This is a genomic window from Paenibacillus sp. NPDC057967 (assembly GCF_042887015.1).
GTDB lineage: Bacteria > Bacillota > Bacilli > Paenibacillales > Paenibacillaceae > Pristimantibacillus.
The window spans coordinates 286,639-344,309 of sequence record NZ_JBHVQB010000008.1 but is presented as its reverse complement, the minus strand read 5'-3'; the positions used below and the strand labels follow the sequence as shown (position 1 = coordinate 344,309).

Here is a 57,671-nt window from a genome sequence, read left to right as displayed (position 1 = left end):
GTGTGCTCTTTATTCTCTAGCCCCACAACCTCAAACTGAATCGCAGTATAACGCAACTCCCCTATTTCCGTGTACGTATAGGGTATCCCGTCCACCTTAATGATGTTATTACCCCGATTGATTGCGGCAGTATTGTAGGCAGAGATGATACGCAACTTAGTGCCTGTAAACTTAAAGGACAGTTTTGCGTCTGCATTGGCGTTCAGGTTATCGTAGGAAATTGTGCCACCGTACGCTTTAGCATCTGCCGACCACGGGTGGGAGAAGTTGAAATAGGATAAAGCCGGGTGCTTCTGACCAAACCTCTGCCATCCCGATTCTGGTTGCGGCAACGAAGCCCCCAACTCTCCGACAATGTATCCGTCCTCGTCAATATCCACAGCATCCATAAAGAACTGCCCGCCGTTATGCGTGGTGGCAAGGGTAATGGTTACATCGTGAATTTTCTTTTCCATTGACAGCTTCTCATACACGACGACTTGCCCTATATTGGCCGTACCGTAATTGCTTGTGAACGACTCTTCAGGCAGCTCATCAATCTTGATACGCAGGTTGTCATTCCTGCCTGTATACGTACAAGCGAGAACCCTCAACCTTGTCCCGTAAAACTTAAACCGAATCATGTTTTGGTTTAGTGATGGAGTCAATACTCTTGATGCCGCACCCATCATGCCAGTAATAGCCGTGGCGCTGTACAGGGCGTGACCGTTAGGGTAACTTAATCTGTCATCATCGAACCTTCTCCACCCGCCTTCAGCGGACAGCAATTGCGTACCAAGCGCCGCCTTAACGAACCCGTTCGTACCGATTTCAATAGCATCGAACTGCGAATACCAGTCAGAGCCGACATAGGTTCTAATAACAACCCTATGCTCCCTATAGTCCAGCCCCATAATACTGAAGGCTAGTGCTGACGCTCCCGTGCTAATCTTGGTCGTAGGATAAGCCACATCGTCAATGTAAACTACGTCCCCGTTGTTTCCCATGTTGTAATGGTAGAGAAGTCGCAACCTGTCGCCCACAAAAGTAAAGCTAATCTCTTCTGCGTTAATGTGAATAGTCCCCTGTGCATAACTGTACGGGTAATTCACCTTGTACTGAATGACAGGGTGCGTATCATCGATCCTCTTCCACTCGTTGTCGGGAGTAGGGTACGCTGTCCCAAGTGCGGTGTCGGAATAATCCTCTTGTACGTCTGCCATTATCCGAATACCATTCAAGGTTACACCCCAGTTGCCGCTACGGTACAACTCCATTCGGATGTAACGGAACTTTTTATCCAATACGTGTTCCCTAGCCGTACCGTAGGGACAGTTGGCGTAGGTGTTCGATACGAGAGGAACTAACTCCGTCCACGTAGTCTTGTTATCCGAACCAAGGATACGATAGTCAGAAATGGATTCATTACGTGTCCTTGGGTAAATGAGCATCTTATGGATGCTGTTCAGCTTCGGCAGGATGCTGTTAAAGTCGAAGTCCAGCGTTACGGTCGTGCCGCCGTTCGTAAGCCAGTATGTATCTGCCGCGGTCGTATTATCCACGCCATCGAACAGGTATTCCATGTAATAGTAGTTGGAGTTATTGTATACTGCAACACTACTGGTTACGACTATTCCATTCCTTGCGGTGTAGACGGTCTGACCCGTCCTGCCGCCAGTACCGCCCCGCATGGTCAGTTCATAAAGCATTCAATCACCTGCTCTCATTGTATTGAGACTAATCGTGGTAGTACTCGACAATCGGTCTATATCCTATCTTGCTTGGGGAAAGATACGTACCCGCAATGCTCCAATAAGAGTCCTTGTAGCCGCCCATGCCCCGTACCGTCCGTCCGTTACCAGAAGCATCAAAGCCTGTCCCTAGTGAGGTAAATCCCGGTTGCACCGAATCCTGCGCCCACTCAGCATCTACGGAAGAGAACCGCCAAACGTCTTCCCCGTTGGATGTTGACGGATTCACGAACTCTCCTTTACCTAGATGCTTGTCCCACTCATTGTCGGTAGGATAGATACCGTTCCCAGTGTTGGCGTTAGTAGGGTATCCGTCAGCGTCCACAAAACATCTGCCACCGTTAAATAACCTGACTGTTGCCCGTACAGGGTCTTTGTACAACCTAAGTTCATTAATGCCAGTGTAATTGGCATGACCGTCATTGGTCAGGATGTTTATGCGGTATCGCTTGTACTTGGTCATGTTAGGGAATACGAACTCCCGTTCCTCCAACGTATGCCATCCTGTGTACGAATCAGTGTCAAGCACAACCCAGCTAGTGCCGTCCCAAGCTTCAAATGTCCAATTGCGGGGCATTATGGTCGGGTAGTTTGCGGGTGCTCGAAGCGAATACTTCTGAATAAGTGTCGGCTTATGGAACTCGTATTCCAGCCAAGCTGCCTTCACGCCAGATGCCGTAATCCAACCATAAGCTTCATCCTTGCCATTAAAGGCGAAGTAAGCGTCATAAGTCGCACTGTAAACGCTGCTTGCTGAGGCCTTGCCGTATGGGTTGGTGTTGCTTACCATCTCTGGATTGTCATTAGCCTTCAGAAGAGTGCCGTGAACTAATTTAGCGGCATTCAAAGTCAGCCAAGTGACTCCGTACTGAATAGGGCGGTCAGCCACGAGAATACCTTCGTCCACCTTTACGAAGTAGAAGAACCCATAGGGCACATTGGATGGTAGAATAGGCAACTCCGTCTCTATATCCTCCGAGCCAAGTCTGTAGAACGTCCCCGCCGTATTAGCCCCTGTCGCCCTGTACCCGCAACGGATAAAGTCGCCTACTTTCATTTCCGCTACCGTGCTCTTCAGCGATCCGCCCGTTTGAGGGTAGCTGACAGAGGAGACCATATATCCCATCTCGTCAATATCGATAGCATCTATGTTAACCTGCTTACCTGCGATGTTTGTACGCAGAGTGACCGTATGCTCCCCCAAAGAAAGCCCGACCAGCTCAAACACGTTTATGAATCCTGTAACATTCCCCACATTGCTGTAATGATACTCCTGACCGTCAACCATAATTAGAGCGTCCGTTGTCGTTGCCGATGCTTCCCTGTAGGAAATGATACGAAGCTTCGTCCCATAAAACGTAAAGCTAACAGTTGATGCTATTGCCGTAGCATATCGGAACGTCCCTCCGTACTTAGTATCAATGGTAACGGATGAGGTTAACCATGTTCCTACGTAAGTTAGGGCAGGATCAGTGTCGTCGTACCTTCGCCATCCCTCGTCTGGATTGACTAGCTGAGAGCCTTGAATGGATTTGATGTACCCGCCATCGTTAATGTCAATGGCTTCAATGGTAAAGTCAGGGTTTGTTGTTCCATTGATGACCCTCTTGACCTCGACAACGTGCTCCGTGTCAGCTAAGTCTAACTTCTCATATGCGATGACAGTGTAAGCAGTGTTAAATGACTGACTGAATACCTCTGTCTTTCCGTCGATAGTAATCTGAAGACTGTTGGAGTAAGTCAGGTAATAAGTCGTTAGCAGTCTCAGACTTGTCCCCTTGAACACAAATCTGAGAGCATCTGTCAGGTTGTTATTGGCCGACACCCGCCGTGACCCGTTGTAGTAGGATGCGTTACTGTTAGTCGACCACCCAATACCATCATAGAATAGGTACGGATGGGAACTATCTAACCTCTGCCACCCCTCCTGCGGAGTCTTTAGTACATCGCCGATGACCTGAGTTGGCATAGGCAACATAGTACCTGCTTCCTCAAGATCAATAGAATCAATGAGCATGTGCGCACCGCTGGTTTTAATGATCATGACAGTGTGCTCAGTGAAATCAAGACCCCTCTTCTCGTAAGCTAAAGAGTAGGATTGATAACTCTTCCCGTAGTTGATTGAGAAGTTCTCTACGCTATCACCGTCAATTCTTATCTCCACATTACTGTCGTAGGTAGAGTTGAACTCAGCAATTAATCTGAACTTGCTCCCCACGAACTTGAACACTAAGTAGTTCTTATTCGCGGCTGTGTAATGTACAGAGCCGCCTGTGAAAGGTCGAACAGCCGTTGCGTTGAGTAACGTCCAGGCCCCTCTCCTAGCCGTATAGTCGGTAGCATCGTAGCGAACCCACCCTTCGTCTGGTGTCAGTAATTGGGGCGCTCCTTCAAAGAAATACCCAGTATCATCAATATCAATGGCATCAATATCTAGGTAGCTAGTCGAGGTGTCGTATATAAATACCCGATGCTTGGCAAAATCCAAATCAGTAATCTCTACAGCCAAATACCTTGCTAATATCCCTGAAGATGCCGTAAATCTGGTACTAAATGTGTACTCTTTGCCGTCAACGGAGATTACACTTGCTTGCGTCCTATTTGACGAAGTTCCTACGATTAACCTGATACGAGAACCTGTGAAGGAGAAGTCTACACGTTTTGCAGCTTGGTTAGATAAATGCCTTGTCCCCATATAATGTTCGGCGTTCTCTGTGGTCGTCCAAGTTCCGCTGTAGAAAATTAAAGGGTGTGTATTATCTATCCTTTGCCACCCTTCTTCTGGTTCTATCAATGGTTGCCCTACGATTGCCATGAATGATTACCTCCTTTTATCATAAAGGGTCTGCCTTGGCGTAGATGTTGAAGTCGCCGCCCGCCATTGCGTCCTCTTGTGTGACAATTCGGACGTAGAACGACGCTTCTGCTTCATCCACATATGACCCGTTAAATCTAAGCATCGTCTCTGGTATAAAGGGACTATTAAAAAGACTCAACTCTATACTAGTCTTCTCAGGGGACTCTAAAGGTGCGACATAAACCCTTAAATTAGTCACATCGAACCCCGCCAGGTTCTTTACGAATACTCGAACAGGGGATGAAGTCTGACCTGCCACTAGAGTCCCGAAATCAAGTAGCTTAAAGATGTTGTCGTAACCGTCCGAATAGTAAGTACCAATTTGGCCTGTTCCATCATGAAAGCCTAGCACTGGCTTTTTAAGGTACTTTACAACCAGTCTAGGACGTTTAGAGGTGTCGGCATAACGACTACTTGCGAAAGTAGCAGTAGAAGCAAATGCCCCGCCAGCGCCAGTAAACTGTAAAGCGATTCCATGATCTTTCTGTTTTATTGTGGGATTAAAAAAGTAGTTTGAAATGTCATAAGACCACCAGACGTCAGCAGTCAAACCCGTTGGATTCCCTAGTAGGACATTATCACCAAGAGCGGGCATGTTGTTGTGGGTCACAGTATTCTTATTCCAAGGAGCTGTGAGATGAAGCGCTCTATGAGAGTTGGCGACTATAGAATACTGGTTACGTGCTATGCAGAACAGCTCCAGATGAGCTTCATTCACGACCCAATCAGAAGGGAGCGGGTTAAACTGTATGAGGGTTCTGTTTCTACCAGCCGAGTTATTGAGACCTTGTACTACTAAACTATCAGAGTTTCCGTAGTTCGTATTTCCCGAAGGAGAGTAGACATAAGTGTCCTGCAATATAGCGGAGTCCCCTTGCATCGTCACGGTAGGGTCGATGATGACTGGGTAATTGGAAGTCATGAGAAAGTCTTCGTCTGTTACCACGACGGACAACTCGTCGTATTCTTGTCCATAAGATAGTTCGTAATGAACACCGTAACTAACCTCGCCGTCAGAGTCGATTAGATAAGGCTCTCCCATATCCCAAACAACCTCTCCATGACGGTCATAAATAACAACAGCATTCCCTTCCTTCGTAATAACTGTGTCTCCTTTCTTAACCGTAAAAGAGAACACCCTTCTGTCATTTTTTTTATGGAGTATGATATTCTCTTTAAGCATACCCTCTGACACAACGTACTCAACATCCACTCCTTCGTAACAGTTTTTGAAAGTGCAAGTAGAACCTTCAGTAACGGTTTCTGTTGGGCGTGAGTTCTTAAGTTTGAAATTAATCCAACACTCCCCCTCGTCCCCTACCTTTTCTATCCCTACTAGGTGTTCATTGGTCGACATGGTGTCCCCAAAATAAACTTTAAACGTATTGGACAAAACCCCTTTGGAGTACTCCCACCCTCTGAAATCCTTTACCGTAGTGGATATGTCCTTCCATTCGCCTGACTCCGAAAGATAGTGCAACGGAGTCGTGGATAATTCAGCATAGAATTCTCCTGCTCCGACATAGTGATGTTTTTCGAACATTTTTCTCATACTTTTTACTTCTTGCATGAATGCCCCTCCTTACCTAAGCTCCATTGGGATACTGCCGCCCAAGTCTTTCTTGAAAGGTGGTGATACCTGAACTAACGGTGATGCCATCCGATTTCCCTCTCCTCTGATGAATGTTATACACAATATAAGTTAGTTAGGAGGTGAATTTTCCTGTTCTTGGAAAGATACACTCCACTATTAAGCTTGGAAAAGGTGACGGGCCCGGAGAGTGGCTATATGAGCCGGAAGAGTTCTACTGGACCAACGATTGTATCCTTTCGGCCTTTACTGACAACTTTGAAATGGAAAAAGCCCTCTTTATGAGGGCTTTTTCGACAGGCTGACCCCCATCGAGTATGGTAGGGGCTATGTTACATAATGAATACGTACGAACCATCGTCGTACATCTCTACTGTTATCGAACATGGTAAGCTTGAGCCTTGGATTATTTCGAGGGTCGTGGTCAAGTCACTGTGATACCGTTCGTTTACCCTGATGGTTGCTTTCAGGTCTTTGTTACCCTTGAACGGCACTGTAATGCTTGAGGCTAAATAACCAGACTTGACCATAATACTACTCTCTAGCGACGAGTTAGACCATACTTCTATACTTGACGTAATGTCACGTTCGTCCGAACGCCTAACGGTGAGTAGGCTTTCCACATCACTTACTTGTTCGCCAATGACGGTAATGGTAGATGGGATAACAGAGCTTGCGATGACCGATACGAGGCCCGCCAAGCTGGGTCTGCTAACCGTTATGCTAGAAACCGAATCATCGTCATCCAAGCGTCTGACCGTTATGACTGAAGGTATTTCGTCTTCGTCAGCTCTTCTTACGGTAACGAATCCCGTCAGGAAGTCTCTGGTTACGACCAGGTTAGTCAGCAGTACAGACTCATCCTTAGACCGCACCGTGATGGTGGTCGTAAGGGGTTTGTCATCCTTTCTCTTGACCGTGATTTTCGAGTACATATTGTCACGCCGTACCGTCAAAAACGTCTCTATCATCATCGGGTTGAGGACACGAATGTGGCCTGTAATCGGGGGGCTGTCATCCCAAGTACTCTTGATGGTGATGGTGGACTTAACTTCCTTATCCTTGTTTTGTCGTGCTACGATGTGCGCGATAACCTCAGCAAATCCTGGGCTTGCTACTTTAGGGTCATCATACTCAATCACAAGCTTAGGTTCATACTTGTCCCCACGCTCACGTGTTCCAAAACGAGCATAAACATCCATCAATTGCTGCTCTGCCTTCAGCAATATGCCCATGTTTATGGCTGTCCCGTTGTACCACTCCTTCACGATATCGAGAACGTCAACCTCAGCATGCTCCTTGGCTACGTCCGCATTTAACTCCGTAAGCCTACGTCCGTAGACTGGCGTACTTGCCCATGTCACCCCGACCTCTGACCAGTCAGCTTCTATCTCGTACAGGCCGATTGGAGTACCAACCATAGCGGTCTGCTCCACATAAAGCATGAGGCGGGCTTTCTTCAGCCTCACACCTGCTGGTATAGAACGGATATCGAACTGAATCAAGGAGTTGAAATCCTCCCCGTTCATGGTCCGACCTACCATCATCTCCTGCTCTTCTCCGTAGTTCAGACGAGGTACGTTAGACCGGACGAAAGCGTCCTTGACTGGTGATAGGTTTAGTTCTACCTTCGGCGGCGGCATGACAGAGAACGTCCCCCGCATCTTACCAGCGGCACGGACGGAGATGTGGCTGACTAAGTTATCGTGAACTTTCACCTGAATGGTGGAGGACGTATCGTCTACATAAACAGGAGCGACTGCAAAACGTCCCGTCATTTTACCGTGAGGTTTTACCGTAATAACGGACGGAAAATTGTTTCTGTAAGGCACAGTTACGTGAGACTTATTCTGTTCTAGGCCTTCTTGGTGAACTTGGTACAATTCAAATTCTTGAATAGCTAATTGCGACCCAGCGGAAGAATTTCCGAACTCCATCTTGAAGTACCTGAACTCCTTACCATAAACATGACCTCCAAGAACATACTGGCGAAGTTCTCCAGTTCTCCAAGTAGGTGCGCTGGTCGTTGAGTCCAGAAGCTCCCAGTCCTGCTTGTCAGTGCTACCGTAAAGCGTCCAGTCTCGCGGCGTCTGATTATGGTACGTTAACCTTGCCCCTACACCGTACCCCGCGACCTTGAGCGGCTTGCCGTAGTCGAAAATGAACCAACCTGTTCTCTGGCCTGATGCCAGCGCCCATCCTGAACCGTCAGTGGAGTTGTTAAGCATCATCCATGGCTCGTGGCCTGCACTGTGGAAGCTTGGGACTTCAAGAACATATCCCTTCCAGTCCGTTGCCGTAACTGGTTCAGTCACGTCAACAAAGTTATGCTTATACTCTTCATATATAATGGTGTTCTGGAAGACGTGTAACGTGCTCTTAATATCCACCCGTGGTCTTACGTAAATCTCACTGACAAGAGTACTGTTTCCCTTGGTGTTACCTACCATCAAGAAGGTCGGTCTGAATCCCGTCCAAGTACGGGAGGTTTCTGTCGTCAACACGTTGTTTTTGGTTGCTACTGCAGTATTTCCACGGACTGTTTTTTGCCCGATTGAAGTGTAGGTATTAATGGTATGTGAGTAACACTGACTCCAATTCCACACCTTGTTATCACCAGCGTTAGAAGAGCCACCCAAGCTAGAAGAGACTACGTATTTATCCCAGTCGTTATCTATGTCCCTAGCATGAGCACCACCCGTTGGTAAGCTAACTACAGCTTTGATGCCGGAGGTGGTTTCCTCGAACATCTGCATAGCATCAACACTAGCAAAGTATCCGGTGTACCCATTATTTGCAGTTATCGTCCAACGGTAGTGTTGGTAGGCAGTATCATTTTCCATATAAAATGTACGATTTGACGCAAGTCCTGCTTCGTCGGTCCGTTCATCAAGCAACGTCCAATTCGTACTATCATGACTGCCATGCATCTGCCACGTCTTGGGTGCGGCAGAATTTACTGTACGTGACAGTAAAGAATACGCCTTAATCAGCCTAGGTTTGTCATAGGAAACTACAAGCCAAGCAGGTGATTTTCCAGGTGCAACCCACCTGTCGGATGCAAGACTATCCCCGCTAAACATTTTCCACGGCTCTGTGGTGGCGTTGGCGCTACTACTGGCAGTTAGTGACACTCCGCCACCTATGTTAGAGGTCATTCGGGGTATGGTAGGTAACAGCTCCTGTTCAAGAGCCTTGCCTATCACGAACCCTTCATCATTCAGTGTATTCCAAGTAATACCCCCGTGAAGATTTCGGTCAGCAATCATCTTAATTCTGCCGAGCCTGTCCTCTTCAACAGCTATTAAATAAAAGTCTCCACTAGGGGCAGATGCTGCAGGAACTACAGGAAGGAAATCGCTGGTCTCTTCCCCTAACCCAGCGAAAGAACCAATAGAAGTATTGTCATAAGTTCTGTAGTGACAGCGAATCCTGTCCCCTACTTTCATACCTGCTTCCGTCAGAACTTCCCTGCTATGAAGTAGCCGCCCATCCTCGTCTATGTCCACAGCCTCTAACGTTAAAGTCTTACCTGCTTCTTTAGTAATCTCAATAGTATGTTCTTTATGCTCAAGCCCTGTCATCTCAAACATGATAGCCGTATACAAGGATTCACCGACAGTCGAGTAAGTATAGCTAATACCATCTACTGTGATTATGTCATTTCCTCGATAAGCGGCTATGTTGTAGGCGCTGATGATGCGAAGCTTAGTACCTATGAACTTAAAGGATATCTTCGCATCAACATTCTTATCGTCATATGAAATAGCACTCTCATAAGCCTTTGCGTCAGCGTTCCACGCGTTCGAGAAATTCCAGTAAGACACGGAAGGGTGCTTACTTCCATACCTCTTCCAGCCTTGCTCGGGTTGAGGAAGAGACGAACCTATACTGGCTACGATATCCCCATCATCGTCTATATCAACAGCATCCATGAAGAACTGCCCACCGTTATGTGAATCGCCAAACTCAATAGTCGCATTATGAAAACCTTTTCCAAGGTTAATTTTTTCATATACTACCACCTGTCCAATGTTGGCTGTAGGGTAGTTGCTGGTGAAAAACTCTTCAGGCAAGGAATCAATACGAATACGCATATTGTCGTTCCGTCCAGTATAAGTACAAGCTAGAATCCGAAGCTTAGAACCGAAGAATCTGAACTTAATTTGGTTCTGGTTTGTTGTAGGTGTTAATACCCTCGCTGAAGCCCCGTACATGCCTGAAGTAGCTGTCGCGGTGTATAATGTGTGACCATTAGGGTAACTTAACCTGTCTTCGTTAAATCTCTTCCACCCCCCATCAGGAATTGTAAGCTGATACCCTAATACCGCCGTAACATGTCCGTTTACACCAATCTCGAACGCATCGAATTGAGAGAACCAATTCGACCCGATGTAGGTTTTGATAACGACCTTATGCTCTCCGTAGCTAAGTCCTGTGATACTAAAAACAAGCGCCGATGCTCCAAGGGTTGTCATTGTAGTGGGGTAAGGTACGTCATCAATGTAGACAATATCTCCATTGCTTCCCGTATTATGATGGTAAACCAACCTTAGACTGTCTCCGACAAAATTAAACCTTATTTCTTCGGCGTTGTAGTGTATAGTTCCTGCGGCAGAATTATAAGGTCTTTTCACCTTATAGGATATTGCTGGCGAAGTATCATCTATTCGTTTCCATCCACGGTCAGGAGCAGGGTACGAAAAGCCTACACTAGTGGCTTCCTCGTAATCGTCAACCACGTCAGCAATAACCTTAATTCCGTTCAAGGATGCTCCCCAGCTTCCTTTACGATACAACTCGATACGGATATAGCGGAACTTTCTATTCAGGATATGCTCATGTTCTGTACCATACGGGCAGTTGGCATAAGTGTTGGTGATAAGGGGAACTAACTCCGTCCAAGCTATCTTGTCATTCGACCCAAGGACGCGGTAGTCACTAATGGAGTCATCCCTAGTTCTTGGGTAAATGAAAATTTTATGGAAGTTATTTACTTGATCTAAAATACTATTGTAATCAAAGTCCAATGTGACATTTTCTGCGCTCTGGGACAACCAGTACTTATTAGTATCAGCAGTGTTGTTGATTCCATTAAACAAGTTACCCATAGAGTAGTTAGAGCTATGGGAGTAAACAGGGTCACTGCTTGTGACCGTTATACCACTCTTTGTTGTGTATAAGGTTTGACCAGCTAACCCGCCTAGTCCTTCATTTATTTTTAGTTCGTAAAGCATTCAAGCACCTGCTCTCATTGTATTGAGATTAATCGAAGTAGTACTCAACGATAGGTCTGTATCCAACCTTACTGGAAGTGGTATTTGTTCCTAGCGTACTCCAATATTTATTATCATAGATTCCTTTACCTCTTGTCGTCCTGCCTGAACCTGAGGACTCGAAGCCGCCGCCACTAGTAAACCCCGTCTGAACAGTGTCCTGCGTCCATTCGGCGTCGATGCTATTGAAGCGCCAAACCGTCTCGCCGTCATCGGTGTCTGGTCTATTAAACTCACTTTTCCCTAAGTATTTATCCCACTCGTTATTGGACGGGAAGATGCCAAGACCTGCGTCCTTATTTGTAGGGTGGCCGTTTTTGTCAATGTAAGCCCTGCCGCCATTCATTAACCTCAACCACATTCTGGCTGGCTCTCTATACATCTTAAGCTCGTTAATCCCAGTGTTTGAGTTGTGTCCGTCATTACTAAGAATGTTGATACGATATCGCTTGTATTCTGTATTGTTCAGGAACACGTACTCACGTTCCTCGGTTGGTTTCCACCCTGCATACGAGTTGGAATCCAATACAACCCACCCCGAGCCGTCCCAGGCCTCAAACGTCCATTCCCGTGGCATTATTGTATTGTTGCTAGTTGGTGCTCTAAGCGAATACTTTTGAATCTTAATGGGTTTAGGGAACTCGTACTCCAACCAGCCAGTCCTCTGCCCGTTTTGTGTCATCCACCCATTCCCGTCATCTTTTCCATTAAAGGCAAAGTAGGCATCAACGTTGGCGTTGGTTATACTACTAGCTGAAGCCTTTCCGTATGGGTGAATATTCGACACCATTACTGGGTTATCGTTAGCCGTAAACATCGTTCCGTGAACGTAATTGGAGGCATTCAGATTAAGCCAGCTAATGCCATGCTGTATGGGTCTATCTGCAACGAGAACGCCTTCAGCTACTTTAATGAAGTAGAAGAACCCGTAAGGGACTACAGGCGTTTCAATAGGTATCTCCGTTTCCACGTCATCTGAACCTAGTCGATAGAAAGCGCCCGCTGTGTTTGCGCTCATTGCCCTGTATCCGCAAGGTATAAAATCTCCCACCTTCATCTCCGCTATTGAATACCGAAGAACGCCGCCAGTCCGTGGATAGTTAGTGGTAGCATCTAAGTACCCCTTATCATCTATGTCAATCGCATCAAGAACGAAGCTTTTGGCTTGGTTGTTAACGACTCGCACTGTGTATTTACCGTAAGGCATATTTACTTTCTCAAACAAAAAGGCTTGGTAAACCTGCGCCAACGTAAATGTCAAATCAATCGTATGAACCTTAATATCATCTATGAATACGTCTACGCTAGTAGAGTCCTGTGCGAATCCGATAGCCCCCATTAATCTAAAGGAGCTTCCAACAAAATCAAAATTGAACCCACTCCCTACAGTCAGGGATTGTGTTCTACCTCCGTTGTAATAGGAGACGTTAGAGCCGTAAGTCATGTTAACGTACTTAATGGCAGGGTCAGTGTCGTCATACCTGCGCCACCCATCCTCTGGTACAGTTAACATCGAGCCTACAATAGCCTTAAAGTACCCTTCCGAGTCTATGTCGATGGCTTCAAAGGTAAAATCCGGATTGTTCCTTCCATTAGCAAGCTTTTTAATCTCGACAGTGTGTTCAGTATCATCCAATCCCGTCTTTTCATACACCAGAACCTGATAGCTAGTGATGAAGGCTTGGGTGAGATACTCCGTTTCACCATCAATAGTGATCTGGATATCGTTTGAGGATGTTGCAACGCAGGTCGATATTAATCTAAGCTTTGTCCCTTTGAACACAAAATTAAGGGTATCTGTTAGGTTCGCATTGGATGATCGTCTATGAGAGCCACTATAGTAATTTGCATTTTTAACGGTCGTCCAGCCTGCCCCTCTATAAGACAGGTAAGGGTTCAAACTGTCGACCCTTTGCCAATCGTCTTGCGGAGACGTGAGCACATCACCAATAACCCGTATGGGAATCGGTAACATAGTACCCGCTTCCTCAAGATCAATCGCGTCGATGTGCATGTGTGTCCCGCTAGTCTTAAAAATCATCACGGTATGCTCCGTGAAATCAAGCCCAGTCTTCTCATAAACCAGAGAAAACGATTGATAGTCTTTACCGTAGTTTATTGAGAAGTTTTCTACGATATCTCCATCAATTCTAATCTCCACGTTTTTATCGTAGGCTGAATGTGTTTCAGCAATCAGTCGGAACTTGCTCCCCACAAACTTAAATACCATGTAGTTTCTGTTGGTAGTAGTGTAGTAGACAGAGCCGTTTGTGAAAAATCTAGTCGCAGTATTGTTTGTCAAAGCCCAAGTACCTCTTCTAGCGGTACAGTTGTCCGCATCGTAGCGAACCCAACCTGCGTCTGGTGTCGGCAGTACTTGACCTAATATGTCCCTACTCATTAGTTGTCCATCAGAGTCGATATCAATAGCGTCTATAAACAGTTGAGCGTTTCCAAAGGATATCTCTACAAGGTGCTCACCGTCTCTGAGGCCATACTTCTCATAGACCACTACTTGAGCTTGTGCAGACCCGTACTCGCTAAACGTCTCCGTAACCCCGTCTATTTTGATTCGACCGCTTGTCGTCTTGTTAGTAAGCAAGTAACCAATAAGCCTGATCTTCGTCCCTTTGAACTTGAAGATCAGCTTGGCATCGAGGTCTGTACTGTAAGTTCCCGTATTTTCATAGAGTCCCGCCGTAGTGTCGTTTACCCACGTCCCGATATAGTTGAGTACTGGGGCTTTATCATCGTATCTGCGCCACCCATCTTCTGGTTCTGTTAGTGAGGACCCTACAGTCACCCATTCTCGCAGATAACCTTCGGCATCTATGTCAACGGCATCAATTTGAAAATTGTATCCGTTTGGAATACTCGACGGAAGTAAAATCTCTACTGTATGTTCTCCATCAGACAACCCTAACTTCTCGTAAACAAGAGCAACTCTGAAATTAGCAGAGGAGTTTTGTGAAAAGTACTCAGTGACTCCATCGATCCTAATTTCCATATTTGTAATTTTATTAGTCCATATGGGTGAGATAATCCGCATACGTGTACCAGTAAATTTGAAAGCCACTTTGCCATTAGGTGTGCTAGAGTATTTAGCAGAACCTTTATTATAGGCTGCGTGACTCTCACTTACCCATGTCCCTGTATAGGTAATGGCTATATCATTATCGTCAATCCTTTTCCACCCGTCTTCCGGCTCTGGTAAAGGACTGCCGATACTTGGGATAATACTCCCCGTCTCGTCAATGTCGATGGCATCGAGGTACATGTGATCCCCACTTGTCTTAGTAATTCTGACAAAATGAGTCTTCTCTTCGAGACCATCAATTTCAAAGATAGTCTGCAAAGCCCTGACTATACCATCATCACTTTTCTGAGATACTGTATAAGTGTCATCGTCAACTTGAACACGGACTGCCCCGTCATTTTTCGAGTAGGTTTCGGTTATTAGTTTTAATTTAGTTCCTTTAAATAGAAACTCATAATACGCACCGTTTTCCTTAGTAAAATACAAGCTACCTCCGATGAAATACTGTGCGCCAGCGTCATTTGCTACAACCCAAGTCCCACTCCTAAATACAAGTGGGCTATCTGCGTCGTATCGTCTCCAGCTTGGGGAGGGCGATGGATGAAAAACGTCAGGGTTACTTAGGATTTCCCCACCGTCATTAATATCAATCGCATCTATTCTGAGCTTATTGGTGCGGTTTGTGATCCTAACATCATGCACTTTGTCGTCTAACCCTACCTTTTCATATACAAGGCATTGGAGTACGTTGTTTCCAAAATTGGTGTAGGTTGCAGGCACTCCGTCTATCGCTATCTCTGTGTTATCGTCTCCGTCCGACCATAAAGCAGAAACAATTCTAATACTTGTTCCTTTGAACTTGAACCAAACAGAACCTCCCTCAGAGTCACAGACCATCTGAGTTCCACTAGAGAGACCTGCAAAATTCTCAGGTCTCCATATCCCTTTGTATGCGATGCCTTGGTATCTGTCCTCGTACCTCTTCCATCCTACTTCCGGCGAAGTCAGCGGCTCTCCAATAGTTGCCATGAATGGTTGCCTCCTTCTTATCATAACGGGTCTGCTTTGGCGTAAATGTTGAAGTCCCCGCCCACCATCGTATCCTCCTGAGTCACTACCCTAATATAGAACTGAGACTGTTCGTCGCTAGCAAACGTCCCATTAAACCTCAGAACATGCTCTGGAATAAATGGGCTATTGAACTGGCTAAGTTCGATATCGGTGTTTTCTGGGAAATCCGCAGGTGTGACGAATACCCGAAGGTTTGTCACCTCAAACCCAGCCAAGTTTTGGACAAACAGCTTCTGTGGGTTAGATGCCTGACCCGCGGTCAAAGTGCCAAAGTCCAGCAACTTGAAAATCTGATCGTACCCGTCAGAATAGTACCGACCATTACCTGCCGTACCATCATGAAAACCGATTACTGGCCTCATCAGGTACTGCAATGTTATTTTAGGTCGCCTAGTCACGTCGGCATAATTTGGAGAAGCGAAGTAGAAAGAACCGTACCCCGTAGTACTTGTGTATCCGAAAGCAACTCCATTGAAGTTAGAAGGATTTTCTTGAACCATTTTCCCTATATCAATGCTCTTAAACCCAAGAGAAGTACTGACATTTGCGTACACACTTCCCGCCGATGGTTGTGTGGCAGGTGTCCACGGGTTGTTGATGTGGTGAGCAGTAATACCGCCAGCACCGTTCCCAAAACTGACAAGGTATAGTTCAAGGGTTGCGCTGTTTATGACTATTCCACCGTTAGAGAGACTTACCCTCATTTCCTCAAAAAACTTAGGCTGGATAGCGCAATACCTGTAAAAAGGGTTATCGCCTGTACTTGTCCACTGTGCACCCATAGTGGTCTGTGTAGTGCTGTTGTATGCGTTCCTGCTGAACACATAAAAGCTGGCATAATCCTGTGCGACCAAGCTAGGGTCAATTACGATAGGGTAGACCGCTTCCTGCATAAATATCTCATCTGTCACCCGCACAGTTAGGGTCTCATACTCCCCGTCATTTCCCAGTTCGTACAGTACTCCATAACTACGCCTACCTTCCGCATCTTCCAAGTAGGGTGTGTCTATTACCCAAAGCGTTTTTCCGTCTATTATGCTAACAACAGATAGATCATCCTCCTCATTTTTGACAAGAGATACTCCACCCGACTTGATAGTAAAAACAAACTCTCTTATATTAGTCGATCTATTTATCCAAATATTTTCTTTCACCAACTCAGGAAAAACTACATATTCAACATCTACGCCTTCAAAACATTCCACAAACCTGTGAGTATTCTCGATGGTTGATGTTTCTTTAGGCGTAGCACCCTTGAGTTTGAAATTAATCCACTTCTCCCCTCCCTCGTCCGTTACACTGTAAAGGTGGAAATTATCAGATGTAACATCACCGAAGTAGGTCTTGAACACACCAGCCATGACACCTTCCGTGAACTCCCAGCCTTTCACCTCAACTATCCTAGTGTCCACTTCAAGCCAAGTCTTACCGTCTTCTGCAAGGTAATGCACAGGATAAGAAAAGTATTCCGTTTGGTACTTTCCGCTACCAAGGCTATACGTCTTGGATGTAGCTGTACGCTTTTCAATGACTTCTTGCATGACTTTCCCTCCTTACCTGAACTCCCAGGAAATAGTACCGCCTACTTCTTCGTCAATGACGCACATTGACGCTTCTTCCATTTCGTTTTAGCTCTAAGCGCCCGTTCAGTTCCTCACTTGCGGTCCTTGTGCCTCTGTCCTCGGGCGTCTGGCGAAGTCAGTGAATCTCCAAAAGTTTACACAGGTGGTTATTTCCCTCTTATCATAACGGGTCTGCTTTTGCGTAGATGTTGAAGTCTCCGCCTACCATCGTATCTTCCTGCGTAACGATTCGGACGTAGAACGCTGCTTCCGCTTCGTCAACATATGTCCCATTAAACCTCAGAGCTTGCTCTGGAATGAACGGACTATTGAACTGACTGAGTTCTATTCCGGTCCTTTCCGGAAACTCTGATGGTGGGACGAATACCTGAAGGTTTGTCACCTCAAACCCAGCTAAGTTCTTAACGAATACTCGAACTGGAGCTGATGTTTGCCCCGCCACAAGAGTGCCGAAGTCAAGTAGTTTGAAGATGTTGTCATATCCGTCCGAGTAGTAATCCGTACCGACACCCGTCCCATCGTGGAAGCCTATCACAGGCTTTAGAAGATATTGGATAACCAGCATAGGTCGTAATGTCGTGTTGTCGTGGGTCGGAGAAGCGAACAAAGCACGGGTATAACCATCACCCGCTACCATCCTTAAACCGTGGAAGTCCGCAGTAACAAACGGCTTTACATCTATTCTGTGCCACTTCCCCGTTGCGCCAGGTGTTTTTACCTGAGCGACCCATGTAGCATTAGCAGTAGATGGAGCAGAGCCATTATTCCAATGACTAGATATGGTATAGAAAACAGCCCCGCCGTTACCGAATCTAACATCGTTTGGAGGTGTCGTGTTTGTGCAGTATAAGTCGATGTAGGCATTGACCAACTTAACACCTCTTGCAAGGTCTTTCTTAAGCTGATCGAAAGCTGTGTAGTAGAACGAAGAGGTGTACGAGTATCCGTCAGCACTTGCCCCCATCATCCCAGCACCTGCTCTCTCACTACTTTGGTAAAACTTAAATCCCGTAGCATCCCCAATAACGACGGACGGATCAATAGCTACAGGGTAAATAGCATCCCGCAGGAAATCTTCATCCGTAACCGCAACCCTCAGTGTTGGGAACTCTCCGTCATGGTCAATCTCATACATTACGCCGTAGCTGACGTTGCCCTCCGCATCCTCCATGTAAGGCTGTGCGATAGACCATAGTAGCTTCCCGTCTTCTGAGTCCTTGATGACCAGTTCACCGTCAACTTTGCAGACTTCTGTACCTCCTGTCTTAACTGTAAAAAGAAACTCTCTCGTAGTAGTCATTCTATCTAGCCAAATCGTTTCTTTCACAGAATCAGGTAGAACATCATAGGAAACGTCTACCCCATCGAAACAGTCCACGAATCTGTATGAATTGCCGCTAATCTCTGAACAACTTGGTTTGGCATTTTTTAATTTGAAGTTAATCCAGCGCTCTCCGCCACCATCCTTAAACTCAACACTGTAAAGGTGGGAGTTATCAGAGGACTGGTCTCCGAAGTATGTTCTGAAGAAATTGGCTTTGACTCCCTCCGTGAACTCCCAGTCAGAGATTCCAACTACGTTTGTGTCCACTTCAAGCCAAGTCTTACCGTCTTCCGCAAGGTAATGCACAGGATAAGAAAAGTATTCCGTCTGGTACTTTCCGCTACCCAAGCTATACGTCTTGGAAGTGGCAGTACGCTTTTCAATGACCTCTTGCATGACTTTCCCTCCTTACCTGAGCTCCCATGAGATTGTGCCGCCCACGTCTTTTGTCAATGGCGCGTCAATCACATCGACGCTTCTCCCATTACGTTTTATCTCTAAGCGCCCGTTCAGCTCCTCGCTTGCGACCAGCGTCAGCTCAAGCCTAGTCAAGCGGTTATTCGGAATCTGGCAAATGGCTTTGAGGTGAAAGTCTACTCCATCTATGTTAAGCTTTACTTTATATCCAAAATTGAATTGAGTGATTGCTGTTTGTCCAGAGCCTGGTTCGGTAGGGTTGAATAAGAACTCCGCATCCTTGTATGTGATAATATCGTTGTACATCATCGCCCGCCCAGTAAGCTGGTAAGTCTTATCATCTGTGACATACGAAACCTCAAGCATTTGACCAAGAATCTTAAAGACTCCACCGTACACTTCAAAAAACATGGATGCTCCATTACCCACCAGACCAAACCTCAGAAGATTCTTGCGGTCGATTTTGTAGTAATTGTTTTCTTCTTGCGTCTTGTAATCGAACTCAGATAGGCACGTGCCGTCCAAGTACTCCGCCACCCATACAAAAGACTGCTTTACTGGTGACGCAATATCGTGATTTCCAAACATTGAATATACCCCCATTGTATTGGTTGAAAAATACCCCACTTTTCAGTGGGGTATGTTTATTACGTAAACTGGTAAGCCACACGGGTAAGGAATGTAAAGTTACCTGCCGTTGCTGTTGCCGGTACGTTGGCCTGGAGCGTTACTTTAGCGTAGTTAGTAACAGCGCCCAAAGAGCCATCATTAGCTGTCCCTTTGATTCGACCTGCACCTGCCGCCCCACCAGCCTGTACTAGCTTCACTATCGTGCCACCGACTGGCGTAAAAGTCGTCTCGTTTAGGGAGTCTACACGTGCTTCAATCCACTTGTTGACGACTACCTCGCCCGTATTACCTCCTAGTACGTCCTTGGTTGTAATAGTGCAGTTCGTCATATCTGACAGATCTGTCCCTTTGCCCTTGTTGTTCCAAATAAGAAATGTGGTAGATCGGGATACGCCTCCTGCGTCAACGACACCAATTGGCCACTCTGTCTCTTGTTTAGTGTTAGTAACGTCAAACCATTGAACCCACGGTGATGCCATATGAGTTACCCTCCTTTGTTGAATGCTATACACAATATAAGTTGGCAAGGAGGTGACTTAACAAAATAGGAGTAAACGCAAAAAGACCCCTTTCGGGGTCTCCTCGTTACAAGACACTCTTATAGCTGATATCTAGCACGTCAGGCGTTCCTTCATTTACCTGCAAAGTATCAGGGGCGAAGTTAATTCCTGTGTAGTTCCCACTACCATCCTCGATATTCTCGTAATGAATCTCAGGTGACTGGAGCTGTCCGTTGATGTGGACATACATCGTGTCTTTTCGTGCAACACCCTTCTTCAGCATGTACTCTGTCTCGCCGCCCAAGGCTTCGTAAATCTCCCTCGTAGATTCAGCGTCAACCCTGTCGATTGTTCCCTCAGCATCCGCAAGTCGGCTTGCAAGGTTGATGAGAACCGCTTGAACGGTAATACCTGTGTAATTGGGGTCAGTGATTACACCAACTAACCCTGCGCCCTTGCTTGCAGAGGTGCTTACCAAGTCGTTACGAATAGCTGTGTCTGCATCCGTTCGATCCTGAACCTCGTTGGCAATTTGTTGCACGATAGGAGTCATGAGGTTAGCATTTCCATCGTTGTCTAATGAACCAGACCCGCCGTACAAGTCTTTCATCAGCTGAATAAGGTTCATGTATGCCTTGGCATCTGTCGCCCCTTCTACGAACCCTGCGCCGCTCTTAATGATTGCATCCACTGGGATAACCGATAGGTTGGTACGAACTACGAAGCGGTAGTCGATGTTATCAGCACCTGCGTCGAACGTATAAGGTTGCTCAACCCCATCTACCAAGCTGTAAAACTTCAGCGTATAAGCTCCCGCCGATTCTTCCAGTCTACCGTAAACAACATCGGAATCCTCGTCACCGATTGGAGAGTCCGTCCCCGCAAGGCGAATCTGAACCTTCTCAGTGAGAACTACACCTTCCACATTAGTAGCCGTAGACACTGGTCTGACTCCAACATCAGTCGTAACCACTAAATGGTCAGCCCCTGCCACTTCCTGATCATTGACCTGAATAAACACATCAATTTTAGTGTCTTCCAGAATATCGCGGTGAGCTGCATAGTCGATATCAATATAGCTTTCGCTGATTTTATTGGCTTCATCGAAGTGCTGGTTACGCATGATCTTATTACTGAACTGCTCACCACGCAGTCTAGCAATCCCTCTTGTTCCTGCCATATTTAGTCACCTCTCCTTTCATTTCTTACTTTTCATTATAGGAATACAGTCCTATGTAATCACATGGTCGCTGTAATCACAGTACCCTTATGACTAACTGTACAGTCAATCCTTCAATGCCTTCCCCTACCGACTCAATAACAAGTCTGTAGTGGTCATCCTCGTTCACTTCAGTATCAGCAACCGTATGAGGGGAGTTACTCGTATCGCTTGACCTTTCCCCGCCGTCAATGACTAGGTTGGTCTGTAGGATGTTTGTCCACGAAGGAGTAGTTGTAAATTCTTGATGGGAGCATTTCTCAATGCTGATTTCTGTATCGTCTATTCCCTCTACTTCACAGTCGGCATGAATTGCTGTTATGACTCCCTTGTACGGAAACCTCAATCCAACCTTAACCTTACCCGCCCTTACTTTGCTGACGACGAACACCATCGTTTTACTTTCTGCCCGCCGCTCTATAGAATCAAGGCGCGTATCAAGATCAGGGTGCGGTGAGTCGGAGTCCCCGTACTTCCTAGCCTTAATGATTTCTACCTCGAGTCTCTTAAGCAGGTCGTTATCTATTGCACCAGGGCCACCACCTGAGTTTTGCTTCTCAAGGTATTCTAGCTTCCAAATACGAATATGGATTTCATCGTTCAGGGATAGCTGAGCCTCTGTTCCCGCAAGTGAAGGGTCACTGTAATCGTCTGGATAACTACCCAAGTCGAGCCGAATGGTTCGATCATCTATCTCTTCGTACCCACCACCTGAAAGGAGGTGCTGTCCGTTGAAATGAACCTCTAACTGTCCAATACCTGGTACATAGGTGTAAGGATCAAGATAAATGTATAAGCCGTTACCGCCGACTAGGTATTGTTGGTCAACGATAATTTCAAGATCGTCCCAGTACATCATCCTTTCGTTTTTGCCGTAACGCTTAATCGTCATTTTTGTGCCTGCCACGCTCCCACCTCCTTACAAGTGATTTATATCTAAAATGAAATGAATTGGCTTTATTCCGAAGTGATCATTTTTCTTCTCGACCTTCATCCAGAATTTCAAATGGCTTGCTGGCGGTACTTCAGGGAGTTCGAGGAATGGTGAAAAGTTCATTAACGGCGCATCTGCTCCATCATCCTCACACAATTCGACCCACTCATAGCCAAACATATCCAAATATTGAAGAATACCTATCTTCACCTGAAATGCTGGTTTTGTATTCGATGGGTTAACCAATTCCATCTGAACCAGTATGGCATTGTCGTACATTGTCCCTAAGTACGTATCCCCTGTTACGTTGAGTTCTTTTCCCTTCCAGTGGACTTGTAACTCCGAACCATACAGGAATGAGTCCCCGCCATAAATATCAAAAGCACCTAGGCTAGATACCAGGTTACCGTTGGTATCGTAAACTCTCAGAATTCCGTTGTAAGGCATAGTAGGGACGGTAATTTCCACACCTGTCCAATTCTTCTCCACAGTGGCAGAAGCTACCGAGTCTCCACCTGGGTCGCATAGATATACGGTAAACCCTTCAGGTAAATTACCCACAGTCAACTTATCGCTCTTACAAAGAACCATCCTGTCTACTTTCATTGGAACGTAGCTGCTAACGTCTTTGTTTTTCAAGACTACCCCAAGCTTGCTTGCCACTAGAGAGTCGGTATCAAACAGTTCCCAACCACTACCACGGTCAGCGTAAAACGTCCACCTGTTTCCTTTACGGAGCGCTCTCCACTTACTATACTCGCGTATTGCAGTGTCCATACTTTCTAGGAACTCTATTCGTGACTCCCCGTCCTTCCATACAACAATGCCGCCCTCATCTCCGTACTCTGTAGGAATGTAGTCTGCGGTCACTTCCAGCAACAGATTAAACTCGTTGTCGGGTATGTCGAAGAGCATGAGGTTATCGTCCTCTGTGTGGTTTAGGATGAACTGCCCTGAGCTTGTATCCAAGTAACCTGTATTCGTAGGGGAAAGGGTATAACGGGAGTGGACACCCCCGTTATCAAACCCGTCATCGAACAAAAGTCCGCTTGACCTCTTATATACACCCAACTATCTCACCTACCTCGTCTTCTTCCAGTTCCAGATGCTCCAAGAAGCAATCTTACCGATAATCAACCAGAGACGAGACTTCTTGCTTTCAGGATGCGTAATCATCTTACCTTCCTCTGCTTCCGCAATCTCTGTCTCAATTACTCTGTGACGACTGCCGTTCTCGCCTTCTTCGATGGTTGTTTCGATAGCTTCTTTTATGCGACTGGACTCGCTGGATTCTATGATATCAGTATCATGTACGATTCGTTTTCGCTCTGCATCGGCAGACTCTTCAATGGCTGTCTCCACTTGAACACGCTTCCTGCTAGAGTCAGTGTCTTCTTGGATTGTCGTTTCCAGAGTCTTTCTTTGGCGGAGGGCTTCTGATAGATCCTCAACATCTGCCCCGCCAGTAGACACTACACTGTCTGCTTCAATCGTGGTTTCTACTTCGCCACCGTTGACCGACAGGACATTATCCGCATCAATTCCCTGATGGGTAATTGCATTAAGTACTGTTTCGCTCTGCCCTGCCTCTGTTTCAGTCATGACTGCTGGCATGATTACATCTCCAATATAAGTAGAACCGTCCTCATGTTTAACAGAGTCAAGTACGGTCTCGCCTTTGCTTACGTCCCCACGGTCGATAACAACATCGTTTACATGAACTGATTCAGCAACCTCAGTCTGGTGGAAGATACTATCTTGCTCAGGAGCAAGAACATCCCCCCGCCCAATCTCATGAAGGATAGCATCATGGTTAGGTGCTTCAACGTTGGCGTAACGAGTTTCTTCTGATGTAGCATCAAAGTTAGAAGAGGAATAGGCAAGCGTGTCTCCGTGAGTAACGTATTCGAAGTCCCTGTCCTTGTAGAAAGCTGTTTCCGTTTCCTGACCAACAGCTTCGTACTCCGTGATGTGTTTCGCCCTCGTACTGTCATTCTCGTTCTGGTACGTGAAGATATCTCTGTACTGGGCAACTTCCGTCTCATGTACAACGTAGTCATTGAACCTATCGTGATACTCACCGACTTCAGTAACATGTCGGTCAGACCTGATATCTGTCAACCCAGTTTCAGCGACCTCAGTCTCCTGTAAAACACCGTCCCCGAAGATCGTGTTTGTGGCATATTCAGGATTGTGTCGTTCTGCAAGCTTACTATTAGCTTGAGCGATAGCCTTACCGATATCGTGAATAAAAGCCTGATTACCTGCTCCGGTCATTTCTCCGTATTCTGGAAGGTAAGTTACGCCTACAAACGGTGATTGTGTCTCAGCGCGTTCAGGGACATTCTCTATAGCTTCTACTCTGCCGCTAGGCTCTGCTACTTCTGTGGTGAACCTCATACCCTGCCTGTCGCCGCTAGGCTCTGCCACTTCTGTGGTGTACCTCACACCCTGCATGTCGCCGCTAGGCTCTGCCACTTCTGTCCCGTGTTCCACAGCGTCCATTCTGTTTCCGCCGGATGCCCTTTGCACTTCTTCAAGAACGGAATCTCTAATCATGGAAACCGTTGCTTCTGATAGGTCTCCTTGAGATGCATTCATGACGATTTCCTCGATACCTGACTCGATGTACTCAAATACCTTAGAGCCGTACATAATTTCCATCAATCTTGCTACCTTAGTTACTTCAGGGTCACTGGCCACGGTATGCTTGATATTCTCAGCCAATCCTATAGTATCTACATAACCGCCCGCATCCGAATGACTCTCTGCTGCTTGGTAGTCGTTAAGTTCAGCATCAACAGCACTATCCATGCCTACATCTGTAAGCTCCATTAGTTCAGCCAATCCAGCAGTATACGTAGGAGCTTCCGTTAGGTCTTCTGGTCTGCTTGCTTCGGCGTCTCTGCCCGTAACGGATCTAAAGGATTCAAGAACGACCTCACTTTCGGAAGTCATGGACTCCCCTGCTGTGAAATCCTGAATGATTGCTTCTTTTATATCCCCTGTTACATTAGGAGTATTGGAGAACTCTTCGATTTCGCCGTCCACCGTCTCATGCAATCGTCTGGTGTGCGAGAACCTGACAACCTCTGTTCCTCCCTGAAAGGTTTCGTCTTTGTAACCTCCTGTGAAGTCTTCAACTTCTGCCGCAAACTCCTTACTCATGTTGAGAGTGTCACTAAGAGCTTCTACATCTTGGGAAACCTTCTGCCGCTCGTTCGCTAAAATCTCCTTGATCGGTGCAAATGACTCTGATACAACTTTCTCTGAATGAGCAAAGTCCTCTACTTCCCACATGTCCAAAACATCATAGACATATTTTGTTGAAGATAAAGCCTGTACGCCCACGTCTTTCATCTTCTCATCCACGATGATCTGCTCTTCCAGGCTGACTTTTATCGCAACGTCACTGCTGTTAGTGAATTCCGTGTACTCGGCATCTAAGGTATCTTTCCGTTTAAAGTCAGCACCGCTTTCAATGAGGGCATTAGCAGTGTCGATCATGTTTACTTTAAAATGCTCACCGAACTCAGCAATAGGTGCTTTCTGCGTACTAGATTCTCCACTCAATAATCCATGTATATCATTGAGGTAGTTGACCACCGTTGCCAATACGGTCTCAACCTCTATTCCTTCAGGTTCGTATGCAAGATCAGCCCTGTATGTTTGACCGAAAGTCCCAGTGGCAGTGCTTGATACTTTACCTGCACTCTTCATGGTATCCTCTATGAAAGCCCTGTATGTACTAATGATAGGGGCAGTCAAGTGATACTGATTATTTATGTCAACTAAGTAGTTCAATCCTACTACCAGTTCATAGCCCTTTTCAGAAAAAAGGGCGGTGATACTGAGAAGGTAAGATTTTTTACCGTTCAGCATTTCACCGCCTACCCCCTAACTTATTAGATTAGCTACCACGTCTATTGGTTCTTGATTAAGGTTTCTTTAAGGATACCCAATCCGATTGGCGCGAACGGAGACATGTTAGCCAACGTTAACGGGCTTACAGGAGTATCAGCCAGTGTGTAGCGATACATCTGCTTGTAGTCATATGTCGCAATGACTTCTTCGCCCGCCGCAGGAATTTTTCCAGATACGAACGTAATCGCCTTAGTCTCAAGTTCGATCGTGTAGTCCGTACCGTAAACCATCTCCACGCAATCCACTTTCACCTTGAGATTGAAAGGCGTACCATCGTCCTTAATAGAAGGTCTGTGGGACAGGTGGAATGTTGCTTTAACTCCGTCACCTTTACCCAAGTCTTCGTTCTCAGCAGTCTCTACGACCTCCAACTCATCAAGCTGGGAGATGTTCTTCGGATGAACAGCGTAGCATTCGTCTAGCTTTCCTACGAATCCATCGTTCGGATGAACAATGTACATAGGGGAAATGTGGTACTTACCACTATAGACGGAAGGGTTGAATCTAGCTTCACCCGCGTCCACTAGCTTGTCATGCGAGATGAATGCAAGGTAATGGCTTTGGTAGTATGTGCCGCCAATGGACTGCTGAAGCTGTACGGAGCTGTTGCCGTTAGATGTGTTGTTACCATAATCCACGTACAGCGCTCCAAGCTTCATGTCTGCCTTCCACTTAACCTCATCCTTGGTTCGACAGCCAGACATAATCAGATTGTTCTTTCGTGGCTCTTTGCCAAGAGTCGTTAGACGCCCGATGTATAGAGGGGCGTAGTAGGTGTTCTCTGGCCCTGGGGTTGGGTCAGGTCGGAGGAACATGACGATGCGGTCTTTATTGATATTGCCCCAGTAGTACATCGTGGAGTCCCGTTGCCAGCCCCGTGAGAAGTCATCCATTGGCGTAAAGGAGATTGCCGTAGGTAATGACGGATACAGGTAGTAAAGCGCTGTGTATGTTGCGTTCAGCAGTGCAGTGCTGTCATCAGGGTCAAATGATTTCACCGCAATATCTCCGTAGTCGAGTGTGCCTGTTCCTGTCGGGTTAAGTACCTTAATGTAGCTCACATTCAATTCCGAACCCGGTAAAGGAGCGATACCAGTGAACGTAATCGTGTTGGATGAGTAATCTACGGTGTAGGTATTCTCCAATGCCTGTATTTTATTGACGTACAGGGTTACTGTCCCTTCCTTTATTGTAGCCGTGGTAGGGATTGGGAAAATCTTACGTGTTCCGTCACCGTCAGGTAAAATAGATTCAGGGTCTCCGATATATACTGAACCGCTCATACCTTGTACAATTTTCTCGCCTCGCACATCATCAAAAGTGAAGAAGTACATTCTCTTTGGTGGTCGTGGAGCAATCTGAGCAGGTTCATAGGAAACCGTGTATTTATCAGTAGGGACAATATCCTCCTGCATGAGAACCTGACCCTTGAACTCATCAATCGTATAGCTTGACTCTGGTACAATTACACCGTTCTTGTAGATAATCACAGTGTCTTTCTTGACAGGGAATACTCTGAACTGTAAGCCCTTAGTCGTGCTGATTTGTGAAAGCTGTCCGAGAACGGAGTTCTGAGAGATAAAATCAGCTTCGCCAAGGTTGGCGTTAGCTTTAGTTCCGTATCCGTACACCATTCCGAAGTTTCTTACCTGACCGTCACTACCCCTCGAACGGAAGAGACGAACGTCTGCGAACTTGGTGTTCTTGTATACGGAACGATATTTAATAAATGTATTCCATCCGTTCTGGTTGAACAGTTTCTCAAGTTCTAACGGAAGTTCTTGAATGTTAGAATCACTATCGAACCACATATATCTATCACCTCTTGTTTAGATTACCTGCCGCCCAACGGGCGGCATGGTTGTTACGGGGATGGTGATGGCGCAATCTCAATGCCTTCCTCATTCACCGTGTTTACGTACAGTCCGATACCTGCTGGTCTATATTGAGTGGCAGGTTTTTTGGTAAATGGCGATATGCCTTCAACCAAAAAGTAACGGAAAACATCGTATTCATTCGGACAAAGTTCCTTACGGACACGGAGCTTATTCGCATTGAAAGACAATGCGGACAATGCAATCGTGCCTTGAAGTGACCCCCGAACACCTTCCTCTGGATGAATCAGGTACACCTTAGAAGTGTGTACTTTCTGGCTGTACCTTGAAGGGTTGAACGAGTACTTGTACAACGGATTCTCCGCCCCGTTCCACGCCCTTGGGTAGTCCTTTCCGTCCTTACTTCTCTCTGGCGTAATAGCGTTCGGTGGAGCGTTCCACGACAGATAGTACGCTTGATAGCGTGAGCCGAGCTTAGAACGGCTCATCATTACGCTGTCAAGTCCGTTAGCAGGGTGTTTAGGGTAGCTTTTCAACAACGGTAGAATACTAGGAAGCCTAGTCGTATTGTCGAAGTCGTACTTTGCAATCTTGTCAATGTTATCCTCTCGAGGAACAGAACCTACGAACATCGCATAAGCTTCGTCCCCATCTTCAATAGGATCAATCTTTCCGAAGTATAGAGGAATAGACGGCACAAGGTTTCCTTCAGGTGCTGGTACGTTATCAGATTGGATAATCAGGAACAGGTTTGTCCCCGTCATATGTCCTTTTATGGACAGTTCCGAGTCGTACCACCAGTTCGTAAATTGCGCAGGTGCTGATAGTTGGGAAGAGTAATAATTATCCAGAAGGTTTGTCCGAAGCCCCGCCGTCATGATTGGAGACTGCATTCTGTCAAGCTTCGCATCCGTAATCGTATAAGTCCCTGTAGGAGAGCCTTCAGTCTTCCACTCGGCTTTCTCAGCTTCGATATCCAAAGCTGCCCTGAGTTGGGCATCCGCTTCACTACCGTCCCACATGAGAACGATGTCGGGGTTATTCTCGATAAGACCAGAAGTCTTCTCAATCATGTACATATAGAGAGTATGGGGAGCACGAAAGCTCCTGAACTGGTTAGTAGCCCAGTCTGCGAACTCTTGTGCAGGAATGACTTTAGGGTCTTTATTGATAGCCCTCATAGCCCCAATAGTCATTTCCCAAGTACCCGCAATCGCTACCCCGAACATTTTGCCTTCAGTATTCTTATAGATAAAATGCTCTGCTACTGTGTTCCGAACCGTAGTCGTGCTTATTGTCACTCCGTTTGGCTTTGTCCATCTGGCGTCAAAGATTACTTTCTTGACGTTTGCGGCTACCTTCCATCCTTGCGTTGCAAGTAACTCACCAAGTCTTACTTGCAAATCTGCTTCAGTCACCTTTGGGGTAAAGGAAGCAGGTGTTGTGTCGATGAATGCCATTTATATAACACCCCTTCTATTATGGTTATATGGGAAGCCCCGTCATTAGACCGGGCAGTTTACCGTATATTGCCACGCAGTTCCGGACTGAGATGAAGTCATAATGACTTTAATCTGAGTCACGCCCCCTACGGGACTGTAATGAAACCTGAGTGAACCAGTACCAGAAACCTCTGCGTTCGTACTAGCCAGTAGCTGGTTCTGGTAGTACACATCCATTCGGTCAGGGGCATACATCATGTTGTAAGAGATGATTACGTTCCCTGCCTTACTTCCCATTTCATGGTTTTTCTCTGTCCTAATACCGCCGCCTGAGTCGTTAGATAACCCGCATTGCAATGTGTTAGGAGGTGGCGGTGGAGGTGGCGGCGGTGGAGGTACAGGCTTGGCTTTCACCGTAACAACCGCTACTGCTGTTCCCCTCTGTCCCAACTCGTTCCATACCGTAAACTTAACTGTGAACGTACCAACGTTGTTGAACGTATAAGCGGCTCTGTCCACGTCATAGCTTCCTTTGTTCACACTGCTTACTATCTCCCACTTGTAGTTGGTGATAGGTGAATGCTTACTGTACATAGATGTAAACGCCACTGAACTTCCTTCTTCTACCACAGAACTCACAGGGTCGATAGAAACGATCAACGGCGGCGGTTCAGGAGGTGGCGGAGGAATATTAGGTAGCGTGTACCCCGCCTTCAAGATTCCGATAGCGGCAGGTCTATATGCCGTAGCAGGTCGTGTAGTTAGCGGAGATATTCCTTCTACTAAATAGTAGGAGTAGACTTCATACTTGTTTTCGTCATCACAATAATCTCTGACAGCCTTTAGCTCGTCACCATTCATTATAGTTAGGGGCGAGGTCAAAATAACGTTTCTCAGTGTTCCGAACGCGCCATCTTCAGGATGTATGACTAGGGCACGTGACGAATGCGCCTTGCCGCTGTACCTTGACGGACTAAATTGGTACTTGTACGAATCACTCTCTGAGTTTTTCCAAGCCCTTGGATGCTTATGTCGGTCAGCGCTCTGACGTGCTGGCGGCATAATGTTGGATGGGACGTTCCACGATAAATAGTGAGCCTGATATCTAGCTCCGTATTTATTACGCTTGACCATAATTGAATCCACCCCATTACTTGGGTAATGCGGGTAATCCTTCAGGATAGGGAAAACTATCTCTTGTTTGAGTCCTACATCGTCATAATCGAACTCTGCCGACCTCTTCAGTGATTGCTCTAAGGTATCCCTGTCCCTGCTATACGCTGTCCCTGAGAAAAGTGCAGAAGGAGTACCATCAGCGTTTTTTGCCGTCTGGATAACTACTTCAAGGAACATCCTGGCGGCAACTGGCGTGTATCCACTTACCCCATCCCCACTAACAGCCTCAATTGTGACAGAGTTCTTTCCTTCGATTTCAGTGATAGGAAATTGTCCCATATACTGTGCATCGTTCCTGTCATTTGTCGGCTCTTCCGCCCTCGCCGTGACGAACTGTTTGATCTCCTGCCCAGCAATCTTCAGCACTACCTTCTCGTCAGGCATGTCGCCATCCGTGTCGCCCATCAGCCAAACCCTTACATATGAGCCATCGTTGACCATTGGCTTACTAGAGATCAATGTAGACGTTCTCGTAGTCCTTCTTGAGAAGTCAAACGTGATATCCCTTTTTACGACCTCTTCTGGCGAACCACTAACATCAAAGTCCCCCATATAAAGTGGTATGGCAGGAACGGCGTTGCTGTCCCATATAGGCGCGGTATCTGCTAAGATGATTAGCATGACTGACCTTCCGTCTACGAATCCTTTGATGAACACTTTACTGTCTTCCCACCAGTTCGTGTACTTCACATCAATTCCAGCAAACTTCTCTATATGCTCAAGCTGCGGTATTCTTGTACGTGCCGCCACAATCGGTGACTGGTACATCTGAGGGAACTTGTCCGTCACTTTGAATTGCAGAGCGTTAGTATCATTGTCCAACCCCCACATGCTTGTCTGGACCTCGACATCCAAAGACAGCCTTCTCAGCTCTGAGACATTATCCCAACCTACTAGCTGCTTCCCATTTCCTATCCACTTTTCGAGCTGGTAGAAATGTAGGGTGTGTCTCTCATATAGGTTATCGTCGCTGGCTTTCTGGATCGCCCATGAAAATATGCCGCTATCTTGTGGGGTCAACTGAGTACCGTAGTCAGCATCTTTATGATAGATAGCAAAGGGGACTTTACAGTGTGTAGCAATAAGCTGATCCGATACTTTGGCCGCCATAGCCATACCAAAAATATGACCAGAGATGTTCTTCACAACAATGTGCTTGGACACGTGGAAGTCGAAAACCTCATCTGCCTGAAGTACACTGTAGAATATCGCTACTTGACCAGAGACCCCTTCTTCAAATCTAATCGTCGTCGTCCCATTATTATTCTTTATTTCTTTGTAGTAGGACGTCGGCATAATCTCTCCGTCAAGGTAGATGTAATAGTCATCGTAAAGAACCTTTGGAATATCGACTTCTGGATTAGATAGGGGCAGATAGAGCCGCTTAATGGTTGGCTTTGTAAGCTTGTTGTGGTAAGTCACTCTAGTAAACTCTGCTACCTTAGTCCATCCGTTATTGATTAAGATGCCTGCAAGACCTTCCAGTAAGTACTCTTCATTAAGCATGGTGTCTAACCATGGGGTTGGTTGGTATGCGGAATCTGACATATTTTCACCTCCTCTCTATTTAAGTGTTTGGTAGTTTGCCCAAACATACTTTGGCTTGCCGCCCTCATTGAAGAACTCGAAGTGAAGCTGCGTTCCCTTCTTGCATGGAATAATTGCCGTTAAGTACATCCCTTCGGGCAGGTCTTTTGTGTAAATATTTTTGCATACGAGTCTGTTCCCTACGTACAAGTTCCAGTAGTCCCTTGCTTCATAAGACGAAACACCCACTGCTACCGACAACAACTCGCAGTCTTCCTCGATGGTCAGGACGTGCTGTACCTTTCCAGACGATGTAGACTCTACCATAATCCCTTCAATTAACGGATTTGTTTTAGTCGGCATGAAAGGAGGGTCTAGTCTGCCGCCTACCAAATAACTTGCAAAATTAGCCGTACTTGACATGGTTACACCGCCCTCACGTAGTCGAGTTCCAGATTCTTAAATAACCCGTTCTCTCTGATAATAGTCCCTCTAATGGAGCTAAAAGATGCGATGTCCGTTTCTTCTTCCATCTCTGCATTTATCCTTGTAGGATAAGTTAACTCAATTAAAAAACCGTCAACGATTAGGTTGTCGTCACGGAACAATGTTAAAACTTCTATGACGCCGTTGTCGTAGGTATAAACCACTGACGTTACAAGCGCCTCATTCCCAGTCATTTCTCTACGGGCTTCAACATTTTTAACGTTAGGCTCTGCGGGTGCTTTGTTGATGATGGTCAAATCATCGCCGCCCGTATATATTCCTGACTTCTGCATCTCTCTTCTGATTAAGTCGAGTATGGGATAAATCTCGTTAGAGTTGACAAAGTTTCTATTGTCCATAGAGTCCACCTCACCTTCTACAAAAGCATTATAAGAAAAAGCAGGGCACAATTAGCGTCATAGACGTAACTGCCCTGCTTTATGGATTACCCTGCATTGGATAGCGACTGCCAAGTCAACTCAAGGTAATTGAGTATGCCTTGGCTGTTGCCTACTAATCTATTACCTTTGACGAGATAATAGTTAGCTGTGTACGTCTTGGAGTCATATACGTATACTGAGTCCAGTAGTTCGATGAGAGGGTTTCCTTTCACCACAACATTCTTCGTTCTTGCCTGACGTTTGTAGTCGAAGAAAATCTTGTTGGCTACGTCCTGCTTCAGCCCGCGCATTGAAGCCCCATCCTTCTCTTCAATCCAGTTCAAGCTGTTACCAGCCGTTCGGATATTACCCTTCGTGGCTACAATCAACGACCTATCAAAGAAATGCTCGACCAGACCTGCCGTTCCAGAAATCATCAAATGATTTCTTACCCTTGAGTAATCAGTCGAAGAGGTTACTTCCAGCAGATTCTCTCCATCGAGGAACTCCCACTTCTTCCCTGCCACCATTGCCCAGTCAGGAGAGTCAAGGAAGTTCATCTTGTCCATTCTGAACGTACCGTATCTATCACAATAAATCCTGTACGGAATATCGTTAATCAAGGAGTTTAATGCATCAGAAGCACGTGTGCCTGTTGGGAAGCTTACATTGGCAACGAACGGATTCTGCCAGCCGCCCACTTCCATGATGTTCTCTTGTGTTACGGCTTCGAGTTCACCGGTTGCCTTGTTGAACTTCATGAACGTGTTATTTCCTTTGTTTACGTCAACATATACCGTGTCCTCGATTACGTAGTCAGGGTTAGCGAAGTCCTCAGCGTGTACCTTCCATGTTGTGAAGCCAGAAGCTACTACAATGTCCTCCACGATACTTGACTTAATCCAAGAGAATGAGCCGCTATCGCCGTCGTAAGAGTCGGCAGGAGGATAATGCATCGGCTTGTAGAAGAAAAACTCTTCCAGCATATCGAACCTATCCACGCAACTAAAGGATACCGTTCTTTCGTCGGAGTTTTCCGTTATTTCTCCCTTAATCATCCCCGTGAATATACGGACAACATCCTCCCCATATCCAGCATAAATCCTTATTGGGGTATACTCACTGACAACGTGACGCAATTCTCCTTCCTCGTAATAAGTCAGCGGAGTCCTATCTACGTCATAGGTATCAGGAAACTCAGGTGTCCTCTCCCAGTTAGGTGAGTAAATGCCTGTGGCGTTGTTTAAAGTAATTCGGGCTGTCGCAGAAGAAGAGTCAAGGTGCGTGCTTACCTCCCAGTTCATTACATCAACATCAATCGTGTACATGTTCTCATATACGAACTCACCGACCTCATACCACTTTTCCTTATAAGTGTCGGCAATGTGTGTAGCAAACTGCTCAATAGCGTAGTCGTTGAATGCATACTTAATGTCATCCAGATAAATTGTTCCAGATGTCACCGCGAATAGGATGCGGCTCGTATAAGCGTAGTCGAACCCTACTCCACGGATACCCGTATTAACCCAGACATCATTGATCTTCACGTACACGTCAATGTCTGTTTCGTCATGACACACGACCGTATACTCCACAAAGTCAGAGGTATTATCTATTGCGTAAGTACCACCGCCCGTTGTGTAAATCTCATCTGACCTCAGGTTAAGCACGTAACCTTTCTTTCCATTGCTTACGACCAACTTTCCGCTAGTGCCCTCCGATACCTTTAAGCTGAAGTTTATTGTGAACGGAAACTTCTTAATTTTGCTTAGCCGTTCAATCCCTGCTTCGCCTCCGCTAGTAGAGATCGCTTGATAGTCTCCTTTATCCTTCTGGACAACCGTACCGTAAGGAGTCCATTTGTTAGCGCTGCTCATATTATCCTCGAAGTCCCACAAGGTCTTGGTCTCTACCGTCTCAACATCGAACTCTTTCGCACGTAACCACAGGATTCCGAACTTTCCGACAGAGGATTTAGAAGAGTTGGCTAACGTAACCTCGACCTTGTTATGTCCTTTAGGCATCGGTATAGATGGAGGATAAGCCACTCCGTTTTTTGCACCTACTCCGCTAATCCTGGCTACCTCGTAATCATTGACCTTAACAATGACCACATCGTCCAGTTCAAGATCGGCGTAATAAGCCCATCCCAAGTTTCCTGCCTTAAACCAGTCGTGCTCGAATACCAAGGTCTTGGTCTGACCTGCGCCGCCCGTACCCCTGAAGCCGAGTACGTTAATCTGCTTCTTGTCGTCTACAACCAAGTGCTGCTCGACACCATCCTGCGTAGTATACTTCTTAACATCAAGTCCCGTCTGCTTGGAAGTGAAATCCTTAAAGTATGTCTGCTTGGAGGTTGTCTTGTTGTATTGGTAAGTGACGATTTCCTTGTCGATTCCCATCTCACCCGTAGCATCTGCCGTGCGGGTCTTGCCGTCTCCCCAAGACTTGACACGAACCTCCACCTGCTGTCTACCGAATTCCTTACACTTGGATACGGTCTCCATGAGAATGTCTATCCGCTTGCCTTTGATATCGCCGCCCGTATCATCAGCTAGATACTCTCCCCAGCTTACTCCATTTACAATCAACTCCACTTTGCTCTTTAGTGGGATAATAGACGGATCAACAGCGATAATTCGCCAATCCTTCCACGAACGAACATCTGTGCCTCCTTTTGTGATTCCAATACAGCCCGTACAGGTGGCTACATAGGCAGTAGCCTCCATAGAGTAGGAGATATAGCTTCCAGAAGCATCTTGAATAACCGTGCCACCGCCGTTAGAATCTACAGCCGTTGTCTTGCTAGGTAATTGAATACTCTTCTTACCGCGTAGAAAAGGCTCTGGGTTCAAGTGATTTCCGTTCAGTCTGACCTCGAAGTGAAGATGAGTGCCGTCCCCGCCGCCACTGGAAATCCAGCGACCACTGTTGCCGCCGCCACCCAAAAGCCCACCGGCGACAACCTTATCACCTTTGCTAACAGCTATCGTATTGAGGTGGGCATACCTAGTCTGCCAACCGTTTCCGTGGTCGACGTAAACCACCTTGCCGTAACTTCCATTGGTCTGAGCATAGGTGACCGTTCCCGCCCATACAGCATACACAGGGTCATTCATGGCAAGGTCAAGGTCGATTCCCCCATGCTTCTTACGGGAGCATCGCGGGTCAGATTCATGCCAGTCTGTTATCCTCATTCCTTCGATATGAAGATTATCGTTTTTCTTGCCGTTCATTGTAGAGCTAGACTTTATCGGCATGGACATTGCCGTATTTCGGAGTTCTGTTGGTGCTGTGATATAAGTCCCGTCTACGTAATTAGTAAGTTTCTCTGCACCATCAATAGATAGCAAGTCAGTAACAGCGCTATCGTAAACGTACTGAACGGCATCGTATTTTCTACGGAAGCCCCGTACGTAGGACATTTTGTCTAATTCTATAATCACTTTAGGGCTATTTCCAAGCGCATTCACACGCTCCATAATCCCCTGGAGCAACTGCTTTGAAGGGTAGTTCACGTTCGATACGTAAGCCACTTACATCACCTGCCTTATCTATATTTCTCCGTAATCCACTCAATGAATCTGCTCAGGAACACTACACACTCTGCACGTGTGATACAAGCTTCAGGCTCGAACGTATCGTCTGCATAAAGAGGGAACACGTAACACCCGTCATGGAACTTCTCGTCAAGTAGGGTTAGAACATCGTTCTTGTACCATTGAGCTTCGATCGCGGCTTTATCTTTTATATAGCGCTGAGGAACTGCGTTATAGGCAAACGTAGTATCCGTGTACCTGTTGTGGATGTTTATATAAATCCTGCTCAGAAGTCCGAAGAAGTCTCCGCGTCGAATACGAACGTCTCCGAAGAACCTGTCGTTATAAGTAACCCTTGGGGACTCGACAATAACCGTTTCACTTGTACGTCTATTAACTCCATTAATCTTAGCATTATACCCGATGACGGCGGGGAATCCATTGTACATGTACGGCAGATACACTTCTCCTTTATGGATGACAAACACATCTCGCTTAAACCCCATAGCGTTTCGGATTACTACTCCTGCATCGCTGCCTGTATTGACAGTTACGATCATCCGCTTCAGCTTTACCCCTAGCACTGTGCAGGACTCAGGAGGATTGCTTAAGTTAAAATGATACGTTGTCGCGTACTTCAATGTAGCATGCGGCATACGGTAATCAGCTGCCCCATTATAAGGAGTATTGACGCATCCAATATCCTTTCTGTCAGGTATTCCGTAGGCGATACACACCACCTCAATACCTTCAGTTAGTGGATTCGACATGGTTATCTTTCCATCCGCAATCTTCTCTGGAAGGACTTCCAACCCATTTACTAGAACGAACATTGGGTTATCTGCATGATATTTGTAGTCAGGAACAAGAAACTCCTTTTGCCCGCTGATTGTTATGAATCTCTTGACGATTCTGCCGTGCCCCGTCTTGAATACGTTATAAGTCATTCCGCTTACGACATCCATCAATCCCGTCCCGTCAGTCTTCAGTCTTGATGCCTCTAGCGTGTCACGGTAATACCAATCCAAGGGGTCAACATCAATCCATCGTTTCATCTTAATACCCCCTCAGCAATTTATCCACGTACCTGTATGTTCTCATTAAAAAAGTGATAGACTCTGCCCGTGTAGCCGCTTCATCTGGTCTGAAGTAGGCAACAGACTCACCGTCAGCTTCCCAGTTGGTGGCGACAAGACCTATTTGTTGCATCTCGTCGATATGTTTCTTAGCCCAATGGGTGTCCGTGTCAATAAACTCTGTCAGATACCTGTATTCGAACTCCTGTTTTCGTACAAGAGACATACCTATGGTGACGATGTATTTCGTCTCCATTTCAGCTGTCGTAACGTCGGGCTCACCCGTGATGATGCCTACGTACACAGTTCCTTTCTCGTCATAGTACCTGTGTTGTGAACCAACGTATTGAAGCCAGTCTGCATATTCCTTTTTGGAGTAAAACAGAAGCGTAAGCGTGGCGTTGTAATGAGAAGTGCCATTCTGGACAAGTCCCGCCGAAGAGGCAAGAGTCTGATTCACGTGCGTCTTTAGATATGGAGTAGGAGGCTTGTATTCCGTAATCAGCTTAGCTCTAACCTCCGTGAACTTGATTCCGTTATCGTAGAACAGTTTCTTCTTGTATACCGAATCCTCCGACAGAAGGGTATTCTGTTGTGTCATGTTTCTACCTCCTTATAAAAATACTCCCCATCTCATTATAAGACGGGGAGTGAGTGAACTAACTTCGGTAGTTGTGTGGGTTCATAGCCTGCTGCTTACGAAGGCCTCCCACCCGTCCCACCGACAAGCCTTGTCCGATAGACTGACCGACTTGTTGCAACTGGCTGGCTGTCATGCCGTTGGTCACGTTAGGGAGCGTAATGTTAACTGTTACATCCCCGTTTCCGATTGTGGTCATATTATGGGTGTTGCCCCTTGTCAGGTACTCATAACGGCTCATGGCTCTGACCCCATCAGGCATGTTGAATGTTCCCGCCGTAGCCTTCATTTCATCCAAGATCCCCAGCTGCGCTTGTAACGATTGCTTCTGCAGGTCACGGATTTCTTGTTGAATTTTCTTGGCCTCATCCTCTGTTACAGGTGTCCGTGCACGAAGCTTTGCAAGTTCAGTATTGATATCAGACACCTCAGCCTTAGCGTTGGCGATGCGCTTGTTACGCATGATTGCAGTGGAGTCGTCAGGGTTTCCCGTACTAAGCTTAAGAGCCAGAAGTTCGTTCTCTCGAATCGATTTGTTCTCATCGATCTTAGAACGCCCAATCCCGATAGATGCAAGGTTATACTCCTTGATCTTAGCTTGCTCAGAAGCAATGGAGTTCTGGAGCTGCTGTATCTGCACGGCTTGGCCTGTAGAGAGGTCTCCTAGCGCTTCGATTTCCTTGAGGTTCTGCAACTCTGCTTTCATCTGTGAGATTCTACCTTGGGTAATACTCTTCATCGCATCGTAATAAGCTTGGGATTCCGTGTCCATGTTGTAAGCCGCCGCAAGTTCTTTAGCCTGTACAAGAAGCTCGACTTGCTGAAGCTTATTGTTTATGGCATTTACCTTGCTTCGATAAGCTTCTTGGATACCATTGAACTCTTCCTGCATGATTTGCTCGTCCAAATCTTTCTGAATCTTCTCTCTAGTCGAGGTAAGAGCTTTCACATTCTGTTCGGCATTCTTATATTCTTGAGAATCAGGGTCTGCATTTTCCATAATGGCTTTAGCGTTCAGGATGTACTTATCAATGATGCCAAGTTCCTCGTTAAGAACACCCCTCAGATTCTTAACCTGCTCTTGCCGCATCTTGATGTACTCATCAGAGTCAGTCTTCATGCCGCTCATTAGCGCATTTAAAGTTTGAATGGAGTTTTTGTCTTTTACTTCACCCAGGTTCGTCTCGATACGTTGTTTGATTTGGGTAGCGTCAAAGGCAGGGTATCTAAGCTCGCCTTCCTTGTACTTCTTGTTGAAGTTCTCGGCAGCAATCTCACTAAGTGTTCTCTCTTCGACTTCCTTCATTTGAGCTTCTGCGTACTGCTTATTGATGGCATCCTGCTTCTGGCCTTCGATTTTTTTAGTCTTACCTGACGCTTCAGCCCACTCTCTTACAGCTTCTTCAGGGTCTATGTTATTCTCTTTCAGAAATTTCCCTAGTTCCCCATTAGTCATTGAGGATATTCCGTGCTTCCGCATAAAGTACCTCACCATATCATCGGAGTCCTCGTCCCACTGTTCTCCTCCATAGTAGCTTGGGTCTAGTCCAAATTGCTTACGTATCGCGTTCATCGAACCACCATATAGCCGCCTCGCTTGTCCAGCTTCTTCCTTACCTTCACCAATCATCCTAAACATCTGAGCTAACTCGTTTAGCCCATTCTCTTGAGCTTCAACGCTAGCTAGTTGCCTTTGATTTGCAGTCAGGGTAAATGATTCGGTAAGCGACTTACCTACTTCTGCCGCACCAACTGCCGATGCGATTTCAAGAGCCAGCTTAGCGATACCGCCAGCCAAGTTCTTAATGGAACTGAGCGCACCTCTCCCCATGTCTGGTATGTCCTTTAAGAACTGTTTGAACCCGTTCTTCAGGCTCGCAGTCCGAGCAATCTCATCGTTCATGTGACGAACAGCGTTGGAGAGGTTTCCGAATGTTGGGTTAGCCTGTCGTGCGGATTCAATAGCAGTCCTTTGTTCTCTATCATAGTCGTCTAAGGCACTTGAAAGTTTTCCGATATCGTCAATCGCGGGTAAACCATTACGCTGACGCTGTATCAAGGAATCCTCAAACCCTCGAAACTCTCCCTGAGTCATCCCCGATAGCCTGTCGGACATGTTTGCATAGTCCACACTTGTTGTTCTATGGCTGGCATAGGTCGCTCCGTTAACGGTGCTATGGTTCATAGTAGTCAAGAAACTAGGGTTAAAAACGCTAGCCAAGTCAGGTCTTGTACTAAGTCGGTTAAAATACTGCTTTGTGCGGTCAAACTTTTCGCTAGGATTCAGTTCCTCTTTCTTGACCCAGCCTTTGGATTCGTCCATTGCCGTAAACAGAGTAGCCATGTCCTTAACAACAAGCTTGTTGTCTGTCAGGTAGTTCTTGAGATGGCTTCTTCGTTCGTCGCCCATGGCGCTCATCTCTCGAACGTTACTGCCCAGCAATGGGTCTTGCTGGTACGTAGCCAAGTCTTTTCGGCTCATCTTTACTAACTTGGCCTCAGAAGTGAAGTCTTTGACTTTACGCAGGTATTCTGAACGCTCCTTCTCCGCTTGGAAATTTGGTGCGATTCCTTCTTTAAGCTTACCTGCTCCCCACTTAACGCCCCTCATCATCAGCATCCCAATTAAGATATGAGAAAAAACCCCCGCGAATTGTTGCAACTGATAGGCGTTACGTTCCACGAAATTCCCCATATTCATTAAGGCTTGAGAGACCTTGTTAATAGTAGGAGTCAACTCTTGAACTAAAGCATCGAGCCCGATAGCCCAACTCTCCTCAGCTCGTTTGGCATTTACCAGAGGGTTGTCGAGAGATTTTTTAATCATGGAGTCGTAGTTTTGTTTGTCGAAATCGTTCGTTTTTTCTATAACTTCCACGAAAGTATTCAGGATTTCGTGCATGGTAGCTGCACCTTTGGAAGATTGATTCGTTCCAAACAAAGCATCATAGGTGTTACGCTTAGTTGCGCTGTCCTTGCCTGCCAATGCCCTAGCTACTTCCTGAAGCATTTTCGTGCCCGTGGCTTCATTCGACGCCATGTTGATATTCAATTCCTGAAGTTTAGCTTTAGCTGCATCCGACCCCATCTGATTAGCTACCTTAGCGTCATCGTAAGGACGAGTACCCAATGTCTCCATGCCGTTTACTGCTGTTTTAGATTGCGAGCTGTTGATTACGCTATTGTAGAAGTTGCCAATGTTCGCCGCCTCAAGAGCCGTTGCTTGTTTTGTAATACCAGCAAGCACGATAGTCGTCAGAGGGTCAAATCCATTGGCATTAGCAGTAGTGCCCATTCGCTTAACAGAGTCCATCAGTAACTCGGTGCTTGTGTTCGTCATGTTAGATACAGCCGCCAGTGGTTGGGCTACTTGTTCAGTCATATCGGCAAGCTCAAGTCCAAACTGAGCTTTCATTGAGCCAAGCCCATTAGCAATTTTGATAGGGTCTGCTTTAGGGTCTACCGCACTAAGCTGCGCCGTTAGCTGGATGAATTTCTTGATTTCAAGAGGGTCTTCCATCAACTGTGTGCCGATACTTCCGACTTGGTAAAGCTTGTTGTAGTTAGTACCATAAAGGTGGGACTGTTGTCGAATAAAGGACTGCAACTCTTGAACAACGCTATCGACTTTGCCAAAATCCGTCCCACTCATAGGGTCATTTTTATCGTTAAGGTACTGGGGCTTCAGCATCAAGTTTTGAGTCATCTTGATCTGTTCCGTTTGAACACTCTTGAACGTTTCAACAGCTTGGTACATCATCACCATTGCAGCATCTACCATATTACCCGACATGACGTGTCGCAATGTATTAAGGATTGCGCCTTGCATACCTTCTCCGTTCTTGCTCCCTGACTCGCTAGCCTTAGCACTTTCGCTAGTCACAGTAGGTGTAGGACCGCTATTATTACTGCCACCGAAACCGCCAGAGCCGTATCCTCCGCCCCCTGAGCTACCTAGTCCAGAACCGCCCATGTTACCAAGCCCTTTTGGTCTTACTTGGCCTTGGTTTATCTCTTGGATGATGGACTGCACTTGGATATCCATTTGCTCACGGATTTTGTTAATAAGAGCTTTGTTGATTCGGTCAATCTCGTTTATAATATGACGTTTCAGCTTAGGTGAAGGTAAGATTTCAACGTCATTCATAGATTTAATGATACCCTCAATCTCTTCCTGTACGCTCTTGCTTAACTTCTTGTCGAGAGCTTGGGCTACACGCTCAAGGTGAACCTTTAGTTCCATCCCATGATCAGAACCCGTATTTACCGTTCTGAGGTTGTCCAACTTGTCAACAGTGGTGTTTAGCTCACTCGCAAGAATATTCTTAAATTTAGTACTGAGGTCCTTTACAGGAGTCCCCATCTTACCTGCCATCGCATCGTTGATGCCCGCCACAGCGCTAGTGACGTATTGAGTAAGGCTTTGCTCAATCTCGATAGGAATTTTCTTCACGCTCGAAGATGGATCTACGTTACTTAATTCAGGTAAATCAACGTCAAGCGCCTTAAGAAGCTTGCTCTTGGCTTCCTTGATCACTTTATTCATATCCGCCTTAGTGATGTTTAACTCACTTGCGTCAGCGATTTTGGGGTTAGCAAGAGTTGCAAGAATCTCATTCTTCAGCTTGTGGACAAACGCCATTACCGTTTGCTTGCCAATCGTGATCTGAAGACCTTCAAGTGCTTCAGGCTTAATCAGATTAGACTTGTGCCGCTCAATGGTATTGACCAGGTTTTTAATCTGAAGCTTGACGACCTTGGCTACTTCTTTATTGATTTCGTTAAACTCTTCACTTCCGATAGGCAACCGTTGTCCGCCAGCATATTTAGGGTCTATATCCACGTTCATATTGCGAACATACTTACGCAACTCTTCGTTAAGTTCGTCTTCAACCTTACCGAATACTCTTTGCAGAGTTTCTTTCTTGATGGTCAGCCCTTTTGTGCCCAACTGCTGAAGAACAACACCGTTGCCAGAAATTGGATTATTAAGTTCGTTGGTCAACTGCTGCCGCAGGTTTGTTCCTGTTCCCCTAGAAACTTGAGATTGCAGACTAGACATGGAGAGTCGCATAGCGTTAATTCGCTCGTCTAATCGACCAAATCTATTGTCAAGTGTCTCCATCTCCTGCCCGAAGCGAGTCATATTCTCTATGGACTTCTGAAACTCTAAGATAACATCAGTTTGGATGTTGTTCACTAAGTTCACCACCTCTTATAAAATAAAACTCCTGCCCCTCCCAACGGAGCAGACAGGAGTCGTTATAATAGCTGTGCTAAGAAATTCATGTCTTCAGCATTGGCTACCTTGTATCCGTCCACATAAGTCCCATCGGCTCTTTCCTCTTCGCCGTTAGGTTCGTCTGAGGTCATTCCCCCACCGAACAATCCGCCAAGTGCCATTGATGAAACCTTGATGGTAAACTGAATGTGTTCGTTGCATTGATCTAGGTAGTAACCCAACTGAGGGAGGGTCAACTTCCACACATCGTACTTGTCGAGATGACAGTAATGTGCGAGTTTGAAGAAGATGTTCGCCCAATCTACTGGCGGCTTATTGTCATAATCCTCTTCCTCTTTTTCAGTGGTTACATGGACTTTTTTAACCCGTTCAGACCAATCATGCTGTCGATGATATTCTTGGCAGTCTCAAGGTCAACGTACTCCCCAAGGTGCTCGACAGTCATATGCGAGTAGTAAGGCTTGAACGCCATAAGCAGAACGTCCAGTAATTCGTCGAATCTATCTTCTTCGCCTTCGTCTTCAGGGATTAGGTTTGCGATGATTACACCAGAGTCAATCGTATTCAGCTTCTTCATCAGCTTACGTGCGTCCATGAGACCAAGCGGTGGAATGTAATAGGTCTTGCCGTCACGAAGTCGAACCTTCTCGTCTTCCTCAAAGAAGACTTTTTCACGAATTTCGGCGTCCTCTTGCGTCAATACTTTCTTGTCTTCCTCAATCGCCTTTGGAGAGTGCTCGTCTACTTGACGGGTTACCTCTTCTGCAACACCATCGGCTTTTGGAATAACCAAGTCTCTTTCACTCATTTAATAGCCCCCTTTGTTTTATCCCCCAAGTAGTCATGAAGCAAGAATGACCACAAGGTGGGGGTGTCCTTGCAGTCACCTCACAGAACATTCTAAGTCGCCAGTAGATACATCTAACAAAAGGAATGTAAAAAGACTCCCCGAAGGGAGTCTGGTTTTTAGCAATCTACCAAAGCAGAACCTGTCTCGTAACGCTTGATAGAACCAAGCTTACCGTCAATACGCTCAGGGTCGATTACAGACAGCGTCACGCTGTGAGTGGATGCTTGTTGACGTTGTGCGTCAAGGGTGAAGTTGGATTTCACACGACATTGGTACAACTCCGTTTGGTAACCTTGAATTGTGCCGTCGTTTTGTTCAAACTGACCATCATGTACAACGTGAACGGTCAACGGAACGTCCTTAGTCGTGATATCTAAGATATCTACAACTTCGTTACGTTTGTAGTTGACATAAATGTCCACATCCTTCAGTGCGGAGTTGAACTTAAGAGTGCCGCCATTTACTACGTATTGCTCTTCTGTTGGGGCAGAGCCAGTAGTTTTCTTCAGGAGCTTGTTCCCCTTCAGGGTACGAACGGATATCTGAGGGTCGGCGTTCAAAGAAGCACCGTACACGAGGTCAACAGTAAACTCTGAACCTACTTCCTTGACTGTGTGCTTCTCTTCAAGTACCCACACGAAACCGTCAGGGTCTTGTGTGACGCCCGCCAGAGACACAGCGTAAACGATGACAACTGTCTTGCCAGCCAGTGCCATATCAAACACTACATCATCACCAGTAACCGTTACATCAATGCTCAAATCTGTTCCGCCAACTTTGCCTTCGTATGCCTTCGGCGCAGGAGTGGAAAGAGCCTTTTGAGTCAGCTTGCCTTGGTATGGAGAGTTAGTAGGAACTACAATGGTCTCCGTTACCATGCTGTACGCAGAACCAGAAACTCCTTCACGAAGCTTCGAGCCGAGCACAAGACGAATCATGTTCATGTCGAATTTGGCGGATTCTGCAGTAATGTCGATCGTTTTTTTGCGGAGCAAAGTGTCAAGAGCGACACTGGAATCGCCACCCTCAATGTCTTGCATGTCTAGCTGAATATCCAGACGCATGTTGTTCAGCGTACCGATTGTGATAAGGTCATCACAATTCGGAATTTTCGCCATAAACTTACCTGCACCCTTAATCAGCATTTTCTTGTTCTTGGTAACCTTCATTTAGGTATCCTCCCTTATTCATCTATCCCAATAGTGAAACCTATTTGGGTGAAATACTTGTAGGTGTTCGCCAGGTCCGTATCATCTTCAGCACTTGTGGTATACTGACCCTTGAACACACTTCCTCCCTTTATCCCCGACATGAACTTATCATCGAAGAGTTGGGCAATTCGGTCGGCTATGTGAATAGCCACTTCTACGTCATCTTGCGTGTAGATATCAAAGTCTACTATGAACCTGTATTCAAGGTAGTTCTCACCACGTACTCCAGGGTTTTTGTAGAAAGATATCAGGGGCAAGTTGTGCTGAACTACGTCCTGCGGCTTCTTCCTCTTCTGAATCCTTGTTGCCAAGTCTTCCAGAGTTGCGTCAGCCGCCACGCCTAGTAATTCGAGAATTCTAGGGTCGTGTCGAAGTGTTGTGTGGATATAGGCGTACACATCGGAAATGTTTATCTTCCCCATACTCATCACATCCTCTTCGTAATTCGTTCGATATCAATATAAGTCGCTATAGGCACACTTTTAACCGCCCTGCGTACTGCTTCGTCAAACATGGATAAAGCGTCATTTAACCCATATGCAAACCATTGAGACAGTTCGATTTCTCTTCCGAAACCCTGGTCTGGTAGCTTCCGATGCTCGTTTATCTTTGACATGTTTCCGTTAGGCCTTTGGAACATGTCCCTACCTTTGCGAGCCATGTTCCAGCCGTCCCATGGATCCTTGCCGCCACCCCCGATGCTCATGATAAAGTTCCTTGCTCTATCTAGTGCCACAGCTTTGATTGAATGAAGTGCGGCAGTTTTATACTTAGCGTCAACAGAGCGCCACTGCACAGCCCCTAATCGAGTACGTAGAGAATTCTCGATGTATGGTTCTAGGTACTGCAGCTCATCCATGATAGCCCTGCGTACAGTCTTCATGTAACCATCTTGGTCAAACTTTACGTATCTACCCACAGCATCACTTCCTTATGTCACGACTTGCTTGCATAACCACCATATGAGGGGATCTCACCCCGCCCTACTTGATTTCAATAATGGATGCCACTGGTTGGCTTGCAGAAGTCAGGAACAGTTTCTTAGCTTTGAAAGCCTTCTGTTCCTTAAACAGCAGTCTGTGCTCCTCGTCACCTATCCTAATATCAGGTTTGTCGCTGACGTAAATATCACCATAACCTAAATTCTCGACAATTAAGGTACTGTCTGCTTCCTTTGCGTTGTAGATGAACTGATTAAAAATGGAAAGTTGCTGAGTAAACTCTGCTACTACTTCTCCATTCACTTCTTCTACTTTTACTTTCTTGTCTTTCGCAGGGACTTTTTCTGTCACCTGCTCAGTCTCATTACTTACATCTGGCGCTTTCTTAGCCATCTTTTCTGCTTCCAGTGCAGCCTTCTCAGCCGCGGTCAATCTTTTTCTAGCCATGTTGAAATTCTCCCCTCATTGGTTTATTGGAGTAAAAAAATGGTGGGCGGGATTAGTCCCTACCCACCTTACGGTCAATTTGACGTCTGTCCGTACCACTCTTCAGTCTCGATGAAGTGCGCCTTGGAGTCTTCCATATCGTGTTCACGCGTCTTCTGGTTACCTAACACGTTTAAAGTCCCCTCGCTATCTGATATTCGTAAAGACTTACAGATTAGCTTTTGACAAGTAACACAGGACATGTGCGTTTCTTGGAAGATTTTTCAGATTGTCTACATTATAGAGCGATGAATCACCCGACTTAACACTAAAATCGTAATTAGTAGAATTTATGCTAGACTTATATTTTGGGTTTTTGACCCGTAGAGGAACGCCAAGCACTACCACATATTTACCAGGGAAGAACTCTCACTACCCATTGCCTATGTTTTATTATTTGTATTTATCTATAATCTTTTATCTCTTAATCTTTTATTTCTTTATTGAGTGTAAAATTTACACTTCAGGAATTTCTGTATTGTAATTTTTACACTTTAGAACCACCCTTTTTAATGCAAAAATCCTAAAGTGTACATTTTACACTTCAGGATTCTGTCGTTACTACATCTATGTGTTGACGCTCTCCTGATACTAGGCATTAGCTAGTCCTTTGGTATGTAATCATCCTACTTTCTTTAGTTCTGCTAAAAATGTGATAACCTCATCCATCGATTGCAGTCTATCTTTAATTGACTCGACTTCGTATCCCATCTCAAGTAAACGGTCGGCTTCTACACTACAGACAAAGAAGAAGTCATTGCGTCTTATAGTAATTTCAACCTTATTGCGGGCCTGTTCCATTCGTTCTTTCCATCCGTGGTAACAAGAGCGGCATTGTGGGGTGTAGTCATCTACCCCTCCCACCTGAACTCCCTCTCCTTTGCTTTCACCGACATACTTACTAATGCGGGCTTCCTCTCCACACTTGACGCAAGTGGCGCGAAGTTTATTGACTTCATCTGCATGTGCAAGAATGTCCCCCATATGCCCGAAAGTATGATTTTCAGAGTCTACATCAAGACCGAACACATACACTTCCAGACCGCCCATAGCCAGTCCCTCTAATATCTGAAACCCGTACTCTTCTTCATCAAAGAACTGCGCCTCGTCCACCATAATGGCTTGTAATCGTTCCGAATTTGATATAGATGATATTTCATACAGATAATCCACGGCGATTGCAGGGGCTTTTCTCCCATCCTTTGTGCGTACAAATTCATTATCTTCTCCCTCACAGGCTAGAAATGGTTTGAAAATCGCCACCCTAATGCCGTCCGAAACCATCTCATCGTAAAGGTCAATCAACTTCTTGGTCTTGCCGCTTCCCATAGCGCCCACATAAACGACCAATCGTCCGATATTAGTCTCCATTACTTCAGTCCTCCCGACAGAAGTTCGTTTACCATGTGTGCGTTCTCTCGCTTTCCTTTCACCTTGGAAATGATCATCTCAAGTCTTTCAATCATGAACTCGAATACTGCTGACATATTACCTTCAAAATGATTATCAGCCACCTCTTGCAGATACTCCTTATGTTCAGGTGTTGTTCTCAAGTAGATTCGTTCACTTTTCATTCCACTAAACCTCTCTTCTTCATACACGGTCTACATCCCGTCAGCGTCTTTGGCAGTACTTGCATACGTTGATTTGAACCCTCTAATTCTTCAGGAAGAACTAAGTACCCATAACGATTCATTACTTTTCCTGTAATCTCCCCGAGACAGTGCAGACAAAGCAATGGCTCTTCCACAAGCCCTTCAGCTTCATAGTTTTCCTTTGCCTTGTCAGTCACGTACCTGAATCTACACTTGATACACTTGATTAACGAATCCATTTCACGTCGACCCTTTACTGAGTTTAGTTACTCCATCGATGTAATCCCCATTAAGAAGAATCCGAGTATTGTATTCGTTTCTCTTGGCAAATTCGATGGCTCTATCATCCACTCTTATCCCCCTAACCCTAGTAGCTTTCTTCTAATCTCCGCTTTCTTCTTATCCTGAGCACATGGACGGCACTCGTAGATTCCCATATACCTATCTACTAATTCTTGATAGCTCACATTGAGAGTCTTAGATAAACAGTGAATGCACCTGCCGCCTTCAGTCTCATAAATAGTTGCTAAAGCTTTTGCATTCTGCGTAATGAACCGCCCGCATGAGCATTTCATTTGACCACCTCATGCTTCAATATAAGTAGTTTTGTGCGTACTTGAACTTTTTGTACGCACTGCTGCACCTTTTTACAGGGATGCTCCGACTATCAAAAGCATAAGAGGTAAACTTACGTGAAAAATAGTTTTGAGAGGTGATAAACATGGAGGTACATGTTAGTGATGTGTATAAAATAATAGCTGAATAAAAGAAATACGCCCTCATTAGAAGACGCATTCTCCGAGTGCTTCAATTCAGTAACATCCTTGCAGGCTGCCGATCCAACTTCCTCCTATTTGCCATACTGGGTAAGCATAGCCTGAATTTTATTTTTGACATAGGCCACCGCCTCTTCCGGCCCTTCGATAACAGCCTCAGCCCCGAGCGACCACAAGAGGTCTCCATAGAAAGGAATGTCCTCCTGCGGGATCGACATCATCGCCTTGCCGCTGCCGTCGTTGGCACGCTCCAGGCAGGGAGTGAATCGGGGATTGGATTCCAGCTCCCGCATTCCTCTTGCCGTCAAAGACACCTGGAGCTCTACATGAGCAAGATCTCTCTTATCCGGTTTATCCTGCAGCGTTAGTTGTGCAATCTCTTCCACATACGACGCGTTCTCGTTCCATTCTGCCGATACGATGCGATCCGCCCGGAACTGCCTAACCTCTTTGCGGTGCATGCAGTAAGCGGGACAATACCAATAGCCGGAGCTGGCATATAACCCAATGACCTGAATGTCACGTACCGACTCCCCCGACTCCGACCGGTAGCGAATGGTAACGATCCTTCGCTCCATGATGCTGAGCAGCAGCGTTCGCAGTACCTGCTCCGACATCGGCCTGTACGGACTCCAGATCATGACCCGCTCTCTCATCGTATCGATCTTCTCTTTCATATCGGCGGGCAAATAATGATAGAACTTATGCAGCGCAGAATCCGCTCCTTCTCCGAATGGAAGCGAACCTAGAAACTGCAGGGAGTGGCAGGCGAAAAAAACCGCTGTAGCCTCGCCTTCCGTGAAGCTGATCGGCGGAAGCAGTCGTTCCCGAAGCAGTCTATACCCGCCTCCCCGTCCTTGAACCGAATAGACGGGAATGCCAAGCTCACTCAGTTCCTGCAAATCTCTCGTAATCGTCCGCGTAGACAGGTCAAACTCGTCGGCAAGCTCTCGTACCGTAAACGAACGCCTGGCGTTAATCATCATGATCATCTGAATCAGTCGCTGCGATTTCTGCATGTGCCTCCCCTTCCCTTATTTATTCCGATCATACCATATAAATAAGACAGTATTTGTCTTGTTTATGAGCTAGGATGAATACATAGGAAAAAGAGAAAACTAGTCCAAAGGGTGATACTATGAACGCTAATAACAGGAATGCTATGAATGATCGTATCGGGGTTGTATTTATTCACGGGGCCGGACTCAAGGGAGAGGTCTGGCAGATGACCTCACAGTATGTAGATGCGCCTAGTCTGTTCATTGATTTGCCCATGAGAAGCGGCAAAGACGAGGAGCGCTGCAAGCTCACCTTTCTGGATTATTGCGCAGAGGCTATACGTCAAATTGAGGACTGGCCGGTACGTCGATTCATTATCGTCGCCCATTCCATCGGGGGAGCAATTGCGCTGCGGCTGGCCGAGGACTTGAAGGATCGTGTGGCCGGGCTTATTGCGGTCAGTGCCTCTATTCCGCGTGGCGGAGGTTCGTTCCTCTCATCGCTGCCTCTACTCAAACGAATGATATTTACAGTCTTGATGAGACTGGCTGGCACAAAACCTCCGGGCTCTGCCATTCGCTCCGGGTCATGCAATGATCTGTCCCCTGCTCAATCCGACTCTGTCGTAGACGGCTACGTTCCTGAAGCCAAACGCTTATACTTCGATCGGACGAATGCGCCTATTCCAGCAATTCCGAAATACTATATCAAGCTTATGCAAGATCAAGAGTTCACCCCGGAGATTCAAGATCGTATGGCCGCTAATCTTGCCGCTAACCGCGTAATAGAGCTGCAAGCCGGACATCTGCCGATGCTGAGCAATCCTGCTGGGCTTGGAGCCATCCTGCAAGGATTGCTCAATCAGTTCTCCCGCTCTCAAGGCTCCAATACGTAGCCAAAAGGCATCCTGACGCAAACGCAAAAAAAGCAGGCAAGAGCATCCCGCAACGAATGCTCTTGCCTGCTTAATTGTGGCCTGGCCCTATTGGCCTAGCAGCGCGTCTTACTTGCTGGAAGCCGCAGAAGTTCTGAGCTGCTCGTTCACTTTCAGAACGTTCAGGACGTCGATACGGCCGAAACCGCTGCCCTTCGTGACCTTATTACCAAATCCAACTGTTGGAAACATTGTTTTCACCTCCTTCTTTAATAATGCCTAGCCGGCCTGTTCCAATCTCAAATAAGCCTTCAGCCTGTTCAACTCCGACACATAAATCAGTTCCGGCCCATCGTAGCCTTCTCTCTCTCCCGCCGGATCGGCAAACTTGCTGTACAGCCGGTTCAAGTAACGATTCTCGGCTTGCACGTGAAAGCGAAAGCGGCGAACAGCGGGATAATCCCGGCATACGTACCGGACAAGATCTCGTAATCCTTCGAAGAATATCCTGCTGCTGCGGTACTCTTTCAACAGAACGGCCGAATCAATAAACGCCGTGTCACTATCCGCCTCATAATAGTATTGAACAGATGCGATTGATTCTCCCGATTCATTCTCATACATCAAAATACGGCTAGTCGGCAAAGTCATTAGAACATGGGCTACCGCCGAATCAATCTGATAATTGCGGCTAAACTGACGGCTGTTAGCAATAAAAAAGCGCGCAAACCGTGCATAATCGGAATCACACTCACATAGCTTGGTTCTCGCACGAATCATCCGTGATCCTCCTGAATCTGTACTGGCTTAAGCGAGCTGAATAGGCCGAAACTTATGCAAGTAGGCCTCCAAATCAGGCACCGGGACCCTATAGGCCGACAGCCTGCCGAATTCCGATTCGGTCACCGACTCCAAACTGGCGAACTTGGCCGCCAAGCGGTTAATGAAAGGGTCCGGTCCTGTCCAAAACACCAGCTCTGTTACACTAACGGGCTGTTGCTTCAGATGATGGAGGAGAAACTGCAGTCCTCTCAGAAACAGCCTTGTTCCTCTAAAGGCCTTGTCCAGATAGACGGCCTGCATCTGTACGACTTGCTTATCTTCATACTGCTTCTCGCCTGTCCCGAAAATATAGCCAAGCGCTCCAACTGCCTCGTTCTCCTCGTCCAGGCACAGAATCGCTTCCTTCTCCATCAGAACGGGACTTGCGATAAAGCCAAAAGAAACCTGGAACGGATAAGGCATGCCAAGATCGTCATAATGCTGCAACATAAAATCCAGGTACTTGGCCTGATACATTGCGGTAGCACATACGGAAAAGCTGATATCCATGACTGCTACCCCCTCGTTCATCTATGCCAATTTTACTATTTCGACCGTTTTCGCGTCTATCAACTAAATACTACTTTTTTTCTATAAAGTAAAAAATCCCCCATGTGGGGGATCATCTAGTTCTAATCGACTAACGTCCTTTTCAGCCGATCGAATGTCCAACCATCCTGCCGAATAGCCTCTTCCCGTCGACTGCCAAATCGTCATAGCCGCCGCGCTGCACAATTTCTCCATGATCAAGCACAATAACTTGATCCGCATGCTGAATCGTAGACAGCCGGTGCGCGATCACAATGATGGTCATCGTGCCCTTCAGACCGTCCAGCGTCTCCTTCACCCGCCTCTCCGTCACGGTATCCAGCGCGCTCGTCGCCTCGTCCAATATCAGGATAGACGGCTTCCGCAATAGCGCCCGCGCCAACACGATCCGCTGTCGCTCTCCCCCGGACAGCCGGACGCCGCGATCCCCAATAATCGTATCCAGACCCTCGGGAAGCCCCCGTGCCAAGTCGCCAGCCGCAGCCAGTTCCAGCACTTCCCACAGCTCCGCTTCCGTCGCGCTTTCGTTCATCAGCATCAGGTTGTCGCGCAGCGAGGCGTGGAATAGGAAGGGATCCTGCGACACATAGCTGACAGAACGCCTAAGCGGCAGCAAATTATGCTCCCCGAGCGGCTGGCCGTCGACCAGCACTGCTCCGCTCGTCGGCTTATGCAATCCCAGAAGCATATCGACGAGAGTACTCTTGCCGGCTCCCGAAGGGCCGGCAATTGCCGTCATTTTCCCGGCCGGAATGTATAGTTGCAGATTCCGCAGCGCATACGGACACTCCTCACCCTCCCGGTAGCGAAAGCTGACCCCGCGCAGCTCCAGACCGTGCCGGAGTTCCAGCGCGCCACCGCCTGCAAAGCTCGCATGCCCCAGTTCTCGGGACTCCGAGCACTCCCGCTGCAGCTTGATCAGCGCTTCCAGCGACGGGACAAGCGAAGCCACACTCTCCAGACTGGACTGCATCCCTGCAACAACCGGCCACAGCCGGGAGAAAATGACGATAATAAGCAGCAGCTGGGCTGGCTGCGAATGAAACAAGCTAACCAGCACATAGACGAATACCGCCAGCAGGATAGCCGACACAGCGCTATATATGAATTGAGAGTTTGTTTTCATCTTCGTATAAGCCACTGCATTATGCTCAACCTTGCGAAGCAGGACGTTCATCCAGTGGACATGCGCCCGCTCCAGCGTGTTGCTCTTAATATCCTTCATGCCGCCAAGATGGTCGGTGACGCCTGCTTGATAGATTCTGGACAACTCTAGATTATCTTGGCCGAATTGCTTGGCCTTGCGGGTGAAATACCTGGAGAACAGCAGTAGGAGACCGCCGCTCAGCAGCACTGCGAGCGTAATGGCAGGTGAAAGCGCTACTGCCAATCCAATTTTTACAACTGCGAAAAGGAGCGCCGAGATGAAGTCCAGCGATAGCCCGATACCTTTTTTAACTTGAGCAATCTCAATTGTCAGCATTTTCACCAAATCGGCGTTGCGGTTGCGCAGATAGAACGCCCAGTCGGCCCGCAGCAGATTGCCGTACGTATCCTCGCGAAGCTTGCGGAGATAGCCCTGCTGAATGCTCTTGTCTACAATCGCTTGATGCCGCCCGATGAAGCTTTGTCCTACGATGATAAGCACATACAGAGCCAAGATAGCAGCCAAACTTTGCATGAATGGCATACGCTTGAACCATTCCAGCAAGCCTGCCAAGTAGCCATAGTCATCTGCTTTCAGCTCGATGAGGCCTGTGATGCCGAGCAGCGGAATGATCAGCAGGATGCCTGCCGATTGCATCATGCCGATCACGAGCATGCCAGCGAAATTGAACACGAGCCGTCTCCCGGCAAAACGAAGCATATCCTTCATAAAATAAGCGATCGCTCTCATCGCGGCTTGCCTCCCTTGTCGAGGCGTCCGGCCCAAGCATCCTTACGCCACAACCTGAATCAGCCCTTCCCGGTGGAGCTGCTCCATGAAATCCAGCACCCTGCGCTCGCACTCGGGACGCTCAATCGCATAATCGAACATGAGCGCTTCCACCACTTGCCGGACTGTCGCTGAGCCTTCCAGCCGGGACCAAATATCGCCTCCGATATCGCCTAGATTGTAATAAGCATAGGTGCTGGTATGGAGCAGCACTTTCTCCCCGTCCACATCTGACGCCAGATGGTCCTCTGACTGTCTAACGAGACTGTCCAATGTTAATGCCGCGATCATAGCTCTGCGCCTCCTCTATATGGCTTACAATTAAATCCACTAACTCATGGGCAGTAAATAACGAAGGTGTGCGTTTCAGCCTGTACGCCGGAATTTCCCTCACAAGAGTGGTTATGGCTCCAAAATGCCACTTCAGCAAACCAAGCGGCGGAATAATGGCCCGATGGAAAGTGTGCTGCAGCAAAGCTTGAAACTTCTCCGCCTTCTGAATGGGATGAAGCGATACACGCTCGTTCCTGCAAGGCTCCTTCACCAATTCGAAAACGCCGCCGAGCGGCAAGGCTTCGCGCTGAAGCCGTTCGACCGCTACCGCATATTTCATGCGCCTCGCCACAGTATCTCCGCGCTGCACCTCGCGTGTATAGATCGTGGGCAGGCTGCTTCTATTCAGATCAAAGTGAGGCAGGCACTCCTGCCATAGCTTCTGCTCCGGCAGAGCCGGCATAACCACAGGTGCTGCGCCGCCCTCCGGAATCGAAACCGGAATGACATCATCCGTCAGAAAGCCGTAGCCGCGCTCCAGAAAGGCCCGCGTCAGCGTTGACTTGCCTGCGCCAGATTGCCCTACGAATGCATAGGCCTTGCCCTGTATAGCAATCGCGCTTCCGTGCAAGGGCAGCACCCTTCTCTGTAACAATAGAGCGGATACCGCGTAGCCATCCAAGAACAGCCGCAGCTTCTCGATCGGTGGATTCCCGATTGGCGAGACGACAATCTTATTGCCATCGCGGACAAGATAATGGGCTGTGTTCTCGATCAGGAACATTACAAAATTCTCTTGAACCACATAAGCCTCATTCTCCCCCGCCAGCTCCAACCATAGCTCCTCCAACTGGCCGTAGGTTACAGCTACATCCGAGGGACTCTCTAAGTCGTTATCCAAATCATGCGCCTCAGCTGGCGGTATGTCGCTTCTGAAGCGCAGGCCAAAGGCCGAATATCGATAAGTCAGGGCAACTGTCGTCATCTGCAGGACCTCCTATTAACGTAATAAGCCCTCATCCCAGCTAATATGGAATAAGGGCCTTTCTCACGAGTATGTATGCGCTTACTAGCTGCCAAAGCCAATGCTGGGATCGGATCCCGGATTGGAACCGGAGCCGGAACCTGATCCTTTGCCGGGCTTATGCGGTTTCTTCTTCATCGTCATGCTCACATTCAGCACTTCCAATTGCGGTACTTTCCATTCCTTCTTCTCCAAGGCCTAACACCTCCTTCTGACGGGTGGTATCATCCTGCATGAATGAGTACGGAAGCGATCTGCGAATGATCCAATGTTCTTAATTAAGAACGATTGTGTCCTAATATTAAGGAAATTTTAAGATTTTGTCAATTTGTTTTTTAGTCCATTTAGAAGTGGTCAGACGCCATAGTTAGGACTATGGAATTAATTCCATACTAGGAGCGATTTACCAGTAAATTCTGGTAGAAGGCAATATTGGCGAATGTCCTGAGAAATGCACTTGGCAGGCTACAGGACCTGCCGCATCGCATGCAGAATTAACTAGAAGCTGAGCTATGTCACAGGTTAAGGAGATGTGTGTATGGAAGTCCAATTAAGATCGCTTTATGCCTCACTCAAAATCCCTCCTTCTCTGCCCATAGAGGAATGGCTGACCTTAGGCCGCACAGCGGCTCTTACATTCTTGGCAAAAGGGGAGTACTGGGTACGATCAGGTGAGACTTCGGATTCAATCGGCATATGCATCGACGGGCTATTTCGGATTTTTTATGAGACACCGGGTGGCGATGAGCATAACAAAAGCTTCTGCTCGCGTCATGATTTCATTGCGCCGTATGGAGCGCTGCTTCAACGCATCCCTTCGTACTTATCGATTCAATCGCTGCAAGAAAGCCAAATTCTCGTCTTCCGCTACGAGCAATTAGCCGCCTCTTATGACCGTCATCCAGGATGGGAGCGGTTCGGCCGGATCGTCGCCGAGCAGCTGTTCGTGAAGAAAGAAACAAGAGAGCGCGAGCTGCTTCTCTTGACCGCCGAAGAGCGCTACCGCCTGTTTTTATCGCAATACGGGCATCTTGAAAGCGAGATTCCACAATACCACATCGCCTCTTATCTTGGGATTACACCTGTAGCGCTCAGCCGAATTCGAAGACGCATAAACCTGGGTTAATGCGCCTTATTCTCCTCCGTTTTATAGTGGGACGTAAGGAGGAATGGTGATGATGCAAGCAAACGGACATACCGTTCTTATTACAGGCGGTGCCTCGGGTATCGGATTAGCGTTAACCGAGCAATTCATTCAGCACGGCAATAAAGTTATCGTCGTGGGGCAAAACAAGCAGAAGCTGCATGCATTAAAGGAAAGGTATCCAACCATCTCCACGCATGCATGCGACCTTCGCAGAAAAGATGCCATACAAGAGCTGGCCGCAGCGTTGTATGAGCGACATCCGACATTGAATATTCTCATTAACAATGCGGGCATTCAGCATAATTACGACTTTATAAATGGCGTTGAAGCCGACTTGATCGAGGAAGAGATCGGAATCAATCTGACCGCTCCCATTCTGCTGATCGCCGAGCTGCTTCCGCTGCTGGCCCGTCAGCCGAAATCAGCCATCATTAACGTATCCTCAGGACTCGGCATCGTCCCCAAAAAATCGGCTCCGGTCTACTGCGGCACAAAGGCTGCACTGCATATTTTCACCAAGTCGCTGCGCGATCAGCTTAGGGGATCACCTGTACAGGTATTTGAAATCATACCGCCGATTGTGGACACCGCCATGACCCGGGGCAGAGGGCGCGGCAAACTATCGCCGGAACGGCTTGCCGAACAATTTTTTCGCGATTTCCGGCATAATCGACTGGAAATCGCCATCGGCAAGGTCAAAATATTGAAATGGCTGAATCGCTGGTTCCCTTCTGTGGCCGAAGCTATATTGC

At 46.8% G+C, this 57,671-nt stretch carries 40 protein-coding genes (2 of these 40 only partly in view); 3 read left to right on the top strand and 37 right to left on the bottom strand.

Going from position 1 to position 57,671, the window contains the following annotated elements; all coding sequences use genetic code 11:
• The 30 genes from ACFVSO_RS21855 to ACFVSO_RS21705 all read right to left on the bottom strand — a co-directional run.
• On the bottom strand, positions 1-1,688 hold the beginning of the coding sequence (locus tag ACFVSO_RS21855; RefSeq protein ID WP_387477499.1) for a DNRLRE domain-containing protein. The gene continues 3,226 nt to the left of window position 1, outside the view; the window shows 1,688 of its 4,914 coding nt (coding positions 1-1,688); its start codon is at positions 1,686-1,688; the stop codon falls past the left edge of the window.
• 28 nt (positions 1,689-1,716) lie between these two features.
• Positions 1,717-4,545, bottom strand: a complete 2,829-nt coding sequence (locus ACFVSO_RS21850) for a hypothetical protein (protein ID WP_387477497.1) — start codon at positions 4,543-4,545, stop codon at positions 1,717-1,719.
• A gap of 19 nt (positions 4,546-4,564) precedes the next feature.
• Entirely contained in the window at positions 4,565-6,157 is a 1,593-nt protein-coding gene (locus ACFVSO_RS21845) for a DNRLRE domain-containing protein (RefSeq protein WP_387477495.1), read from the bottom strand.
• A gap of 353 nt (positions 6,158-6,510) precedes the next feature.
• Positions 6,511-11,415: a DNRLRE domain-containing protein gene (locus ACFVSO_RS28865; protein ID WP_483875072.1), complete on the bottom strand. Its 4,905-nt coding sequence runs from the start codon at positions 11,413-11,415 to the stop codon at positions 6,511-6,513.
• Between the two features lie 28 nt (positions 11,416-11,443).
• Complete coding sequence (locus tag ACFVSO_RS21830) at positions 11,444-15,520, bottom strand: hypothetical protein (protein WP_387477493.1); 4,077 nt, start codon at positions 15,518-15,520, stop codon at positions 11,444-11,446.
• Between the two features lie 20 nt (positions 15,521-15,540).
• Positions 15,541-17,103, bottom strand: coding sequence for a hypothetical protein (locus tag ACFVSO_RS21825; RefSeq protein ID WP_387477491.1), 1,563 nt, complete (start codon positions 17,101-17,103; stop codon positions 15,541-15,543).
• Between the two features lie 202 nt (positions 17,104-17,305).
• Positions 17,306-18,865 (bottom strand): hypothetical protein, encoded by a 1,560-nt coding sequence (locus ACFVSO_RS21820; RefSeq protein WP_387477489.1) that lies wholly within the window; start codon positions 18,863-18,865, stop codon positions 17,306-17,308.
• A 12-nt stretch (positions 18,866-18,877) separates the two neighbouring features.
• Complete coding sequence (locus ACFVSO_RS21815) at positions 18,878-19,474, bottom strand: hypothetical protein (protein WP_387477486.1); 597 nt, start codon at positions 19,472-19,474, stop codon at positions 18,878-18,880.
• Positions 19,475-19,533: 59 nt separating this feature from the next.
• Positions 19,534-19,995 (bottom strand): hypothetical protein, encoded by a 462-nt coding sequence (locus tag ACFVSO_RS21810; RefSeq protein WP_387477484.1) that lies wholly within the window; start codon positions 19,993-19,995, stop codon positions 19,534-19,536.
• A gap of 106 nt (positions 19,996-20,101) precedes the next feature.
• Positions 20,102-21,196 (bottom strand): hypothetical protein, encoded by a 1,095-nt coding sequence (locus tag ACFVSO_RS21805; protein WP_387477482.1) that lies wholly within the window; start codon positions 21,194-21,196, stop codon positions 20,102-20,104.
• A gap of 76 nt (positions 21,197-21,272) precedes the next feature.
• Complete coding sequence (locus ACFVSO_RS21800; RefSeq protein ID WP_387477480.1) at positions 21,273-22,142, bottom strand: hypothetical protein; 870 nt, start codon at positions 22,140-22,142, stop codon at positions 21,273-21,275.
• 12 nt (positions 22,143-22,154) lie between these two features.
• Entirely contained in the window at positions 22,155-23,210 is a 1,056-nt protein-coding gene (locus tag ACFVSO_RS21795) for a cell adhesion protein (protein WP_387477478.1), read from the bottom strand.
• 39 nt (positions 23,211-23,249) lie between these two features.
• Positions 23,250-26,051 carry a hypothetical protein gene (locus ACFVSO_RS21790; RefSeq protein ID WP_387477475.1) on the bottom strand — a complete coding sequence of 934 codons (2,802 nt, stop codon included), beginning with the start codon at positions 26,049-26,051 and terminating at the stop codon, positions 23,250-23,252.
• A gap of 41 nt (positions 26,052-26,092) precedes the next feature.
• Positions 26,093-27,904 carry a hypothetical protein gene (locus ACFVSO_RS21785; protein WP_387477473.1) on the bottom strand — a complete coding sequence of 604 codons (1,812 nt, stop codon included), beginning with the start codon at positions 27,902-27,904 and terminating at the stop codon, positions 26,093-26,095.
• A gap of 53 nt (positions 27,905-27,957) precedes the next feature.
• Positions 27,958-29,388: a hypothetical protein gene (locus tag ACFVSO_RS21780; protein ID WP_387477471.1), complete on the bottom strand. Its 1,431-nt coding sequence runs from the start codon at positions 29,386-29,388 to the stop codon at positions 27,958-27,960.
• Positions 29,389-29,433: 45 nt separating this feature from the next.
• Positions 29,434-32,094, bottom strand: coding sequence for a PKD domain-containing protein (locus ACFVSO_RS21775; RefSeq protein WP_387477469.1), 2,661 nt, complete (start codon positions 32,092-32,094; stop codon positions 29,434-29,436).
• Positions 32,095-32,109: 15 nt separating this feature from the next.
• On the bottom strand, positions 32,110-32,496 hold the full coding sequence (locus ACFVSO_RS21770; protein WP_387477467.1) for a Low copy number virion structural protein: 387 nt from the start codon (positions 32,494-32,496) through the stop codon (positions 32,110-32,112).
• 2 nt (positions 32,497-32,498) lie between these two features.
• On the bottom strand, positions 32,499-32,918 hold the full coding sequence (locus ACFVSO_RS21765; RefSeq protein ID WP_387477465.1) for a hypothetical protein: 420 nt from the start codon (positions 32,916-32,918) through the stop codon (positions 32,499-32,501).
• Positions 32,919-33,004: 86 nt separating this feature from the next.
• The gene (locus ACFVSO_RS21760; RefSeq protein WP_387477462.1) at positions 33,005-36,475 is read right to left on the bottom strand and encodes a peptidoglycan DD-metalloendopeptidase family protein; all 3,471 of its coding nucleotides are present in this window, start codon (positions 36,473-36,475) and stop codon (positions 33,005-33,007) included.
• Positions 36,476-36,489: 14 nt separating this feature from the next.
• Entirely contained in the window at positions 36,490-37,533 is a 1,044-nt protein-coding gene (locus ACFVSO_RS21755; protein WP_387477460.1) for a hypothetical protein, read from the bottom strand.
• A 1-nt stretch (position 37,534) separates the two neighbouring features.
• Positions 37,535-38,155, bottom strand: coding sequence for an S-layer homology domain-containing protein (locus ACFVSO_RS21750; RefSeq protein WP_387477457.1), 621 nt, complete (start codon positions 38,153-38,155; stop codon positions 37,535-37,537).
• A gap of 58 nt (positions 38,156-38,213) precedes the next feature.
• Positions 38,214-43,394, bottom strand: a complete 5,181-nt coding sequence (locus tag ACFVSO_RS21745; RefSeq protein WP_387477454.1) for a hypothetical protein — start codon at positions 43,392-43,394, stop codon at positions 38,214-38,216.
• Positions 43,395-43,782: 388 nt separating this feature from the next.
• Positions 43,783-44,244: a DNA polymerase III subunit gamma/tau gene (locus ACFVSO_RS21740; RefSeq protein WP_387477452.1), complete on the bottom strand. Its 462-nt coding sequence runs from the start codon at positions 44,242-44,244 to the stop codon at positions 43,783-43,785.
• 158 nt (positions 44,245-44,402) lie between these two features.
• Complete coding sequence (locus ACFVSO_RS21735) at positions 44,403-45,455, bottom strand: hypothetical protein (RefSeq protein WP_387477450.1); 1,053 nt, start codon at positions 45,453-45,455, stop codon at positions 44,403-44,405.
• A 14-nt stretch (positions 45,456-45,469) separates the two neighbouring features.
• Positions 45,470-45,919, bottom strand: a complete 450-nt coding sequence (locus ACFVSO_RS21730) for a hypothetical protein (protein ID WP_387477448.1) — start codon at positions 45,917-45,919, stop codon at positions 45,470-45,472.
• A gap of 5 nt (positions 45,920-45,924) precedes the next feature.
• Positions 45,925-46,416 (bottom strand): hypothetical protein, encoded by a 492-nt coding sequence (locus ACFVSO_RS21725; protein ID WP_387477446.1) that lies wholly within the window; start codon positions 46,414-46,416, stop codon positions 45,925-45,927.
• Between the two features lie 64 nt (positions 46,417-46,480).
• Positions 46,481-46,885: a hypothetical protein gene (locus ACFVSO_RS21720; RefSeq protein WP_387477444.1), complete on the bottom strand. Its 405-nt coding sequence runs from the start codon at positions 46,883-46,885 to the stop codon at positions 46,481-46,483.
• Between the two features lie 660 nt (positions 46,886-47,545).
• The gene (locus ACFVSO_RS21715) at positions 47,546-48,295 is read right to left on the bottom strand and encodes a hypothetical protein (protein ID WP_387477442.1); all 750 of its coding nucleotides are present in this window, start codon (positions 48,293-48,295) and stop codon (positions 47,546-47,548) included.
• Entirely contained in the window at positions 48,295-48,498 is a 204-nt protein-coding gene (locus ACFVSO_RS21710; protein ID WP_387477440.1) for a hypothetical protein, read from the bottom strand. The genes ACFVSO_RS21715 and ACFVSO_RS21710 overlap by 1 nt, the downstream gene beginning before the upstream one ends.
• Positions 48,499-49,369: 871 nt before the next feature.
• On the bottom strand, positions 49,370-50,314 hold the full coding sequence (locus ACFVSO_RS21705; RefSeq protein ID WP_387477438.1) for a helix-turn-helix transcriptional regulator: 945 nt from the start codon (positions 50,312-50,314) through the stop codon (positions 49,370-49,372).
• Between the two features lie 143 nt (positions 50,315-50,457).
• Between ACFVSO_RS21705 and ACFVSO_RS21700 the strand changes: the two genes are divergently transcribed.
• The gene (locus ACFVSO_RS21700; protein ID WP_387477436.1) at positions 50,458-51,189 is read left to right on the top strand and encodes an alpha/beta fold hydrolase; all 732 of its coding nucleotides are present in this window, start codon (positions 50,458-50,460) and stop codon (positions 51,187-51,189) included.
• A gap of 108 nt (positions 51,190-51,297) precedes the next feature.
• On the opposite strand, the gene ACFVSO_RS21695 is transcribed toward ACFVSO_RS21700, so the two are convergent.
• The 7 genes from ACFVSO_RS21695 to ACFVSO_RS21665 all read right to left on the bottom strand — a co-directional run bounded on the left by ACFVSO_RS21695 (position 51,298) and on the right by ACFVSO_RS21665 (position 55,967).
• Positions 51,298-51,420, bottom strand: a complete 123-nt coding sequence (locus ACFVSO_RS21695; protein ID WP_387477434.1) for a hypothetical protein — start codon at positions 51,418-51,420, stop codon at positions 51,298-51,300.
• A 27-nt stretch (positions 51,421-51,447) separates the two neighbouring features.
• Complete coding sequence (locus ACFVSO_RS21690) at positions 51,448-51,948, bottom strand: GNAT family N-acetyltransferase (RefSeq protein WP_387477432.1); 501 nt, start codon at positions 51,946-51,948, stop codon at positions 51,448-51,450.
• 27 nt (positions 51,949-51,975) lie between these two features.
• Positions 51,976-52,500: a hypothetical protein gene (locus ACFVSO_RS21685; protein ID WP_387477430.1), complete on the bottom strand. Its 525-nt coding sequence runs from the start codon at positions 52,498-52,500 to the stop codon at positions 51,976-51,978.
• A 142-nt stretch (positions 52,501-52,642) separates the two neighbouring features.
• Positions 52,643-54,436 carry an ABC transporter ATP-binding protein gene (locus tag ACFVSO_RS21680; protein ID WP_387477428.1) on the bottom strand — a complete coding sequence of 598 codons (1,794 nt, stop codon included), beginning with the start codon at positions 54,434-54,436 and terminating at the stop codon, positions 52,643-52,645.
• A gap of 42 nt (positions 54,437-54,478) precedes the next feature.
• Positions 54,479-54,766, bottom strand: coding sequence for a lasso peptide biosynthesis PqqD family chaperone (locus ACFVSO_RS21675; RefSeq protein WP_387477426.1), 288 nt, complete (start codon positions 54,764-54,766; stop codon positions 54,479-54,481).
• The gene (locus tag ACFVSO_RS21670) at positions 54,732-55,733 is read right to left on the bottom strand and encodes an aldolase (RefSeq protein ID WP_387477424.1); all 1,002 of its coding nucleotides are present in this window, start codon (positions 55,731-55,733) and stop codon (positions 54,732-54,734) included. Before ACFVSO_RS21670 ends, ACFVSO_RS21675 begins: the two co-directional genes overlap by 35 nt.
• 84 nt (positions 55,734-55,817) lie before the next feature.
• A complete protein-coding gene (locus ACFVSO_RS21665; RefSeq protein WP_182914402.1) occupies positions 55,818-55,967 on the bottom strand; it encodes a paeninodin family lasso peptide in 150 nt (49 codons plus the stop codon).
• 343 nt (positions 55,968-56,310) lie between these two features.
• On the opposite strand from ACFVSO_RS21665, the gene ACFVSO_RS21660 reads away from it, so the two are divergent.
• Complete coding sequence (locus ACFVSO_RS21660; RefSeq protein ID WP_387477421.1) at positions 56,311-56,898, top strand: Crp/Fnr family transcriptional regulator; 588 nt, start codon at positions 56,311-56,313, stop codon at positions 56,896-56,898.
• Positions 56,899-56,947: 49 nt separating this feature from the next.
• Positions 56,948-57,671 carry the 5' portion of an SDR family oxidoreductase gene (locus ACFVSO_RS21655; RefSeq protein WP_387477419.1) on the top strand. The gene runs 11 nt beyond the window's last position, so the window shows 724 of its 735 coding nt (coding positions 1-724); its start codon is at positions 56,948-56,950; its stop codon lies beyond the right edge, outside the window.

Coding starts and splice junctions, on each gene's coding strand:
- ACFVSO_RS21850 (WP_387477497.1), bottom strand. CDS start 4,545: ATGGCAATCGTAGGGCAACCATTGATAGAACCAGAAGAAGGGTGGCAA.
- ACFVSO_RS21845 (WP_387477495.1), bottom strand. CDS start 6,157: ATGCAAGAAGTAAAAAGTATGAGAAAAATGTTCGAAAAACATCACTAT.
- ACFVSO_RS28865 (WP_483875072.1), bottom strand. CDS start 11,415: ATGCTTTACGAACTAAAAATAAATGAAGGACTAGGCGGGTTAGCTGGT.
- ACFVSO_RS21830 (WP_387477493.1), bottom strand. CDS start 15,520: ATGGCAACTATTGGAGAGCCGCTGACTTCGCCGGAAGTAGGATGGAAG.
- ACFVSO_RS21825 (WP_387477491.1), bottom strand. CDS start 17,103: ATGCAAGAAGTCATTGAAAAGCGTACAGCTACATCCAAGACGTATAGC.
- ACFVSO_RS21820 (WP_387477489.1), bottom strand. CDS start 18,865: ATGCAAGAGGTCATTGAAAAGCGTACTGCCACTTCCAAGACGTATAGC.
- ACFVSO_RS21815 (WP_387477486.1), bottom strand. CDS start 19,474: ATGTTTGGAAATCACGATATTGCGTCACCAGTAAAGCAGTCTTTTGTA.
- ACFVSO_RS21810 (WP_387477484.1), bottom strand. CDS start 19,995: ATGGCATCACCGTGGGTTCAATGGTTTGACGTTACTAACACTAAACAA.
- ACFVSO_RS21805 (WP_387477482.1), bottom strand. CDS start 21,196: ATGGCAGGAACAAGAGGGATTGCTAGACTGCGTGGTGAGCAGTTCAGT.
- ACFVSO_RS21790 (WP_387477475.1), bottom strand. CDS start 26,051: ATGCTGAACGGTAAAAAATCTTACCTTCTCAGTATCACCGCCCTTTTT.
- ACFVSO_RS21785 (WP_387477473.1), bottom strand. CDS start 27,904: ATGTGGTTCGATAGTGATTCTAACATTCAAGAACTTCCGTTAGAACTT.
- ACFVSO_RS21780 (WP_387477471.1), bottom strand. CDS start 29,388: ATGGCATTCATCGACACAACACCTGCTTCCTTTACCCCAAAGGTGACT.
- ACFVSO_RS21775 (WP_387477469.1), bottom strand. CDS start 32,094: ATGTCAGATTCCGCATACCAACCAACCCCATGGTTAGACACCATGCTT.
- ACFVSO_RS21770 (WP_387477467.1), bottom strand. CDS start 32,496: ATGTCAAGTACGGCTAATTTTGCAAGTTATTTGGTAGGCGGCAGACTA.
- ACFVSO_RS21765 (WP_387477465.1), bottom strand. CDS start 32,918: ATGGACAATAGAAACTTTGTCAACTCTAACGAGATTTATCCCATACTC.
- ACFVSO_RS21755 (WP_387477460.1), bottom strand. CDS start 37,533: ATGAAACGATGGATTGATGTTGACCCCTTGGATTGGTATTACCGTGAC.
- ACFVSO_RS21750 (WP_387477457.1), bottom strand. CDS start 38,155: ATGACACAACAGAATACCCTTCTGTCGGAGGATTCGGTATACAAGAAG.
- ACFVSO_RS21740 (WP_387477452.1), bottom strand. CDS start 44,244: ATGAGTGAAAGAGACTTGGTTATTCCAAAAGCCGATGGTGTTGCAGAA.
- ACFVSO_RS21735 (WP_387477450.1), bottom strand. CDS start 45,455: ATGAAGGTTACCAAGAACAAGAAAATGCTGATTAAGGGTGCAGGTAAG.
- ACFVSO_RS21730 (WP_387477448.1), bottom strand. CDS start 45,919: ATGGGGAAGATAAACATTTCCGATGTGTACGCCTATATCCACACAACA.
- ACFVSO_RS21720 (WP_387477444.1), bottom strand. CDS start 46,885: ATGGCTAGAAAAAGATTGACCGCGGCTGAGAAGGCTGCACTGGAAGCA.
- ACFVSO_RS21715 (WP_387477442.1), bottom strand. CDS start 48,295: ATGGAGACTAATATCGGACGATTGGTCGTTTATGTGGGCGCTATGGGA.
- ACFVSO_RS21710 (WP_387477440.1), bottom strand. CDS start 48,498: ATGAAAAGTGAACGAATCTACTTGAGAACAACACCTGAACATAAGGAG.
- ACFVSO_RS21705 (WP_387477438.1), bottom strand. CDS start 50,314: ATGCAGAAATCGCAGCGACTGATTCAGATGATCATGATGATTAACGCC.
- ACFVSO_RS21700 (WP_387477436.1), top strand. CDS start 50,458: ATGAATGATCGTATCGGGGTTGTATTTATTCACGGGGCCGGACTCAAG.
- ACFVSO_RS21695 (WP_387477434.1), bottom strand. CDS start 51,420: ATGTTTCCAACAGTTGGATTTGGTAATAAGGTCACGAAGGGCAGCGGT.
- ACFVSO_RS21690 (WP_387477432.1), bottom strand. CDS start 51,948: ATGATTCGTGCGAGAACCAAGCTATGTGAGTGTGATTCCGATTATGCA.
- ACFVSO_RS21685 (WP_387477430.1), bottom strand. CDS start 52,500: ATGGATATCAGCTTTTCCGTATGTGCTACCGCAATGTATCAGGCCAAG.
- ACFVSO_RS21680 (WP_387477428.1), bottom strand. CDS start 54,436: ATGAGAGCGATCGCTTATTTTATGAAGGATATGCTTCGTTTTGCCGGG.
- ACFVSO_RS21675 (WP_387477426.1), bottom strand. CDS start 54,766: ATGATCGCGGCATTAACATTGGACAGTCTCGTTAGACAGTCAGAGGAC.
- ACFVSO_RS21670 (WP_387477424.1), bottom strand. CDS start 55,733: ATGACGACAGTTGCCCTGACTTATCGATATTCGGCCTTTGGCCTGCGC.
- ACFVSO_RS21660 (WP_387477421.1), top strand. CDS start 56,311: ATGGAAGTCCAATTAAGATCGCTTTATGCCTCACTCAAAATCCCTCCT.